Raw genomic sequence first — 57671 nt, 5'->3', positions numbered from 1 at the left:
GTTCTTATTACAGATGTGATTGATCATGAAGTGTTGGAGCTGCAAAAGGAAGCGGAAATTTTTGCGATCCAACAGTTTGGTGATGAAATAGCGAATGATTTTGAAGACTTGCTTCATTCGCTGGAGGATGCAGATGCTGGAGATGCGGATTTCTATGAATTTTTGCACCCTTTTTGGTTTCTAGTATTTGAACCGATGGAAGATGGCAAAACCATTATGCAGAAGTTTATTGAGCATAAACTTCGCAAAGTTTCACGCACAAGAGTGAAGGCCATTCTGGAATCTTGGCAGGAAGGCTATGCTGTTGCTGGTATAGTGAAAGAATATCATATCGATAGCCTTATAATAGAAGATACATTGACAGGAAAAGAGTACCCTGTTGTTCTATTTGAGCATTCGCGAGATTACGAGGAAGGCGTATTCGCTTTTGCAATTTTGCATCGCTATGAAGACAAATTTACTGTTTTTCCAACTCTATTTGAACTTTCTATAGAGCATACAGCCGATTTTGAAGTCTTTATTGAAAATGAATTTATGAATTCAGGATATGATAGTCCAGAGGAATTTCTAGCAGACAACTTCCTTGAAATGATGCATGAGACACCAAAGGCGGGAGTAACGCTTGATCTTCAAGGTTTTGAATGGCCAAGCGACGGAGCTAAGCAGGTAGCCGAAATGTTTGAAAAGGATATGAAAGCGGCGGGAGAACTTAGCTGGATCATCCATATAGGCGTTATGCTTTGGATGGAATATTGCAAGCAAACCAATAAAAAAATTCAGAAGCCTGTAAATTATGTGGCGGCCCTTCGTTATCTCGTTACTACTTTAGCACCGACAAAAGTTGAGCTAACACAGAAACAGATCGGAGACATGTATGGATTGCCAGCTAATCGAGTATCTAGCTATTATAGTGACATTTACTTTGTTGTAGAGAATTACATAGGGGCAATGATTGAACGGGATCAGAAGAAGCAAAGCCATGCACTGGAAGCGGAATTACAAGAGGTGTTAAAAGAAATTGAAGAAAATCAGTTGGAAAGTATGGAGGAAATAAATGACTTTTTGCAAGCAAGATTAGACAGCCCTAATCCCAGAAAGAACAAGAGTCAAGGCACGAAAGAAGAGGCACAAGAGCTAATATACGCAGCCCTTGAATCTAATGGGCCAGAAAGATACAGACTAGCTCAGAAAGCCTTGGAATTAGACCCTTCCCATGCAGACGGATATACAATTTTAGCTGAACAGACTGATTCTCTGCAAACTGCTGCCCAGCTTTTTGAAAAGGGTATGCGCATTGGCCGCGATGAGCTTGGTGAAGCATTTTTTCATGAGAATAAAGGGTACTTCTGGGGGCTAATCGAAACAAGACCATTTATGCGTGCAGCAATGAATTATGCAGCATTTTTACAAAAAATTGGTGATTTAACAGCAGCAATTACTCAGTACGAGGAGCTGCTGGAATTAAATCCGGCTGACAATCAGGGTATCAGCTATATGCTATTTATTTCCTATTGTGATGATGAACAATTTCGAAAAGCTTCTGAACTCTTGAAGAGATATCCGGAAGATAGTGCACAAGATGCGTATAATCAAACATTAATCGAGATTTTATCAAATGGTTTAACAGATAAAGCCAATCAACTATTTCTTGCTGCCAAAAAGGTAAATAAGTATGTCGTTGATTTATTAACAGGTAAAAAGAAGCTCCCAGCAGACATTCCTGATTATTACAGCTTCGGTGACAAAAATGAAGCCGCAGTCTATGTGAGTGAGCATCAGCATCTTTGGAATAGAGTTCCTAAGTTGAAGGAATGGCTTAGTAACTAGACGGAGAGCATGGATGCTCTTCGTTTTTTTATGAAAAATAATGAGGTGGCCCATAAAATGAGAAAGTTGCCTATAAATTAGGTGAAGTGGCCCGTAAATCATTGAAAGTGGCCGATAAAATGAAAATCTGGCTTGTAACATGAAGATTTAACAGATGTGGTGATAAAAACTATAATCTAGGCAGGATTATTTCTATGTAAAAACGAATATTGTGTTGAACTTTAAAAAGGAGAGATCAAATTGATTGTAAAAGAACGTACAATTCCTATCAGAATCCAAAAAAATGAAGCACTTTTAAGAAGAATACCGGAAATCATTGGAAAAGAGCTGAAATTGCATCAGATCTCGCCAAACGTTGGGCTGGTTTCAGAGGCGAACAAGCATTAGACTTTCCTTTAAGCAAGCTCCCTGAAAAAGACTATATGATATTCCACGGCATACGACTCTCGAATGGAAAACACTTCTTTCAAATTGATACTTTAATCCTCACATCCTTTTTCGCGCTCATTCTTGAAGTGAAAAACTATTCAGGAAGACTTTACTTTGATCCCTTACTTGACCAGCTTATACAAACCAACTCAAACGGGGAAATTAAAGGCTACGCCAATCCCATTGAACAAGCTCGCCAACAACGGACAGAGCTGAGAAAATGGCTGAACAAACGCAATATTTCCATTCCAATCGACTTTCTGATTATTATTAGTAAGCCCTCAACCATCATTCAAACTGCCCCCGGAAATATGAAAATGATGCAAAAAGTCCTTCACGTTCAATTTTTATTAAAGGAAATTGAAAAAATAAGATTATCTTATAAGAACGAAATCCTCACTCCAAAAGAGCTCAAGAAAATCTGCCGAATCCTATTAAAAGAGTATAAAGAAGAAATATTTGATGTTCTTCCTTTTTATAACATATCAAAAAGCGAAATAACCACTGGAGCACTTTGTGAGAAATGCCAATCTACATCCCCAATGGAAAGACACTACGGAACCTGGTTTTGCCCTAAATGCAAATCAAAGGATAAAAATGCCCACATACTTGCGGTCAATGATTATTTCCTGCTTAACAATAATTCCCCCATTTCTAACAGTCAATTTCGAGATTTCCTCCACCTTTCCTCCGCAAGTATTGCAAAAAAGTTACTCATTTCAATGGACTTGCCATTTAAAGGCCAACTTAAGGGGAGAGTCTATTTTCCAAAAGGCAAAACTTCCTCCCCACCCTCATAAGTTGTCACCCCCTAGTGAAAGTGGTAATATTAATAGGAATAATATGAGATTTCATGGGAGATTTTTACCAAAATCTTCTCCTATCCAATATAAAGGAGCGTTTTAAATGCTTGGGATTTTAAATAAGGTGTTTGATCAAAATAAACGCGAACTAAAACGACTCACAAAAATTGCAGAGCAAATTGAAGCACTTGCGGCTGATACGGAAAAATTAACGGATGATGAGTTACGCGGCAAAACAGACGAATTCAAAGCACGCTATCAAAAAGGTGAAACGTTAGATGACTTGCTTGTTGAAGCATTTGCTGTTGTGCGTGAAGGTGCAAAGCGTGTGCTTGGATTGTATCCATACCCGGTGCAATTAATGGGGGGAGCTTCCCTTCATGATGGAAACATCTCCGAAATGAAAACAGGGGAAGGTAAAACGCTTACGGCGACAATGCCAGTATACTTAAATGCTATTTCTGGTAAAGGCGTTCACGTTGTTACTGTCAACGAATACCTTGCTAGCCGTGATGCTACTGAGATGGGTCAGCTGTATGAATTTTTAGGACTAACAGTTGGTTTGAACTTAAATGGACTCACAAAGGAAGAAAAGCAAGCCGCTTATGCAGCGGATATTACGTATAGCACGAACAATGAATTAGGCTTTGACTATCTTCGCGACAATATGGTTCTTTATAAAGAGCAAAAGGTTCAGCGCCCGCTTTTCTATGCGGTAATCGATGAGGTGGACTCCATTCTAATCGATGAAGCGCGGACACCGCTAATTATTTCAGGAACAGCGCAAAAGTCGACAGCCCTTTATATTCAGGCCAATGGGTTTGTTCGTACATTGAAAAAAGAAGAAGATTACACATATGACGAAAAAACAAAAGGGGTTCAGCTGACAGAAGAAGGGATGACAAAAGCGGAACGTGCTTTTGGGATTGAGAACCTTTTCGATATTTCCCATGTCACATTGAACCATCATATTACGCAAGCATTAAAGGCGCATTCAAGTATGCATCTTGATGTGGATTACGTTGTTCAAGAGGGCGAAATTGTCATTGTTGACCAATTTACTGGCCGTTTGATGAAGGGCCGCCGTTATAGTGACGGTCTGCACCAGGCAATTGAAGCAAAAGAAGGGCTAGAAATTCAAAATGAAAGCATGACCCTTGCAACGATTACATTCCAGAACTACTTCCGTATGTATGAAAAACTGGCTGGGATGACTGGTACAGCGAAAACAGAGGAAGAGGAATTCCGCAATATTTACAATATGAATGTTATTGTCATTCCAACCAATCGTCCGATTGCCCGTGATGACCGTGCGGATTTAATTTATTCATCGATGGATGGAAAGTTCCGTGCAGTTGTTGAGGATATTGCTGAGCGCCATAAAAAAGGCCAGCCCGTACTTGTTGGTACGGTTGCGATTGAAACATCAGAGGTTATTTCAAAATATTTAACGAAAAAAGGTGTACACCATAATGTCCTAAATGCCAAGAACCATGGCCGAGAAGCAGAAATTATTCTCGATGCCGGTAAAAAAGGTGCGGTCACGATTGCAACGAACATGGCTGGCCGTGGTACAGACATTAAGCTTGGTGAGGGTGTCAAAGAATTAGGTGGACTAGCTGTAATTGGTACGGAACGCCATGAGAGCAGACGGATAGATAACCAGCTTCGCGGACGTTCAGGCCGTCAGGGAGATCCAGGGATTACGCAATTCTATCTTTCAATGGAAGATGAATTGATGCGCCGCTTCGGTTCAGATAATATGAAATCGATGATGGAGCGTCTTGGTATGGATGATTCCCAGCCAATTCAGAGTAAAATGGTTTCAAAAGCAGTTGAGTCTGCTCAGAAGCGAGTAGAAGGCAATAACTTTGATGCACGTAAACAGCTTCTTTCCTATGACGATGTTCTTCGTCAGCAGCGTGAAATTCTTTATGGACAGCGTAATGAAGTATTGGAATCAGAAAATCTTCGCGAAATCGTTGAGAAAATGCTGATGACATCACTCGAGCGCAATGTTCATGCTTTCGCACCGGCTAACGGTGACGAGGAGGAGTGGAACCTTCCAGGTCTGATCGACTATGTAAATGGAAACCTGCTGCATGAGGGAGATATTACGGTTGATGATCTAAGAGGCAAGGATACAGAGGAGATCATTGAAGCCATTTTTGCAAAGGTTAAAGCACGCTACGATGAAAAAGAAGAGCTTCTTCAGCCTGAACAAATGCGTGAATTTGAAAAGGTTATCGTTCTTCGTGCGGTGGATACGAAGTGGATTGACCATATTGATGCAATGGATCAGCTCCGTCAAGGGATTCATCTTCGTGCATACGGACAAATTAATCCGCTTCAAGAATATCAGCAGGAAGGCTTTGCGATGTTCGAAAATATGATTGCCGCAGTCGAGGAAGATGTGGCAAAATACATCATGAAGGCTGAAATCCGCAACAATTTAGAACGTCAAGAAGTAGCAAAAGGCCAAGCGGTCAACCCGAAGGAAGATGGGGAAAAGGTGAAGAAAAAGCCTGTTGTAAAACAGCTGGATGTTGGCCGAAATGATCCATGTATTTGTGGAAGCGGCAAAAAGTATAAAAACTGCTGCGGAATTGGATAATCAAAAAGAGCCCGGCAAGCTGTTCACTGAATAGCTTTGCCGGTGTTTTTTTCTTTTTAGGTGTGATTTTATTTGTTGTAACAGTATAATAATAAATGGCTGAGTGAACACAGTATAAAAGCAGCTCAAAAATTATAAGAGGTGAAAGCATGGAATTAGCAGATATTCGGAATGAATTAGAGAAAATGGCTAAACGATTAGCGGACTTTAGGGGGTCTCTTTGACTTAGAGAACAAAGAGGCACGTATTGCGGAGCTTGATGACACAATGCTCCATCCAGGATTTTGGGATGACCAGCAAAAGGCACAAATAGTCATTGGAGAGCTTAATGGGCTGAAGGATCAGGTACATGAGCTTTATGATTTGAATGAAACATTTGAAAACCTTGAATTAACGTACGAGCTTGTGAAGGAAGAAGCAGACGCTGAGCTTCAAGCTGAGTTAGAGGAAGAATTAAAGGATTTGGCCAAGCGTTTGAATGAGTTTGAACTGCAGCTTCTTTTAAGCGAGCCTTATGATAAAAACAATGCGATTCTTGAACTTCATCCAGGAGCTGGTGGAACTGAGTCACAAGATTGGGGCTCCATGCTTCTTCGTATGTACACGAGATGGGCAGAGAAAAAAGGCTTCAAAGTGGAAACGCTTGACTATCTTCCAGGGGATGAAGCTGGGATAAAAAGCGTAACACTAGGTATTAAAGGTCATAATGCATATGGCTATTTAAAGGCAGAAAAAGGTGTGCATCGCCTTGTGCGCATTTCGCCATTTGATTCATCAGGCCGCCGTCATACGTCGTTTGTGTCATGTGAAGTGATGCCAGAATTTAATGATGAGATCGAAATTGATATCCGCACAGAAGACTTGAAAATAGATACCTACCGTGCAAGTGGTGCGGGCGGACAGCATATCAACACAACGGATTCAGCTGTTCGGATTACCCATACACCAACAGGAGTGGTCGTTACTTGTCAAACCGAGCGCTCGCAAATTAAAAACCGTGATCGTGCGATGAAAATGCTTCAAGCAAAGCTTTATCAACGAAAAATTGAAGAGCAGGAGCAGCAATTAGCAGAAATTCGCGGAGAACAAAAAGAAATCGGCTGGGGCAGCCAAATCCGTTCCTACGTTTTCCATCCGTATTCCATGGTGAAGGATCACCGGACGAGCACAGAAAGTGGAAACACACAAGCGGTTATGGACGGAGAACTTGATCCGTTTATTGATGCATACCTTCGTTCAAAATTAAGCTAAGTATGAGAAATAAAAGCCTCTGCTCGGTCTTATAGATCGGCAAAGGCTTTTTTCTATTGTAAATAACGGCGTTTGCCAGTTTAAGTTGAGGGGGTACTAGATGTGGATTTTTTTCTATAGCTGATTAATTTCTGTTTTGTAAACCCCGGTTTTTTACTCAGGTGTTTAATATCAATTTTTTGTTCCAGTTTATTCATTCGATCCTATTCGAAAAGTTTCCTCGTGCTGATCAAGTTCTGTTTCTATATGCCTAAAATGACTTCTGTTGCATGGTTATTGACCGTTTCCTCCAAACTATAAAGGCTGTTTTCGACATTCTCAAAACGGTTATCAACATTGTCTAATATGTTTTAGACTTTTACTAAGCAGTTATCCACATTCTCTAATCTTCCTTTAACTTTATTAATTTCTTTATCGATGGAATCAAAACGCTTCATGGTGTCCTTGCAGATGCTGTAAAATCTCATTTAGAATTTTCTCCATACTCTCACCTCCTTTTACAACATTACACCACGGATTTGTACACACAATTCTCATCTTTGTTCATAGATAATAGCAAATATCCACAACCTAAGATTAAGCTATTTACCCCTTTAACACAGCACACTATTGGCATTTACAGTTAAATGGCTCCATGCTATACTCACTGTCGGTATATGTCGAAAGTCATGATGTTATTCGGTGAAATTCGCGGTAGTGGCTCCCACTACAAAGGAGAAGAATGATGCAAAAAAAGAAGCGAGAGATTGCCTTTCATACAAAAAGAGAAATGCTGAAAGAGTATATTTATGTACTTATTGGTGCAGCTATTGTAGCGATTACTTTCAATGTATTCTTACTGCCAAATCGAGTGGCTTCGGGCGGAGTAAGTGGGATTAGCACGATCTTAGATGCGGTTGTTGGGTGGGAGCCTGCGTATGTGCAGTGGGCCTTTAATATCCCTCTCTTTATTGCTGGGGTTGTCTTCCTTGGCAAGCAGTTTGGAGCTAAAACATTGGTTGGAACCATATTTTTGCCGTTTGTTGTTTTTCTAACAAAGGATTTTGAAGCGTGGACAAATGATCCTTTGCTTGCTTCATTATTCGGCGGAATCGGTGTCGGTCTTGGCCTTGGTGTTGTTTTTAGGGGAAGGGCCTCAACGGGTGGAACAGACCTTGCAGCACAAATTATTAACAAATATACTGGACTCTCGTTAGGTACATGTGTGGCGATTATTGATGGACTTATCGTACTTACTGCAGCCATTGTGTTCGATATCGAAAGAGGACTATATGCCTTACTTGCCTTGTTTGTTACTAGCAAAACAATCGATCTCGTTCAAGTAGGCTTTGGCAGAACAAAAATGACAATGATAATAACAGAAAAACAAGCGGAAGTTCGTGAAGGAATATTGAATAAAATTGATAGAGGTGTGACAAAACTAACAGCATACGGTGGTTATACTGATAATGAGCGTCCAATTCTCATGTGTGTCGTTGATCAAACGGAGTTCACAAAATTGAAACAATTGGTCAAAAGCATTGATCCGACTGCATTTATCATTGTTACCGATGCATCTGAGGTACTTGGAGAGGGTTTCAATCGCGCTTAATGTTGGTATAATATAACTGTGATATGTAATATTACCAGAGGGGGATTTTAAGTGAAAAAGAAGCTTCTAGCATTACTTTTAGGGTCTTCTCTAGTTCTTGCTCTTGCTGCTTGTGGCGGCGGGGATGACGACGCATCGAAAGAGAAGGACACAGGTACAACAGGCGGCGAAACAACAACAGCTGATGCTGGCGATGCCGAAAAGCTTTACAATCAAAAGTGCTCAAGCTGCCATGGCGGCAATCTTGAAGGTGGCGTAGGCCCTGCTCTTGAAAAGGCTGGTTCAACTCATTCTAAGGAAGATATTGAATCAATCATTGCTAATGGACAAGGTGCAATGCCAGCTGGATTGCTTAGCGGTGATGAAGCATCACAAGTTGCTGAATGGTTAGCTGCTAAAAAGTAATAGTAAATTATTTTTACAAGAAACGTTCTGTTTATCGCAGAACGTTTTTTCTGTTTGCTAAGATAAGAAAGTATTACTATTGAATTAAGAACTGTCTAGCGCAAGCGTCCTATCGCCTATCAAACTTCAGGTCTCCTCCCTACGAATAAGTCAACATCGGTTCGCTGACGCTAACCGTGTTTCCTTTATCTCAGTCGGATCCCTTCCAGTTTGTACGGCGATGAACAAGGCGCTTCCGCTTTTCTTTCTTTGAAAAGAAACTGTAATAATTTTTCAGGTATTTTTAATGATTGTAGATGTTATAATGAAAGCTGAATGAAAATAAAGTTGGTTTTTATCCTTTTTTGTCTGGAAGTTGTCGTTTTTTGACGAAATAATAGATTCGCTTAAATATAATTACTTTAAATGAAAAGATATTGATTCGTGAGTCGAAACTGCGTAATCAATTTATATAAACAGAATAGATATTGGGTGTGATAGAAATGATAGAAATGAAGGATGTATTTAAGAAATATCCAAACGGAGTAGTTGCTGCAAATGGCATTGACGTATCGATCAAGGCAGGAGAGTTTGTTTATGTGGTTGGTCCGAGTGGTGCTGGTAAATCAACATTTATTAAAATGATGTATAGAGAAGAAAAACCATCTAGTGGAACAATTATGATTAATGGGATCAATCTTGCAAAATTAAAAACAAGCAAGGTTCCTCTACTTAGACGTAATATCGGCGTGGTTTTTCAGGATTTTAAATTACTTCCAACACTAACTGTCTATGAAAATGTAGCCTTTGCCCTAGAAGTAACTGAAGAACAGCCGAAGTATATAAAAAAGCAGGTCATGGAGACACTAGATCTTGTTAATTTAAAGCATAAAGCACGGATGCTGCCAACTGAATTATCGGGGGGAGAGCAGCAGCGCGTCTCGATTGCCCGCTCAATCGTGAACTCACCGAAAGTAGTAATAGCGGACGAGCCGACGGGAAATCTTGATCCGGAAACATCATGGGAAATTATGAATATTTTTGATGAAATTAATACTAGAGGAACAACAGTCCTTATGGCAACACATAATAAAGAAATTGTTAATAAAATTAAACATCGCGTGATCGCAATAGAGGGTGGAAGAATTGTCCGTGACGAGCAAAGGGGGGACTATGGCTATGAAAGCTAGAACCTTAAGCCGTCATTTAAAAGAAAGTGTAAAAAGTCTCGGAAGAAATGGCTGGATGACGTTTGCATCAGCAAGTGCGGTTACTGTCACGCTTATTTTAGTCGGGGTATTTTTCGTCATTATGATGAATCTTAACAAAGTAGCAACAACGCTTGAACAGGAAGTAGAAGTTCGTGTTCATATTGATGTAGCAGCGAATAAAGAAGATCAAAAGGCTTTGGAAAAGAAGATTCAAGGCATTTCAGAAGTCAAATCCGTTCGTTTTTCTCCAAAGGATGAGGAGCTCGATAACCTCATTGAAAGTTTTGGTGAAGAAGGAGAGGCGTATAAGCTTTTTGAGCAGGACAACCCGTTAAATGATGTATTAGTTGTGAAAACAAAAGATCCGGAAGATGTCATGAAGGTTGCCGAAAAAATAGAAAAAATGGAATATGCTGCGAAGGTGAAGTATGGACAGGGGGAAGTTGAAAAACTATTCTCTTTCCTAAATGGAGCAAGAAATGTGGGGCTTGTTCTGATTGTAGGTTTGCTGTTTACAGCTATGTTCTTAATCTCAAATACAATCAAAATCACAATCGTATCTAGAAGAAGAGAAATTGAGATTATGAGATTAGTAGGAGCGACAAACGGGTTCATTCGTTGGCCGTTCTTCCTTGAAGGCTTATGGCTTGGCGTACTTGGGTCCATTCTGCCAATCACGCTTATTGCCATATCGTATAACTATGTTTATGACTATCTGGCACCGAAACTGCAAGGAAACTTTATGGAGATCCTTGAGTTTAGTCCATTCGTATATCAGGTTTCTGGATTATTACTCCTTATGGGCGCATTAATTGGTGTCTGGGGCAGTATGATGTCCGTACGTAAATTTCTAAAAATATAAAAAAGGAAGGAGCTAAGCTTCTTTCTTTTTTTTTGTACGAAAAAACCTGAAATGCTAGATAAAACCGAAGACTTGCTAGATAAATTGAAAAATCTGCTAGATAAAATCAAAGACTTACTCGATAACTTTAATGAAATGCTAGATAAAACCGCCAACCAGCTAATATAACTTAAATCTCCCCAAACAAACATCTCTATAGCAAAAAAATCTCATAACCCGTCCCATTTTTTCATATATTGAATTAGCATCCCTAAAAAAGGTGAATCAGGCAAATTGTAGAAGGATTAAAAATCGGTATACATCGAAGGAAAGGAAGATGGGGATGAACAGAAAGTGGATTGTGCTGCTTATGACGGGATCTCTCTTGACAGGAGCGGGTGGTACATATGCTGGAATGCAATGGGTAAATAAAAGTAACCCTAAGGTAAGCGTTGAAAATCAAACAGCCCCTACAGCGGAAGGCAAAACCCCCATTTCTGCAGGGGATTTAGAGAAGGTAGAAAAGGCCTATCATTTAATATTAAATAGCTATGTTGAAAAAGTGGAGGAGGAGCAGCTGGTAGAAGGTGCCATTCAAGGAATGCTTTCCACGCTCTCAGACAAATATTCAGTGTATATGGACAAGGAAACGGTGGAACAATTCAACGAGTCACTTGAATCCTCTTTTGAAGGAATCGGAGCTGAAGTAAGCATGGACGATGGAAAGGTTGTCATTGTCGCTCCATTTAAGGATTCTCCAGCGGAAAAAGCGGGTCTCAAACCAAGAGATCAAATTTTAAAGATTGATGGAGAAAGTATAGATGGACTTGACTTGTTTGAGGCGACATTAAAAATTAGAGGAGAAAAAGGGACAAAAGTTAAGCTGGAAATTGCTCGTCAAGGATTGACTGATCCTCTAGTTGTTGAAGTTAAACGGGATGAGATTCCGCAAATGACTGTTTATTCCGATTTAAAAAGACAAAATGGAAAAGCGATTGGCTATATAGAGATCACCTCTTTTTCAGAGGATACAGCGGCAGAATTTGAAAAAAATCTTAGAGGTTTAGAGAAAAAAGGGCTTGAGGGGTTAGTCATTGATGTTCGTGGAAATCCAGGAGGCTATCTGGATGCAGTTCAAGAAATTTTGAAAGGGCTTGTGACAAATGAAAAGCCAATGATTCAAATTGAACGTCGAAATGGAGAGAAAAAGAGATATTTCTCGAGCTTAACGGAAGAAAAAGACTATCCCATTGCGGTCTTAATTGATAAAGGAAGTGCATCTGCTTCTGAAATCTTAGCAGGTGCGTTAAATGAGGCGGAAGGATACCCGCTGATTGGAGAAAAAACATTTGGAAAAGGAACGGTTCAGCAACCAGTGCCAATGGGGGATGGAAGCAATATTAAGCTGACATTATTTAAGTGGCTAACACCAGATGGAAATTGGATTCACGATAAAGGGATCCAACCAACACTTAAAGTCATGCAGCCGGCCATTTTTAATACGCATCCACTGCAATTGGAAGAGACATTGATACAGGACATGAACAATGAGCAGGTAAAAAATGCACAGGAAATGCTGGATGGGCTAGGCTTTTCTCCGGGGAGAAAAGATGGCTATTTCAGTGAAGCTACTATGATTGCTGTTAAGGCATTTCAAAAGCATTCAGGTCTTAACGCCACCGGAACGATCGATCAAAAAACGGCTGCTGCATTAGAAAAGGCAATCATTGACGAAATGAAAAAAGAAGAGAATGACATCCAGCTCCAAACGGCTCTAAGATTTCTAGCCAGATAGTATTGTAGATTTTCACGCGTAGACAATAGTTTATTTAGGTATTTACAAATAATTCCGCGATCAACATATGAAATAACAGGAGGAGCAATCTTCCTGTTATTTTTATTGTGCTAAAACTGTATAGGAATTTGTCAAATTCGTGAAAAGTAGAAAAATAAGTAAATTGTTGTATTTATAGTTTTGATAATAAATTATAATTAGATATAACTAATTATAATTAGATATATTTAATTATAACTGATTATAATAGTGAACATCTTTTCTATTCATCTTGGTTATTTTAACCATTTTGCTAGATTACTACGGGAGGGTCTTTTATGTGGGAGTTATATGACAAACTAATCGCGGAAATAAGCGAGGAAGAAAGGGTTGAGGAAGTAATTGCAGGGCTTTCTTGGACTGCTACGCGTTCGAAGGCGATGGGATTAGCAATGAGCTTCCCTCGTCCTTTGGAATTATCACAATTGCCAGGGACATGCATGGGACAATCAGTGAAGAGTTTAGCTGAAAGAATAAAATCTTGGAATTCCTTGGAGGCTGCTATCGGTTTAAGTGCAATCAATTCTGTCAGGAATTGCCGTGAAACCATTGCCGATATGGAAAATAAGGGATATAAACAATTGCAATCTGGCAGTGCGTTTGATCTCTTCGCGGACAAAATAAGAGGGAAAAAAGTGGCTGTGATAGGACACTTTCCCGATGTTTGTGAGTTGTCGAAGCATTGTCAGCTTTCAGTGTTAGAGCGGAATCCGCAAATGGGGGATCTACCTGATCCTGCAGCAGAATATATTCTATCCGAACAAGATTATGTGTTTATGACATCTTCAACTCTTATTAATAAAACAACACCTCGATTACTGGAGCTTTCAAAAAATGCTGTGACCATTATGTTAGGACCCAGCACACCATTTTCAACAGCTCTATTTGAGATGGGGGTTGATATAATTAGTGGTTTAGTGGTTGAGGAAGAGGACTTTGTTCTCCGCTGTATTAAGGAAGGCGGAGGGGTGCGCAGCTTCCGAAATGCTGTTCAATACATAAACATTTCAAAAAGTGTTAGAAGTATATTTTGACTATAAGGTGTGTGGCGAAATGAAAAACGTTAATGAATTAATAGAAGCAGCTGCTAGTTACCATGGACACCTTTGTGCCGGTCAAATTCTTGGAGTCAGAATGGGGATGGCGGGATTAAAATGGTTAAGCATGGAGGATTTACATAAGAATAAGAGTCTAATTGTTTATGTTGAAACAGACCGATGTGCGGCAGATGCCATTCAAACGGTAACAGGCTGTAAATTAGGAAAAAGAACGTTAAAGCACATAGATTATGGCAAGATGGCAGCGACCTTTTTAGATATTAACAAAAAAAAAGCAGTAAGAATACTCGTACCTGCTAGTGTTCGTGAGCTTGTAAAGAAATATGTGAATAATAGCGATAATCCATATTTAGAAGCATATAAGATAATGCCAGATAACGAGTTATTAGCATTTGAAGAAGTCGTTGTAGATTTTCGTCTAGAGGATCTGCCGGGAAAGCCGTTGAGGAGAATTATTTGTGATAAGTGTGGAGAAGAAGTGAATGATGGGCGTGAGGTGGCCGTTGATTTAAAAGTATATTGTAAACCTTGCTACTCAAAACCCTATTATCAGGTTATTCGCCGCTGAGGATAAACTAGGAGGCCGTCATGGGCGAGTTAAGTAAAGCATCTTTTATTAGAGAGTATCGGGGAAAGCTTTTTATTTTAGCTATCCTTCTTATTTGTTGTTTCATATTATCTTTCGCCCTTGGAAGATATCCAGTCGGGCCGTTAGAATTGTTTAAGGTTTTCGCTTCAAAGGTTATTCCATTTGAACCATCTTGGACCATTGAGGTAGAAACAGTCATTTTTCAAATACGTCTTCCGAGGATTTTAGCAGCTGTTATGATCGGGGCTGCCTTATCTTGTGCAGGGGCAGCTTATCAGGGATTATTTCAAAATCCGATGGTCTCACCTGACCTATTAGGTGCTTCTGCTGGAGCAGGATTTGGTGCAGCACTAGCCATCCTTCTTGGCTTAAGTAAATACAGTATTGCCCTATCGGCATTTTTCTTTGGGATGCTGACAGTATTCTTAGTATGGGTAATCAGTTCAAGTGTAAAGAATAATCCGTCACTCAGTCTTATTCTAACAGGTATAATGGTAGGTTCTTTATTCTCTGCTGGTCTTTCTTTCATTAAACTCGTAGCAGACCCGAATAATGAACTCCCTGCCATTACCTATTGGCTAATGGGAAGTTTATCATCGATACGCCAGCAAGACTTACTGCTAAGTGCAATCCCTATATTGTTGGGATTAATTCCGTTAATGTTCTTGCGATGGAAATTAAATGTTATGACAATGGGCGAGGAAGAGGCGCAAACAATGGGGGTGAATACGAAAGTCATTCGTATTCTCGTTATTGCATGTGCCACTTTGGCAACAACAGCAAGTGTATCTGTTAGTGGAATGATTGGTTGGGTTGGTCTCGTCATTCCTCATTTTACACGCATGATAGTTGGTTCTGATTATCGTGTTTTAATTCCAGCATCCATGTTGCTTGGAGCAAGTTTCTTATTAATTGTTGATAATTTCTCAAGGTTATTAGCTACACAGGAGATTCCATTAGGCATATTAACAGCTTTCGTTGGAGCCCCATTTTTTATGTATTTGATCTTACGAGAGGGTAATAGACGATGATGATAGTAGTGAAGGAACTAAGCTTTAATTATAAGCAAAGAAAAATATTGGATAACATCACCTTCTCTGCCCATTCTAAAAACCTGATTTGTGTCCTTGGTCCAAATGGTGTTGGGAAAAGTACATTATTCCGCTGCATGCTCGGACTAACAAAAGGGTATCAAGGTGAGATCTTGATAGAAGGGAAGAATATTAAAAAGATGGGAATAGCGGAGCTTGCAAAGAAGATTGCTTACATTCCGCAATCTCATCATCCAACTTTCAACTTTACTGTTTTAAATACAGTATTAATGGGCCGAACAATCCATCTTAAAGGTGTTTCCAATCCGAATATAGAGGATGAAAAGGAAGCGCTGCACGCATTGGATATGCTTGGAATTTCTCATTTGCGTAACCGTGGATATGCAGAAATCAGCGGGGGTGAAAGACAGTTAGCTTTAATTGCACGTGCCATTGTGCAAAAGGCAAAGATTCTTGTGATGGATGAGCCGACAGCCAATCTTGATTATGGGAATCAAATTCGTGTGATGATGCATGTAAAGAAACTTGCGAAAGAGGGATATATTGTCATTTTATCAACACATAATCCAGAACATGCCTTTTTATATGGAACAAAGGTACTAATGATGTTCAATGGGAAGATTATTCAAAGCGGCTGCCCGAAAGAAATAGTGACAGAGGCATTGCTAGAGCAATTATATGGCGTACATGTTAAGCTCGAGGACATCAAGACAGAGGCTGGGGATATCCGAGTCATTGTTCCGAATCTAATGAATAGGCAAACTTAATAGTTTCCTAGGTTAAATAGGAATTTAATTCAATATGGAGGAAGCGTTTAATGAATCAAGTTAGAAAAATGAGTTTATTATTTTTAGTAATTATGTTTGTAATAGGAGGAATGGCTGGCTGCAACTCAAATAATTCTGCCAAAAAAGCAGCAGATGAGGAAAATCAGGAAATTCAAGAGAAGGAATCAAAACAGTCAGAAGAACAAACTACACGTAAATTTACTGATTCTGTTGGACGAGAAGTTGAAATTCCGGCTAATATAACAAAAGTTGCCCCATCTGGACCTTTAGCTCAAATGGTATTATATTCAATTGCACCTAAAAAGTTAATAGGCTGGGCGAGAAAACCTGGGGAGGCTGAAGCGAAATATTTTGATCAAAAGATATTAGATCTTCCTACATTTGGCATGTTTTACGGGGACACGTTTAATTTAGAGGCATTAATTGCAGCGAAGCCAGATGTCATTATTGATATTGGGGAAGCGAAGAAAACGGTTAAAGAGGATATGGATGAAATCCAAAAGAGCACAGGCATCCCTACTATATTTGTTGAAGCAAAATTAGATACCATTCCTCAATCTTATCAAATTTTAGGTGATATTCTAAATGAAAAGGAACAGGCAGAGGCACTTACATCTTATAGTGAAGCTGCCATAAATGATGCAAAAGAAATTTCCTCTTCAATTCCAGAGAAGGAGATTGTCACCCTATTTTATGGAATAGGTGACAATGGATTGAATACGAATGGAAAAGGCTCTTTCCATGCGGAAATATTTGACTTTGTAGGTGTAGAAAATGTAGCCGTATTGGATCAAGCAGCAAGCAAAGGGGGAGGAAATGAAGTCTCAATGGAACAGCTGCTGCTTTGGCAGCCAGAAGTCATTATTTTTGCACCTGATAGTGTTTATGAAGAGGTTACAGCAGGTGACCCATTATGGAAAGATTTAAAAGCGGTTCAATCTAGTAAAATCTATGAAGTTCCAGAAGGACCGTATAATTGGCTAGGCTTTCCGCCATCCGTTAACCGAGTATTAGGTATGAAGTGGCTAGGAAATCTCATTTACCCTAATTTATATACATACGATATGATTAAAGAAACAAAAGAATTTTATCGTATGTTCTATCATTATGATTTAACGGATGAAGAAGCAGGAGAACTCCTTTCCCGCTCGACATTAAAATAATCTAAGAGATAGCAAGAGATATTTTCTTGCCATTTTTTGCACGTGAAGAAAGTAGAAATCTTCAGCAAAAAGTTTATTCGACGTTGTCAAAAACATAAGGAAATAAGTATAGGTGCAGCTGCACCTCTGTCTTCGTTTTTTCAAGACTCGCCAATCGGCGAGTTTTCTTTATTTATTTTATCTTGCAATAGGTTTTGTGTGGACATTTTGGTAGAATAAAGAGTAATAGATATTGGAAACATCGAATATTTCTTATGGAAATTTATTAATAGAGGTTGGTGGCTATGGTGGCTCAAGAATGGCTGATTGAAATCGCAAAGGGAGCGGGTAAGTTTTTTCTTCATCCTGTATTCTATTATCTCTTCTTTTTAGCTGCTATTTTAGGCGTTTCCCGGGTGAAACGAGAGAGGGGCAATTTTCATGTTCGAGCGGAGAATGCATACTTTGAGCTGAGACAGCTCCTTCCGCTAGGTTTATTCATTGGAGTTGTATTGTCTCTGATTTCAATTGCGGCAGGTCTTGTTATTCCGCTGGAAACCATTGTCTTTACAGCGATATTAACCATATTGTGGAGTTTCACAACAAAGATTCGCTGGATGGCACCCGCTTATACGTTAGGGTTTGCCTTTTTTGCAACAATCTTTGCGGTCGAACAAGAATGGCCGCTTCCATCTATCTTCACATCTATTTCTGATGCGAAGCCATCTGTTTTTCCAGCAATCGCTGTCCTTTTAGCCTTGCTATTGATTGGGGAAGGAATTCTTATTTTCAAAAATGCGCGAAAGGGAACCTCTCCTAAGCTAATAAAAAGCAAAAGAGGCCAAAGGGTTGGGATCCATGAGGTAAAACGGCTATGGATGATCCCACTGTTTTTGGTCATTCCAGGTGAAGTACTTAAGAGTCCTTTTGAATGGTGGCCCGTTTTCTCAATAGCTGGGCATTCGTATTCTATCCTTCTAGTCCCGTTTGCTATCGGCTTTTTCCAGCAAATTCAAGGAAACCTTCCAAGCAATGCGATAAAGGCAACTGGGAAAAAAGTGATTTGGCTTGGCTCGATTATCTTACTCTTATCCATTGCCGGCTATTGGTCGCCAATTGCTTCGATTGCGGTCGTAACCATTGCGATTGTTAGCAGGGAGATTATTACATTAAGACAGAGAATGGCAGACGAAAATCGTCCTTTCTTTTTTTCGAAAAGAAATCATGGTGTGATGGTTTTAGGGATTATTCCGCAATCTCCAGCTAGTTCTATGGGATTAAAGGTTGGAGAGATAGTTACGAAGGTGAATGGGATTCATGTCCATGACAAAATCGGCTTCTATGAAGCCCTTCTGAAGAACCGTGCTCATTGTAAGCTGGAAGTGCTTGATACAAATGGACAAATTCGCTTTGCCCAGCGTGCTTTATATGAAGGCGATCATCATGAGCTCGGCATCCTTTTTGTGCAGGAGGAGAGGAATAGGGGCAGTGAAGCGGTTTAACGTAAGAGATTTATTCAGTCAAATAAATTGGAAGATGGAAACCATAGAGACAAGAACATAATTTATCAATGGTAATAAAACAGATGCGAGCCAGCATCTGTTTTTTTTATAACAACTGCCTATTTGGCTTATCAGTTAGATTTACCGAAGTGTGCATCGAATTTACCTCTAAAAATTTCTAGTAGAGAAAAAAACCGTAAAAAAACAATCGACAAAAAATGTTAAATATCTGTACTATTAAAATAAGAAATTAGTAAATAGGAGAACAGGTGAATAGAAAACTTAAAGAGCAGGGAGAAGAGACTATGAAGCATCGGCTATTACTTGTTGATGATGATCTTTCGATTAGTGAAATGGTAAAAAGCTATTTAACCAAGGAAGGCTTTGATGTGTCAATCGCATGTAATGGGGAAGATGGAGTATCTATGTTTATGAAAGAAGCATTTGATCTTATCTTAATTGACATCATGATGCCGAAGTTAGATGGAATTGAAGCAATCAAGATCATTCGAGAAAAAAGCTCGATTCCAATATTAATAATGTCTGCGAAAGACAGTGATATTGATAAAGCGTTAGGGCTGGGCTTCGGTGCAGATGATTATATAGCCAAACCGTTTTCTTTGCTAGAGCTGTCAGCAAGAATAAAAGCAGCCATCCGGCGGGCAACAAAGTATTCTAATTATGAAGATTGTGGAGAAAGTAAGAATGAAATTACATTTGGTGAATTGAGAGTAGACATAAACAATTACTCTGTTTTTAAAGGGAAACAAGAGCTTAAGCTTACAGCAAAGGAATTTGAGCTGTTAAAACTATTTATTACAAATCAAAAGCGTGTATTTACAAAAGCACAACTTTACAACCTCGTTTGGAATGATGACTATTTCGGTGATGAAAACGTAATTAATGTCCATATCCGAAGGCTAAGGGAAAAAATAGAAGATGATCCATCCGAATCAAAGTATATCAAAACGCTTTGGGGTATTGGCTACAAGTGGGATGGCCGATAATATGGCAATCTTTTTACTTATTATCATCCTAATTTTATGTTTAATCATCTTTGTTCAATATAAAACGAATAAAATGAGGAGTAAGAATTTAAAGCAAATCCAAAGAAAATTACATGACATTACATCCAATTCTACTAATGAAAAAGTACTGCTTTTCACGGACGATAAAGAACTTATTGCCCTTGTAAATGAATTAAATCAGCTGTTAGACGTTAATCTAAACGCATTAGCCAATTATAAAAAATCTGAGCAATCGATAAAAAAGATGATTTCTAATATTTCTCATGATTTAAAGACGCCATTGACGGTTGTATTAGGCTACATCGAAATGATCCAACTAGATAGTGAAATGAACGAGGAGGAGAGGAGCCTTATATTATCTAAGGTTCATAAAAAAACAATTGAAGTAATTGATCTGATCCATAAGTTTTTCGATTTGGCCAAATTGGAAGCTGAAGATAAACATATTTCGATGACAAGAGTACATATGAATGAGATTTGCAGAAAAAACATATTAGATTATTATGATGTTTTAACAGCTAAAGGGTTTACTGTCCATATTGAAATTCCTGATTCTCCGATCTATGCATTGGGTAATTTGGAAGTTCTTGATCGAATTTTAAATAACCTCATTTCGAATGCTATTCAGCATGGGAAAGATGGAAGGACGATTGGTTTATCGTTACGAAATGAAGAGGAGCTTGTTTATGTAGATATTTGGGACAGAGGAAAAGGCATAAATGAGCTGTATAAAGATCGAGTGTTTGAAAGAATGTACACTCTTGAGGATTCGAGGAATAAATTTTATCAAGGAAGTGGATTAGGTCTTACCATTACTAAGAGGTTAGTTGAGAAATTGGGTGGATCCATTCAGCTGAGCAGTATACCTTATGAGAAAACAGTTTTTTCTTTTACATTAAAACGAATGACATATTAAGGAGAACTCGTTTCGGAAGTTAACGACGAGTTCTCTTTATTTGAACTTAAGAAAATTGTAAGAATTGCGTAAGGAAAAAGTGAATTCTGTTCCTTAATCTAAAAGTAAGAAATGAATTTGTAGCCATGCATGAATAATGCTCCCCATCTTCACTACAGCTTATGGCAATAGATAGGACACTGAAAAAATGAAAGGAGATTCAAAAATGACCTACATTGTAAGAACTACACAATTAACAAAGACGTATATGGGTAAAGAAGTTGTATCGAATGTCAATATGAATATTAAAAAAGGAGAAATCTATGGTTTTCTTGGACCGAATGGAGCGGGGAAAACAACGATCATGAGGATGATTACAAATCTGGTAAAACCGACGGGTGGAGAAATTGATCTATTTGGTGAAAAACTAACGAATCACTCCTATCATCTTTTAGGAAGGATGGGAACGATTATTGAGTACCCAATCTTTTATGAAAAGCTTACAGCAAAGAAAAACTTGGAGCTTCATTGTGAGTATATGGGGTTTCATGAAAGCAAGGCCATTGATGAAGCACTGGATCTTGTCCATTTGAAAAATGTGGATGATAAGTTAGTGAAGGACTTCTCTCTTGGTATGAAACAAAGACTTGGCATTGCTAGAGCTATTGTTACGAAACCGGAATTGCTTATCTTGGATGAACCGATTAATGGGCTGGATCCTGTTGGAATAAAGGAAATTCGAGACCTGTTCAAATTATTAAGTGCGGAATATGGGGTAACTATCTTAGTTTCTAGTCATATTTTAGGGGAGATTGAACAAATAGCAGATACAATTGGGGTAATTAACCAAGGGAAGTTAATAGAGGAAGTAGCGATGGAACAGATTCGTGAAAAGAATACCGAATTTATTGAGTTTGTAACGAATGATTGCAGAAAATCCGTATTTGTATTAGAGCATATATTAAAGATTACTAATTTTAGAGTCATTGATAATCGTTTAATTAGAGTGTATGATTCCTCCGTACCACAAAGTGAAATAACAAAAACATTCGTTTTGAATGATATTATCATTGAATCTATCCATAAGAAGAATAGTTCGTTAGAAGACCATTTCTTAACGCTGTTGAACGGAGGTGGAATCAGTGCTTAAATTAATTAAATTGGAAATGAAAAAGTATAAAATGGGAGGATATGTACGAAGCTCACTCATTACAAATGTTATTATACTAGGAGTCATTTGCCTTATTAGCTATGTGGAAAAGTTGGAGGGCACAAGAGTTTTCGAAGATTATGCTATGGCATTGCAACTGATCGAAACACTCATCAGAGCAACATTTATTATATTTGCAGCGGTACTTATTTCAAGATTAGTCATTAATGAATATAAAAATAAATCGATAACAGTCCTTTTTATGTATCCTATTAACCGCAAATTTCTTATAATGGCAAAACTGCTTATTATTGTTATTTTTACGTTCGTAAATATAATAGCAGCTAATATTTTTGTAGGTGGCGGGTTTTATTTGGTAGACCAATTTGCTCAAATGGTCCCTGATCAGCTTACATTATCAGGCTTAGGAAAACATTCGGCAAGTGTTGTAATGAATGCTTTAGCAGCAAGCTGTATGAGTCTTATTCCTCTCTACTTTGGGATGAGAAAGTTCTCCGGATCTACTACGATCATATCTTCCATTTTTATAGTATTAATTGTCTGTCAGAATATGAATGGTTTTACCTTAAACTCCATTGTCCTTATACCGATTTCACTCGCTGTAATTGGAGCCATTACTGCTTATTTAGCCATACGTAATATAGAAAATAAAGACGTGATTCATTAATGAATCGTAGTTAAGTACCTAGTCAGCCCATGAAAAATCATGGGCTTTATTTATGCAGGTCAATAAAGGGAAATGGACGTTGGAACAAAGTTAATATTATATACCTTGTTTGAAAATCTAAGGTAAGACTTTTTTAAAAAAAAAGACTAATAGTATTGAGACTCCTGTCAGATTAAGGTAACATGTATATTTGTTAATAGATTCCTATTAATGTATATTTTTTACTAGAGAGGAGAGAATGATAATGAAAAAAATATTTAAGAGTGTTGCTATGCTTGTCATGGCTGTATTCCTCGTTTCATCATTTTCAGTCAGTTCAGCATTTGCTGCATCGGACAGTGCAAAGAACTGTGTTCCTAAAAAGGTTATGTGGGGGAAAACGGAACTTAAGAGTGGCCAATTAGGAAAGGTTACTATCTTAAAAGAAACAAAGTTATACTCTTTAAAAGACAATAAGCTAGTAGCTGATAAAGCACTCCCTGTTAAAGGTGAGTATAGAGTTTATTCTTTTAAAAATGTTTCTACCAGTGATATTTATGGCGTTGGCGGCGGCAAGTATATCAAAAAAGATAGCTCTATTAAATACGAAACTCCTTCCAAGCGAAAGCTAGCAGAGCTCAAAGCGGCTAGCTGTAAGACGGAACAGGTTGCTGAAAATGAGGGCGGATTCTTCTGGAAGGCAGAGAAGAATGGCAATACGGTTTATATGCTAGGTTCCATACATTTGGGAATCGAAGAATTTTATCCGTTAAATTCAAAAATAATGAAAGCATTCAATGAATCCAAATATTTAGCTGTAGAAGCAGATATCCTTAACTTAAATCCTCTTGAATTCCAACAGACCATCCTTGAAAAGGCAGTCTATGAAGACGGTTCAACGATTGAGGATCATATCTCAAAGGAACTTTACAAGAAACTAACAGATACCTTTGTTAGCTATGGTGGAGATATGAACGAGATCAAGCATTTAAAACCTTGGTATTTAAGCATGAGTTTAGATAGTTTAAAAACAATGGATCCTAAATATAAAGCTGAATTAGGAATTGATCATTATTTCTTGTCTAATGCAGGTAATAAAAAGGTCATTGAGTTAGAGGGAGCAGAATTCCAAATCAACATGCTGTCTGGATTCTCAGAAGATGTACAAATCAAGTTACTTGAAGACTCTTTAAAAACTGATAATGCTAATGATGGACTAGCACCGCTTATAAAGGCATGGCAAACGAGCGATGATGCTGCCATTGAAAAATTACTATTTAGCGTTCCTGATAATAGCCCAGAATACAAAGCCTATATGACTGAAATGTTTGATAACAGAAATGTGGGGATGGCGAATAAAATTGAAAAGTATCTAACAGGTACTTCAAAAGGAACATATTTTGTCGTCGTGGGTGCTGGACATTACTTTGGTGATATGAGTATCATCAAGCTGCTTGAAAATAAAGGATTAAAGATTGAAAAACTTCAATAGAACATTTTTTAAATGAGAGCTGCCACCTGAAGGTTAGCACTTGATGAATACAGATAATAGCCGCTGCCTAATAAAGGCAGCGGTTTTGTTACATAAAGGGAATGTATTATAATAGTAATTAACAGTCAAAAAAAATTCACATTTTTTAATGAAATACCCCTTTACATACTATACGGGGGTATAATATAATAAGCGCAAGGGGGAAAACCATATGGGTTTCGATCTAGAAAAAGATGCAATGCTGTCAGAAGAAGAAAACTGCTGTTCAAGCGGGAGTGAAAGAAAGAGCCATCATTCTGATAAGGTGAAAAGTAATCTTGTCACACGATTAAACCGTATAGAAGGACAAATCCGCGGAATAAAAGGCTTAATCGAAAGAGACACTTATTGTGATGATGTGATCACGCAAATTTCTGCGACGCAATCAGCGTTGAATAGTGTTGCAAAAATTCTTCTTGAAGGGCATTTAAAGGGCTGTGTGGTTGATCGCCTTCAAGAGGGAGATACGGAAGTATTAGATGAAGTTCTTGTAACCATTCATAAATTGATGAAAAAATAAGGAGTGTTAAAGATGGAAAAAGTAACTCTAAATGTAGCAGGCATGTCATGTGGACATTGTGTGAAAGCAATCGAAGGAAGCGTAGGCGAATTAGCAGGTGTTTCTAAGGTTAACGTTCACCTTGAAAATGGAACAGTAGATGTTGAGTATTCTTCAACAGAAGTATCATTAGATAAAATTAAAGAAACGATTGATGATCAAGGATATGATGTAAACTAATATTTCGCGTTCTAGCCGTGCTAAAGTTTAGCACGCTCTCTTTTTCAAAAAAATATACCCTATATAGGTATAGGAGGCTTAAAGAAATGAGTGAAAAAGTGGTTGAAAGTCAGTTTCAAATTACCGGAATGACCTGTGCAGCATGTGCAACACGAATTGAAAAGGGTCTAAATAAAATGGAAGGTGTGTCAGATGCGAATGTGAACCTGGCACTCGAAAAGGCATCAGTAAAATTTGATGCTGCAAAGATGGGGCCAGCTGATATTCAGGAAAAAATCAGAGCGCTTGGCTATGATGTGATCACGGAAAAGGTTGAACTCGTTCTAACTGGAATGACTTGTGCAGCATGTGCGATTCGCATCGAGAAAGGTCTAAATAAAATGGATGGGATTATAAGCGCGAACGTGAACCTTGCCTTAGAAAAGGCAGCGGTTGAGTTTAATCCGTCCATCGTATCACCAGCTGAGATGACACAAAAGGTAGAAAAACTTGGCTATGGAGCAAGTGTGAAAAGTGAGGATAATGAGAAAGGAACGGTCGACCATCGATTAAAAGAAATCGAAAAGCAGCAAGGGAAATTTATTTTTTCCCTGATCCTATCCTTGCCGCTTTTATGGGCAATGGCTGGTCACTTTAGCTTTACCTCTTTTATATACGTACCTGAAGCATTTATGAATCCGTGGGTGCAAATGGCACTTGCCACACCTGTACAATTTTATATTGGTAAGCAGTTTTATGTAGGTGCATATAAGGCGTTAAGAAATAAGAGTGCAAATATGGATGTGCTTGTTGCATTAGGGACATCAGCTGCTTATTTTTACAGCTTATATTTATCTTTAAAAACCATTGGCAGCGGTGCGCATCCGGAAGGACTTTATTTTGAAACAAGTGCTGTGCTTATTACATTAATTATTCTTGGTAAAGTTTTTGAGGCAAAAGCGAAAGGCCGTTCTTCAGAAGCAATCAAGAAATTAATGGGCTTGCAGGCAAAAACAGCAACTGTCATTCGAGAAGAAAAAGAAATGGAAATCCCGCTAGAGGAAGTAGTTGCTGGAGACATTATTCTAGTAAAGCCAGGAGAGAAAATTCCAGTCGATGGCGAAATTCTTGAAGGCCAGTCTGCCCTTGATGAGTCAATGATAACAGGAGAAAGTGTTCCAGTTGATAAGACGGTTGGGGATAGAGTTATTGGCGCAACATTAAACAAAAATGGATTTATTAAAATAAAAGCAACAAAGGTAGGGAAAGAGACAGCTCTTGCCCAAATTATTAAAGTGGTAGAAGAAGCACAAGGTTCAAAAGCGCCGATCCAGCGTCTAGCGGATTCTATTTCCGGTGTCTTTGTACCAATTGTTGTAGGAATTGCTGTCATCACATTTTTCGTGTGGTACTTGTTTGTTGCACCAGGTGACTTTGCAGAAGCACTCGAGAAATTAATTGCCGTCCTTGTTATTGCATGTCCATGTGCACTCGGTCTTGCTACACCAACATCTATTATGGCAGGATCTGGCCGGGCTGCAGAATATGGTGTTCTTTTTAAAGGTGGAGAGCATCTTGAAATGACGCATCGAATTAATACAGTGATTTTAGACAAAACAGGTACAATCACAAATGGAGCACCAGTATTAACGGATGTCATCACAAAACTAGAAGAAGCGGAATTTTTAACATTAGTCGGTTCAGCAGAAAAGCAATCTGAACACCCGCTTGCACAGGCAATCGTTGAAGGAATTCAGGAGAAAAACATCACTCTTACCCACCCTAGTGCGTTTGAGGCAATCCCAGGCTACGGAATTAAAGCCCTCGTTGATGGGAAAGAAGTGCTAGCCGGCACACGACGTTTAATGAAAAAATTCAATATTGAAATAGAACATGTGTCAGACGATATGCTTACTCTTGAAAAGCAAGGAAAAACAGCGATGTTAGTAGCAATCGATGGTGCATTCGCAGGAATTGTTGCTGTTGCCGATACAATAAAAGAAACATCAACCGAAGCCATTAGCCGTTTAAAGGATTTGGGACTTGAAGTAATTATGATTACAGGCGACAACGAGCAAACGGCACAAGCGATTGCGAAGCTTGCTGGGGTCGACCGTGTAATCGCAGAGGTTCTCCCTGAAGGAAAAGCAGAAGAAGTGAAGAAGCTTCAGCAGCAAGGGAAGAAAGTCGCAATGGTAGGAGACGGAATTAACGATGCACCAGCGTTAGCAGTGGCTGATATTGGAATGGCAATCGGAACAGGAACGGACGTTGCGATGGAAGCAGCTGATATCACCTTAATTAGAGGCGATTTAAACAGCATTGCCGATGCCATCTTTATGAGTAAGAAAACGATCCGCAATATTAAGCAGAATCTATTCTGGGCCTTTGGCTACAACACGCTTGGCATTCCGATTGCAGCTCTAGGATTTCTGGCACCATGGCTTGCTGGAGCAGCAATGGCCTTCAGTTCAGTTTCTGTTGTCCTCAATGCCCTTCGTCTACAACGAGTAAAATTATAAGGGAGAGATTCATATGAAAAAATGGGCGCTTTCAGCAATCGTTTATCTGTTAATTGTCGTAGGTGGATACTACTCCTATACGGCGATTGCTGGATCACCAGTTGATGATCCTGGTCATTCTGATACGGAGCAGCATGAAAAGTAAGATGAAATAGGGTTTTCATTTGGAGATAAGGAATAGATGGTTTAAAAAGATCCCCACGGCTGCTCTAAACAGCTGTGGGGATCTTTTTTAATTAGGTTTTATCCTAAGTCTGAAAATAAAAATAATTCAGTTTTTAATGATTTACACGACAGATAGAACACTCTATAATCAAAGGAATGGCGTTTAACAAATAAAGAAAGTGAGGGGTAATGAAGGAAAGTATATGTTGTTCTAAGACTTCTACAGCATTGGCTCTATGATAAAAGAAGCAGGGGTGAGAGAGCAGTGAAAATAGCCTATTTCCAGCTGGCATTATCAATGGCTTTTGTAGGCGCAAATGTTGCGGTTGGCAAAATAATTGTTGAGGATGTCCCGATCTTTCTTTTTTCCGAAATAAGATTCCTGATTGCTTTACTTTTTTTAGTTCCAATGATGTTGATCAGCCGGCCGCAAGCGGTGAAGTTGCAGAAAAGTCACTGGGGCTATTTAATTTTGCAGTCATTTTTTGGTGTTTTCTTGTTTAGTGTTCTCATGCTTTATGGGGTACGTTTTACATCTGCTACAGCTGCAGGAATTATTACGAGTACCGTTCCAGCAGTAATCGCCCTTCTGTCATTTTTCTTTTTAAGAGAAAGAATGTCTGCTCCACAGGCTATTTCTATTTGTCTTGCAGTCTTAGGGATATCAATTATTACCTTTCAAACGAACTCATCAACTATAGATAGCCCCTTATTTTTACTCGGAAATGTACTTGTCTTTGGTGCCGTTATTTCAGAAGCCTTGTTTACCATATTTGCCAAAAAGCTATCAGCTGTGCTGACGCCGATTCAAATGGCTACAGGAGTGAACATCATAGGCTTTATTTTCTTTCTTCCTTTTTCGATAAAGGAAGCGATCACATATAATTTCTTAGATTTGGACCTAACTGTATACCTGCTTATTGTTTATTATGCAATCACTGCCAGTGTGCTTTCATTCGTTCTTTGGTATAAAGGAGTTGCAAAGGTAAGCGCTAATATAGCGGGAATCTTTACAGGGTTTATTCCAATAACGGCAACATTGGTAGGCATTGGTTTATTAAAAGAACCTTTTGGCCTGAATCAACTGATTGGAATCATGTGTGTGTTAGGAGCAATATATCTTGGAACAAGAGGAACAGAAACAAAGGAAATGGATCAATCCTCTCAACATTCAAAAACGTATCATTGATCATTGCATTCATAAATTTCGAAAAAGTAGTTGACTTTTTATTTTATTGAATGTAAAGTATATTTCAAGTTAACCAAATCGAATATGTGAAGTACTTCTTATCAAGAGAGGTTGAGGGACTGGCCCTACGACACCTCGGCAACGGACTTATTGTACCGTGCCAATTCCAGCAAGCATGTCTTGATAGATAAGAAGAGGCGCAAACGTTGAATTCTGTCCTCTTCTTTTTAAGAAGAGGTTTTTTGTTGTAAACAACAAAGGAGGAATTCGAGTTTTTTGTGTAATAATCATAGTTTTCGCATTGGAATAATAAAAATAAATATACATTCTTATCGAGAGAGGCAGAGGGACTGGCCCGATGAAGCCTCGGCAGCGGATTCCATTTTGGAATCTATGCCAAATCCAGCAAGCGAAAAGCTTGAGAGATAAGAAGAGACCCCCTGCCCTTTATTTGTGAATAAAGGAATGCCCTCTTCTTGTTTTCAGGAAGAGGGATTTTTATTTCCTTTTTTTCATAAAGGACTGGGGCACGCAATTAAAAAAGATCAAAAGTTTGCCTGCACACCCACAGGCAATTCCAGTATAAAGGTGTCAGTCACCGGAAGGAGAGAACAAAATGATTGAATTTCAAAATTTGAAAAAGGTGTATACCAGCGGCGGACAGCAGGTTGCGGCACTGAATGGAATTAATTTAACAATCAATAAAGGGGAGATTTTCGGTGTAATCGGGTTTAGCGGAGCGGGAAAAAGCTCGCTTATCCGCTGTGTCAATTGGCTCGAGCAGCCTACATCTGGCCGTGTGATTGTGGATGGATATGATCTGACAGCTTTATCAGCAAAGGAAATCCGTGAGGTAAAAAGAAATATCGGGATGGTCTTTCAGCATTTCAATCTCCTAAACTCAAAAACGGTGTTTGCGAATGTGGCCATGCCATTAATTCTAGCAAAGGTGCCAAAAGAGGAAATGAAGAAAAGAGTGAATGAGCTATTAGAGTTTGTAGGTTTGTCAGACAAAGCGAATAATTATCCAGATCAGCTATCAGGCGGGCAGAAGCAGCGGATCGGTATTGCAAGGGCACTCGCTACAAAGCCTTCGATTCTCTTATGTGATGAGGCAACTTCTGCACTTGATCCGCAAACAACAAGCTCGATCCTGGAGCTGTTGAAAAAAATAAATCGAGAATATAACATTACGATTCTCATTATCACCCATGAGATGGCAGTCATCCGAGAAATTTGTGATCGGGTTGCAGTTATTGAAGCGGGGAAGATCATTGAGGAAGGGACTGTTTTCAATGTCTTTTCGTCACCGAAAACAGAGACGGCAAGAAACTTTGTCAGCTCGGTCATGAATGACCAAATTCCTGATTCCATTAAAGAAATTGTTGAGAAAAATGAAGGACTTCAAAAGATTTTCCGAATCAATTTTATCGGCAATTCAGCAGGCCAGCCGCTGCTCTCACAGCTGGCGAAGAAGTTTGACATTCACATCAATGTTCTTTTTGGAAATATTACCGAGCTGCAAGGCACACCTTTCGGGAATTTGATCGTTGAATTTCAGGGGGCAGAGAGTGAAATCAACCGGGCATTAATGTTTATCAGCCAAGAGAAAGTAACAGTAAAGGAAGTGAAAGCACATGCTAGTTAATTCAGAGCAAATTATTGAAGCGCTAATTGAAACGATTCAGATGGTGGCATTTTCTCTATTATTTTCAGCTGTTCTCGGTTTGCCGCTAGGAATTCTTCTTGTCATAACAAGAAAGGGACATCTGCTGGAAAATTTGCCAGTTTTCAATGTAAGCAACGGAATTATTAATATTTTCCGCTCGGTGCCATTCATTATTTTAATGGTGGCGATCATACCGGTTACAAGGCTGATTGTAGGCACATCAATCGGAACAGCGGCAGCAGTCGTTCCACTCGTATTTTACGCTGGTCCATATATTGCCAGATTAATAGAAAATTCCTTGCTTGAAGTAGACCCAGGTGTCCTTGAAGCAGCTCAGGCGATGGGAGCAACACCGGCGCAAATCATTTTCAAATTTCTCATCCCAGAGGCGCTTAGCTCTTTAGTATTAGCCTTTACGATTGCAACAATTGGTTTAGTAGGAGCTTCTGCAATGGCTGGAGCTGTTGGCGGGGGAGGACTTGGTGATTTAGCTATTACATATGGCTATCAGCGGTTCGACACAATGGTTATGCTGATCACAGTAGGTATTTTAGTCGTAATGGTTCAAGGGCTGCAAACCTTTGGCAATATTTTATCAAAAAGAATTCGCAGACGATAATCAGGAGGATGACAACAATGAAAAAGTTATTTTTAGCATTCATTATTTTAACACTGGCCGTTTTTAGTACAGCGTGCTCAAGCGAAACAAGCGGAAAAGAAAAAACCGTAAAAGTGAAGATTGGTGTAAGCGGATCAGATAACCGCATTTGGGACTTCGTAGCAGAAAAGGCAGCAAAGGAAGGCATTGAAGTAGAAATAATCAGTTTCTCTGACTATGTACAGCCGAACATTGCCCTAGCTGAAGGCGAGCTTGATGCCAATGCATTCCAAACCGTTGCGTACTTTGACTCTTTTATAAAGGAACATAATTTAGATTTAGTGCCAATTGCCACGACAGTTCTTGCACCAATGGGAATTTATTCTGAAAAATATAAGTCTATTGATGAAATTCCTGAGGGAGGAAAAATAGCGGTACCAAATGATGTATCCAATATGGGAAGAGCGCTGCTTCTTCTTCAAGAAGCTGGCCTGATTAAGCTGACAGACGATTACGATGGCAACGGATCATTAGATAAAATCGTTGAAAATCCTAAAAATCTTGAAATTGTCGAAATGGTTGCAGCACAAACACCGCGTGTTCTCCCAGATGTAGCAGCTTCCGTCATTAATAACGGAATTGCAGTTGATGCAGGATTCAATCCAACGAAGGACTCCATTTACCATGAGAGTGCTACTGCTACTCCATATGTCAATATTATTGCCACACGAGCAGAAGACAAGGACAAGAAACATCTAAAGAGATTGGCTGAGCTTTATCAAGAGGATGATGTAGCTGAATTTATCGAAAAAGAATACAAAGGAAATTCCATTCCAACATTTATTCCGTTAAGCGATATTGGCTGGTAATGGATTTAAATAAAAAACATTAGGGAGGAAATAACCATGTCAACACCATTAAAAACAATCGATGAGTTAAAAATAGCAATTAACGAGAATGTGGAAAGCAATAAGGAGCTTTATATTTCAGCTAGTCATCAAATTCATGCAAAGCCTGAAATCGGAAATGAAGAGTATTTTGCTTCAGGACTGCTGATTGACATTCTTGAGAAAGAAGGATTTGAGGTGGAAAAGGCAGTAGCTGGACACCATACTTCTTTCCTTGCTCGTAAAAAATCCTTCTTAGAAGGACCGGCTATCGCATTTCTAGCTGAGTATGATGCGCTACCTGGTCTTGGTCATGCATGTGGCCATAACATCATTGGAACAACGAGTGTTGGAGCTGCGATCGCATTAAGCAAGGCATTAGATGAAACTGGAGGAGAGGTTGTTGTATTAGGGACTCCTGCCGAAGAAGGTGGTCCAAATGGAAGTGCAAAAGGAAGCTTTGTAAAGCATGGGCTATTAGAAGGGATTGATGCCGCATTAATGATCCATCCATCTAATCAAACAAGGCTGACGAGCACATCACTAGCTGTCGATCCGCTTGACTTTGAGTTTATTGGCAAGCCAGCACATGCAGCAGCTGCTCCACACGAAGGCATTAATGCACTTGATGCGGTTATCCAGCTATTCAATGGAGTCAATGCGTTACGTCAACAGTTAAAGGATGATGTCCGCATTCATGGGATTATTACAGACGGCGGAGACGCGCCGAATATTATTCCTGAATATGCGAAAGCAAGATTCTTTATCCGTGCAGCAACAAGAGCACATTTAAATGAAGTAACAAAGAAGGTAAAGGCTATTGCTGAAGGTGCAGCACTAGCGACGGGTGCTACGCTTAATATCATCGCTTTCCAAAATGAAGTTGATAATCTTCTATTAAATAGGAAGTTTGATGAAGTATTTCATCGCATCATCGAGGAATTAGGGGAAACAGTTATTTTAGATGATAAGGATGGCATTGGTTCAACAGATGCTGGAAACATCAGTCAAGTAGTACCGACAATCCACCCGTATATTAAAATTGGTGCAGATGATCTCGTTGGTCATACAGTTCCGTTTAGAGAGGCAGCTGCTTCTAAAAAGGGAGATGAAGCATTAATTACTGGAGCGAAGGCACTTGCTTTAACTGGACTGGAATTAATAATCAACTCTGAATTATTAACAGCGATCAAAGACGAATTTAATGAAAGAAAAGCTGCTGAGGACAAATAGGGGTATTTTGAGAACAAGCTCATTAGAGAGGTCTAAGAGATAAAATCGATAGGAGCTGTCTCATGGTATTGAAGAGAAAAAGAGGCCACGTATAAAGAGTATGGAGCCCGATTTTTTAAAAAAGAGGAAAAAGAAGTCACATAAGAAGCATGCATCCTGATTTTTCAAGAAAAAAGGATCTTTCGATTGGACAGAATCCCCCAAAAAGCGAAAGAAATCGTCTCATAGAAGGATTCTATAAGATCAACTCTGATTTAAACCCAAACAGAAAATCCAAAGAAACAGAGGGTGTCCCGATAGTAAATTCAGGACACCCTTCTTCAGTACATAGAAAAACAGTTCCATTTAAGTAACCACTACACTAAAACGATGCACAAAAAATACACTACTACATTTTTACCATAACAAGTTATTTTCGCATCTGCTCTTGTGCCATGCGTACAAGCTCTTTTACCATGTTTCCGCCAATTTCGCCGCCGACTTTTCCTGCTTCTTTTGAAGTTAGACTGCCGTTATACCCCTTTTGAAGCGGAACACCAACTTCATTTGCTACCTCATATTTCACATGATCGGGATTATCTTGGTCAATAGGGTATCCTTTGTTTTTCATTACTTGATTTTTTAACTGATCCAACGCTCCCCGTGATTCTGGAACGAGCGGACGCCGCTTTCTTCTAGCCATCGTAAGTATGCCTCCCTGAAATGTTATATGATTATCATGTGGTGAAAGGTATAGAATCATTCGGTTAAATCGGTGGTGTATGTTACCAAAATAAGCTATTCTATTGGTAGGTGAAATTAGTAAAAGAAGGTGTAATGATTGGGATTAAAATTTTTATCGGCCCTGCTGATTCCAGGTTTGCTAGTAGTGCTGTTTACAAGGGTAGCATATAATCATGTGATTGGCCTTGTCCTGACGGTAGCATTAATTGCAGCTTCTGTTTATAAAGGCTACACAGATTCATTTTGGCTTATTGTCGTTGACGCCTTTTCTTTGACGGTTGGATTTTGGTATTCACAGCGGATGAAAAAGAATTTTCAGAGAAAATCCTAGATAAAACATATGGTAGACCTGTCGGCGCTTCTTCGACAGGTTTTTTAATTGGAATAAATGAAACATAAAAGTTAATCAAACGTTTGATTAACTTTGCTTCGACTAAATCCCTCTTGATTCGTGCGAAATAGTAGTCATTTAGCTTAATTAAAGCTCATATTTCTTGGGAAATTGTCGAGAAAAAATCCATTCTTTCTATGTAAAACAAGAATGATTGAGAACTAATCAAACGTTTGATTCATTACATTTCAGCAATATGAACCTATTTTCGATAAAATCCCTTCTGGAATATTTAACTAACTGAAAAATAAAACGAATATTCGTTCGCATATTGCTGGTTTGTATGAACAGTTTTGTGGTAGAATGTATATAAGAATAAAGTTAAAAAATGACAAATCAGCAACAGCCAGCCCTTACACATTCAAGCTGATTGATAATAGAGAAAAGTATAAATGAACTGGAGGCTTTTTAGTGAAGGACCAATTTAAACTAGTCTCAAAGTATTCTCCGCAAGGCGATCAGCCTGAGGCAATCAGAAAAATTGTTGAAGGAATCCAAGCGGGAAAACGCCATCAAACGCTTTTAGGGGCGACAGGAACAGGAAAGACATTCACAATTTCAAATGTGATTAAAGAAGTCAATCGGCCAACTTTGATTATTGCGCACAATAAAACATTGGCTGGTCAGCTTTATAGTGAATTTAAAGAGTTTTTTCCTGATAACGCGGTAGAATACTTTGTCAGTTATTACGATTATTTTCAGCCGGAGGCGTATGTTCCATCCACTGATACTTTTATAGAAAAAGACTCGAGTGTGAACGATGAAATTGATAAACTGCGCCACTCTGCGACATCCTCCTTATTTGAACGTCGAGATGTCATTATTATAGCCAGTGTTTCCTGTATTTATGGATTGGGATCACCGGAAGAGTATAGGGAGCTTGTTCTATCTCTTCGCACAGGGATGGAAATTGAAAGAAATCAATTGCTGCGGAAGCTAGTGGACATTCAATATGAACGAAATGACATTAACTTTCAGCGTGGAGCATTTCGTGTTCGTGGCGATGTGGTGGAAATATTCCCTGCTTCGAAGGACGAGCACTGTTTGCGTGTGGAATTTTTCGGGGATGAAATTGAACGGATACGTGAAGTCGATGCACTGACCGGAGAAATTATTGGCGAAAGAGAACATGTTGCTATTTTTCCTGCATCTCACTTCGTAACCCGTGAGGAAAAAATGCTCGTAGCCATTCAAAATATCGAAAAGGAATTGGAAGAACGGTTAGCAGATTTGCGTGACAATAACAGGCTGCTTGAAGCTCAGCGTTTAGAACAGAGAACTCGTTATGATCTCGAAATGATGAGAGAGATGGGCTTTTGTTCAGGGATTGAGAACTATTCCAGGCATTTAACATTAAGGCCACCAGGGTCAACTCCATATACACTGCTGGACTATTTTCCAAAGGATTTGCTTATCGTCATTGATGAGTCCCATGTGACGCTTCCGCAAATACGCGGAATGTACAATGGAGACCAAGCACGGAAATCTGTCCTTGTTGAACATGGCTTCCGTCTTCCATCAGCATTAGATAACCGTCCGTTAATGTTTCCTGAGTTTGAGAAACATATCGATCAAATTGTTTATGTTTCTGCAACCCCTGGACCATACGAGCTTGAACATACTCCAGAAATGATTGAGCAAATTATCCGTCCAACGGGGCTGCTTGATCCAACGATCGATGTCCGTCCGATAGAAGGACAAATTGATGACCTGATTGGTGAAATCCAAGATCGAATTAAGCGCAATGAGCGTGTGCTGATTACTACTTTGACGAAAAAAATGTCTGAAGACTTGACCGACTATTTAAAGGAAATCGGCATTAAAGTTCAATACTTGCATTCTGAGGTAAAAACATTAGAGCGGATTGAAATCATCCGTGAGCTTCGTCTTGGAACGTACGATGTTCTAGTCGGAATCAATCTTTTAAGAGAAGGTCTTGATATTCCGGAGGTTTCTTTAGTAGCGATTCTAGATGCTGACAAGGAAGGCTTCCTTCGTTCGGAGCGTTCCCTTATTCAGACGATTGGACGTGCAGCCCGAAATGCAAATGGGCATGTCATCATGTATGCGGATAAAATCACTAATTCTATGGAATTAGCACTTAGTGAGACGAAACGGCGCCGCACAATGCAGGAGGAACACAATCTGAAACATGGAATCACACCGCAGACGATTCAAAAAGATATTCGCGAAGTTATACGTGCCACTCATGCAGATGAGGAACAAGAAGAATATAAGGCTTCATCCCAAATCGGCAAGCTGAATAAGAAAGAACGAGAAAAATTAATTGTAAATATGGAAAAAGAAATGAAGGAAGCGGCGAAAGCACTCAATTTCGAACGTGCTGCCGAGCTTCGTGATTTATTATTAGAATTGAAAGCGGAAGGATGACGTACAAATGGCGATGGAAAAATTAATAGTAAAAGGCGCCAGAGCCCATAATTTAAAAAATATTGATGTCACCATTCCAAGAGATAAGCTTGTTGTTTTAACGGGGCTTTCCGGTTCTGGAAAGTCCTCGCTTGCTTTCGATACAATCTATGCGGAAGGGCAGCGCAGATATGTGGAATCTTTATCCGCCTATGCTCGTCAATTTCTTGGACAAATGGACAAGCCAGATGTCGATGCAATTGAAGGGCTGTCTCCGGCGATATCTATAGATCAGAAAACAACAAGCAGAAACCCTCGTTCTACAGTGGGAACAGTGACAGAAATATATGATTATTTGCGGCTCTTGTATGCAAGGGTTGGCCGCCCAACATGTCCAGTACATGATATTGAAATCTCATCACAAACAGTTGAGCAAATGGTTGACCGGATTCTTGAATATCCGGAACGGACGAAGCTGCAAATCCTTGCACCACTTGTTTCTGGCCGAAAAGGAACACATGTGAAAATTCTTGAGGATGTCAAGAAGCAAGGATTTGTCCGTGTGCGTATTGATGGTGAAATGTACGATCTTGGAGAAGAGATTGAACTTGAAAAAAATAAGAAGCATTCTATTGAAGTAGTTATCGACCGAATTGTAGTCAAAGACGGCATTGCCGCACGTCTTGCAGACTCAATGGAAACAGCTTTAAAGCTTGGTGATGGAAAAGTACTAATCGATGTAATTGGCGAGGAAGAGCTGTTATTCAGTGAAAATCATGCTTGCCCACATTGCGATTTTTCTATTGGGGAGCTTGAGCCGCGAATGTTTTCCTTTAATAGTCCATTCGGTGCTTGTCCTGAATGTGACGGGCTTGGATCCAAGCTTGAAGTGGATGTAGACCTCGTCATTCCGAATCGAGATCTATCATTAAAACAGCATGCCATTGCACCATGGGAGCCAACAAGCTCACAATATTATCCACAGCTGCTTGAAGCTGTCTGCACTCATTATGGAATCGACATGGATATCCCTGTTAAGGATATTCCTTCTCATCTCTTTGATAAGGTTTTATATGGCTCAAACGGAGAAAAAATCTTCTTTCATTACGAAAATGACTTTGGTCAAGTTAGAGAAACGACGATTGAATTTGAGGGTGTTATACGAAATGTAGAGCGAAGATTTAAAGAAACGAGCTCTGACTATATTCGTGAGCAAATGGAGAAGTACATGGCTCAGCATGATTGCCCAACATGTAAGGGCTATCGTCTGAAAAAGGAAACGCTTGCCGTACTCATTTCAGGTCAGCATATCGGGAAAATAACGGAATTATCAATTAATGAAGCATATAAATTTTTCGATCGTCTATCATTAACGGAAAAAGAGATGAAAATAGCAAATCTCATTTTCCGTGAAATTAAGGAGCGTCTTGGCTTTTTAGTAAATGTCGGACTAGATTATTTAACTTTAAGCCGTGCGGCAGGCACTCTGTCAGGCGGGGAAGCTCAGCGGATTCGGTTGGCAACCCAGATTGGTTCAAGACTGACTGGCGTCCTTTATATTCTTGATGAACCCTCCATTGGCCTCCATCAGCGGGATAATGACCGTTTGATTGAAACGCTTAAAAATATGCGTGATATCGGAAATACATTAATTGTTGTTGAGCATGATGAAGATACGATGCTTGCTGCTGACTATTTAATCGATATTGGCCCTGGGGCAGGCGTTCATGGCGGAGAAATTATTTCAGCAGGAACACCAAATGAAGTTATGGAAGACCCAAATTCGTTAACAGGCCAATACCTTGCCGGAAAGATATATATCCCGCTTCCGATTGAACGCCGTAAAAATGATGGGCGATTTATAGAAATAAAAGGTGCAAAAGAGAATAATCTTAAAAATGTAAACGTAAAATTTCCATTAGGCACATTTATTGCAGTCACTGGAGTATCAGGCTCAGGGAAAAGTACGCTTATAAATGAAATTTTGCATAAGTCACTGGCACAAAAGCTCAATAGAGCAAAAAGTAAACCTGGTGAGCATAAAGAGATTAAAGGCATTGAGCAATTAGAAAAAGTCATTGATATTGACCAGTCGCCGATTGGAAGAACACCGCGCTCGAATCCAGCCACATACACAGGTGTATTTGATGATATTCGTGATCTTTTTTCAACGACAAATGAAGCGAAGGTTCGAGGATATAAAAAGGGCCGTTTTAGCTTTAATGTGAAAGGCGGACGCTGTGAAGCATGCCGCGGCGATGGAATTATCAAAATCGAAATGCATTTCTTGCCTGATGTATATGTGCCATGTGAAGTATGCCATGGAAAACGCTACAACAGAGAAACGCTTGAAGTGAAGTACAAAGGAAAAAGCATTGCGGAGATTTTAGATATGACTGTTGAGGATGCAGTTGAATTTTTCGAAAACGTTCCAAAGATTAGCCGTAAACTTCAGACAATCTATGATGTTGGGCTGGGGTATATAAAGCTTGGACAGCCTGCCACAACTCTTTCAGGAGGGGAAGCACAGCGTGTAAAGCTTGCTTCTGAGCTGCACCGACGATCAAACGGAAAATCATTTTATATTCTTGATGAGCCGACAACCGGCTTACATGTCGATGATATTTCCAGATTGCTTATCGTTCTTCAGCGCCTAGTAGAAAACGGAGACACCGTCCTTGTGATTGAACATAACCTCGATGTAATTAAAACGGCAGACTTTATTGTTGACCTTGGACCAGAAGGCGGGAATAAAGGTGGTACAATCGTCGCAACTGGTACACCAGAAAAAATAGCCGAAATACCTGAGTCCTATACAGGAAAGTATCTAAAACCAATTTTAGAACGTGACCGCTTAAGAATGAAAACAGAAATAGAAGAAAAAGAAGCCAGTGTAACAAATGTGTAATGTTAAAGAAGCAACAAGATATGTACGAAGCAGTACTATGTACTGCTTTTTTTGAATAAAATTTATCTAAAAATTTGAAACCATTGCTTAACAATTTTCGTATATAAAAGAAAACGGCTGGAGGAGATTGGTATGCAAGAGGAACGTTTAAGAATATTAAAGATGATTGAAGATGGCAAGCTGACTGTAGAGGAAGCGTTATTATTATTGGAAGGTCTTGATCAATCCAATAAAGTGGCTAAAGAGAAACAGGATGACCTTTTCCCAGACCTTTCAACAGTTAAATTTGAAGAGGCAAAAAAGGAAGATCCGCTTAATTACAAATTCCAGTCAGCAAAAGATAAAATTATCGACTTTGTTGATCAAGCTTATAAAAAAATTAAGGATTTTGATCTTGACTTTAATTTTGGCAAATCCATTGATATTTCACATATCTTCGAGCAAGCAAACGTGGATTTGAAGGAAATAGATATTGATCTTGCCAACGGGATGGTAAAGGTGCTTCCATGGGAACAAAATAATGTTCGCATCGATTGTCAAGCAAAGATTTATCGGGTGGAGACACAGGATGAGGCGAGAAGAAAATTCTTAAATGAAGTCGTCTTTATGATTGACAGTCAAAGGCTGCGGTTTTCAACCCAGCAAAAATGGATGAAGATTGATGCCGTTATTTACATCCCTCAAACAGAGTATGATAATATAAAAATTCGCATGTTCAATGGATCGATTGAAAGCGAACATTTAACTGCTGCGAGCTATAAAGCCAAAACGGCAAATGGGAAGATTACACTTAATGATATAAAGGGGAACTATGCGGAAGCAGAGACTTCGAATGGACAAATTTTAGTTCAAAGGAGTATCGTTGGTGAACTTGAAGCAGAGACGCTAAATGGGGCGATCACTCTTGATGGTGAATATCGAAAAGTGGATTTACAATCTTTCAATGGAGATATCTTCTGTGCATTCACAGGTGGTGTCTGTGAATTTATAAATGCTAAAGCTGCTACTGGCGGCATCGAGCTGCAAATTCCTCATCAAGCATCAGCGGTAGAGGGAGAACTGAAAACGAATCTTGGCGGTTTTAATGTGAATCTTGAAGGAATTCAAGTAGTAGAGGAAAAAAGCGATGTGATCCAAAAAGTGATGCGCTTTAACTCATTAAATAATCCTGATCATGCCCTAAGGATTATCGCAGAAACAAAAACAGGATCCATTCATGTGAAAAAGGTAAAATCAGAAGTATTTTAAAATGATTACTTCGAATGAAATGGTGAAGACTAATACCTAGAAAAAAGGAAATCAACTTGTCCTGGTTCCTTAATTCACACCGCCAGAACAGAGGTGTAAAGTAAATGAGATGGTTGATCGGCATTTTAATTAATGCCATCCTATTTGTGGCGATTGCCGGATTTTCAGAAGAATCCTTTTATGTATCGAGCTTTGGAGCAGCAATTGGAGCAAGCTTTATTCTTTCCATATTAAATATTCTAGTTCGTCCGATATTAATTATCCTAACGCTGCCAGTCACTTTAGTGACACTTGGATTATTTCTATTTGTCATTAATGCGATCACATTGCAAATTACGGATAACATTATGGGCAGCTCCTTCGAAATTGCTAGCTTTGGCACAGCACTGCTTGTAGCAGTTATCATGGCAATTGCGAATATAATTATTCAAAAGGTTGTTTTTGAGCCGGCAAAGGATAAATAAGGAATAGTCATCAGCAATTTAAGTAATCGACAAAAAGCCAGCACGATGATTCGTGCTGGCTTCTTCTATTCGAATAGTACATAGGCGGGATAACCAAGTTTAACCAATTTATCGCAGATTAACGGGCTGTAAGACCTCCACTTCAAGAAGTTTCTGGAAAAAAATTCTAAGTGGGGGATCTAACAGCCCGTAAATGCCCGATTGGTTCAACTAACAATCAGTTTGGGGATGAAGGAAAACCCCCACTGATTGAGTTTCACTTTATCCGCAAGCTTGTCCGCATGTTTTTATCATTGAATGTTCCTACTTGAACCTTGTATTGACCTTTCTTCATGGAGATGGATGTTTCGAGGGGCTTGTCCCAAAGTCTATCTTCGTCTTCAAACTGAAATGATCTACAATCCCTTTGACAATGGCTTCCGCGCAAGTTTTTCGAAATGTGTCTGAACGCAAGTGCTTAACTTCCTCACGATTTGTCATAAAACCGCATTCGACTAAAACGGCGGACATCGTTGTTTCTCTTAAGACATGGAAATTAGCCTCCTTCAAACCACGATCCTTTAACCCTGTGGAAATGATTAAATTTTTATGGATTTTTTGTGCCAGCTCAGTTGTTTTCTTCGGTCTAATTGGATGGACATAGGTTTCGATTCCATTTGCATCATTCCAGCTTGAGCCAAAGGCATTCGCATGAATAGATACATAGCAATCAACCTTTAGTCGGTTTGCCTGGTCTGTCCGTACTTTAAGCGGAATGTCCTGTTTGTCTGAGTGGGCAAAATATACTGTCACATCCTGATAGTTTTCAAGAAGAACCTTTGCATAATTAGCAACACCCCGATTAAATTCATATTCCCGCATGCCATCTGGACTCCGCTTCCCAGCAGTTGTATACCCATGGCCTGCATCCAGCATCATTTTCATTCTCCCGCTCCTTCCAATAGAAATGGTCTATTGTAATTTATGATAAATCTTCTCTAGTAAATAAAATCTAGTTATCTTTAACATATGAGTAGAGCTAAGAAAAGGACATGTATAATAAAGAAAAAAGGCATATTTATGAATCGATTCATTTGGTTCTGAGGTAAAAAGTGCTAAAATGAAATGAAACTGCCATAATAAAAATTGAAGCAACTTCCTTGCGAAGGAGGAAATATAGTGCCTAAAGTTTGTACAAAAGATATTATCGAAAAATTTGAACTTGAATTGATAAGCGGCGAAGAAGGAATCAATCGCCCGATTGTCACAACTGACCTATCAAGACCTGGTATTGAACTTGCAGGATACTTTAATTTTTATCCAGCTGAAAGAATTCAGTTAATTGGAAAGACAGAGCTAACATTTACCGAAAGATTAAATGATATGGACCGCCAAGACCGCTTCGAACGTTTATGCACAGATATCACTCCCGCTATAATTATCTCAAGGGGGATGGAAGTGCCGAATGATTTAGTGGAAGCATCGGAAAGAGAATCTGTTCCACTTTTAAGAACGAAGCAAAAAACGACTCGATTTTCGAGCTTACTTACAAACTACCTGGAAAGTAAGCTGGCTCCGACAACAGCTGTTCATGGTGTGCTCGTAGATGTCTATGGCATTGGTGTACTCATTACGGGAAAGAGCGGTGTAGGTAAAAGTGAAACCGCGTTGGAGCTTGTAAAACGGGGTCATCGTCTAGTCGCCGATGATTGTGTGGAAATTAGGCAGGAAGATGAAAATACACTAGTTGGAACATCTCCAGAGCTGATTGAACATTTGCTGGAGATTCGTGGGCTTGGGATTATTAATGTCATGACATTATTTGGTGCTGGTGCGGTGAGAAGCTATAAACGAATTTCTGTTGTGATGGATTTAGAGCTATGGGATCAAAACAAACAATATGATCGCCTCGGACTGGATGAGGAAAAAATGAAAATTATTGATATGGATTTGCCGAAGCTGACAATCCCCGTTCGCCCTGGCCGAAACCTAGCTGTCATCATTGAAGTAGCAGCTATGAACTTCCGCTTAAAGAGAATGGGCGTCAATGCAGCTGAGCAATTCTCAAACCGCCTTGCAGACGTCATCGAAGACAGTGAATAACGAAGACTTAGCAAAAATAACATATGTACCGCAAAAATAAAGAGACATTTGCAAAAAAAAACGCGATATCGCAAAAATAAAGAGGAATTTGCAAAAAAAACGCAGATATCGCAAAAATAAAGAGAAACTTGCAAAAAAGATCCAGATTCCGAAAAAAGACTTGCAAATAGTTTTTGGAATAGTTATATGTAACCTGTTATTATGCATTAAAATAGAAAAAAATGAAAGATTGAAAGGAGCAGTGATTATGGAAGCTACTATTCAACCCCTTGACCCGATCGCCATATCCCTTGGGCCCATCAATATTCGCTGGTACGGACTTATTATCGGTATCGGAATTGCTTTAGCCCTCATGATTGTCATGCGCGAAGGGGAAAGAAGAGGGATTAAAAAGGAGTTAATTGCTGATTTAATGCTTTGGGCAATTCCGATTGCCATTATTTCAGCACGCATCTATTATGTAATTTTTCAATGGGATTACTATGCCCAGAATCCTGGTGAGATTATTAAAATTTGGGAAGGTGGCATCGCTATCCACGGTGCTTTGATCGGATCCGTCATAACAGCGGTTGTCTTTGCGAAAAAGAGAGGCGTTTCCTTCTGGAAAATTGCTGATATTACAGCGCCGAGCATCATTCTAGGCCAGGCAATTGGCCGGTGGGGAAACTTTATGAACCAGGAGGCACATGGCGGAGAAGTGACACGGGCATTTCTAGAAAACCTTCATCTCCCAGAGTTCATCATTAATCAAATGTACATAAACGGTACGTATTATCACCCTACCTTTTTATATGAATCGGTTTGGAATATTGTTGGTTTTATTATTCTCATTCTATTAAGAAGAGTTAATTTGCGCCGCGGGGAGCTTTTCCTCACATACGTAATCTGGTATTCAATTGGGCGTTTCTTTATTGAAGGGATGCGAACAGACAGTTTATGGCTAATTGAGGGGCAGTTAAGAATGGCACAAACCATTTCGGTTGCACTGCTAATCGGAGCAGTCATTCTCCTGATTTTAAGAAGAATGAAGGGGTATGCAGATGCCCGTTATTTAGATAAAAGTGTTTAACTTTACTAACGAATCTACATAGGAGAGGGGAAGAGACATGCTGGTCGAATCGTCCAAAAAGGGGATCGTGGTTGGCTTAAAAACGACCTGGACGTTAGGAAAGGTCATCTTTCCCGTTACTTTAATCGTTGCATTGCTGCAGCATACACCTGTGCTGCCATGGGTGATCAAGCTAATCACACCGCTTATGAATCTAATTGGCTTGTCAGGGGATACAGCCATTCCGCTTGTTTTAGGGAACATCTTGAATCTTTACGCGGGAATTGGAGCGATATTGACGCTTGATTTGACTGTAAAAGAGGTATTTATCGTTGCAGTCATGCTTTCCTTCTCACATAATATGATTATTGAATCGAGCGTAGCCGTAAAAGTGGGTGTGAAGCTTTGGATTGGTATCGCAGTGAGAATGGGGCTGGCGCTCATCTCTGCAATTGTGATTAATCTCGTATGGCACGGGGGATCTGAAATAGCTAAGTACGGAATGATTCCGGCAAAAGAAGAAGAAGTTACAGGCTGGCTTGCTATTTTACTTGATGCGTTGCAAAAGGCTGGCCTAGGGATCTTTCAACTGGCAATCATTGTCATTCCGCTTATGATCATGATCCAAATACTAAAGGATTTAAAGTGGCTTGCTGTTTTTTCAAAATGGATGGCACCGGTAACAAGAATGCTAGGGATGAAAGAAAATACATCAACAACACTTGCAGCTGGTTTATTGTTTGGTCTTGCATTTGGGGCTGGTGTCATGATCCAGGCAGTGAAAGAGGACGGAGTCAGCAAAAAGGATGTAACCATTGCATTTATCTTTCTTGTTGCCTGCCATGCGGTTGTTGAGGATACGCTGATTTTTATTCCATTAGGCATTCCAGTATTGCCGCTTTTACTCATCCGCATAGGTGTAGCGATCCTCTTAACATTGATTGTCGCATTTATTTGGAACCGCACAGATATGGCCAAAAGAAAGGAAGCAACATATGAGCACACAAGTTAATACCGTTTTATTCGATTTAGATGGAACATTAATTGATACGAATGAATTAATCATCTCCTCTTTTTTGCATACGTTAGGGAAATATTATCCTGATCGTTACAAGCGGGAGGATGTTATTCCTTTTCTTGGTCCAACACTTACGGAAACGTTTGAATCGATTGCACCTGAGAAGGTAGAGGAAATGATTAAGGTATACAGAGAGTTTAATCTCGGTAATCATGATCTGCTTGTGAAGGAATTTGATGGGGTATTTGAAACCATTCGTTCATTGAAGGAAGCCGGCTTCAAAATAGGCATCGTCACGACAAAGGTGTTAATGGTCGTTGAAAAAGGCTTAAAGCTAACAAAGCTGGATCAGTTCTTTGATGTGATTGTTGCATTGGATCATGTGAAAATGCCAAAGCCAGATCCAGAACCGATTCTAAAGGCGCTAGAGCTTCTAGGCTCAAAGCCGGAAGAGGCAATCATGGTGGGCGATAACTCCCATGATATTCTCGGCGGGAAAAATGCAGGCACGAAAACAGCTGGGGTTGCCTGGAGTGCGAAGGGGAAAGAATTCTTACTTCAATTTAATCCAGATTATATGCTTGGAAACATGGCAGATTTACTTGATATTCTTGAGGTCGGAGAAAAATGAGGAAGACCGAAAGATTTCCGGTAGAGGGGGCCAACTCCCTTTGGCATGTGTATAAGACAGTGCCATTTTGGAAAGTGGTCAAGAACTTTGTTGTGATTCAGCTGGCAAGATATACGCCCTTTTTAGGGATGAAAAATTGGCTATACCGGACCTTCCTGCGAATGAAGGTAGGCGAACAAACATCTTTTGCCCTTATGGTCATGCTCGATGTCATGTTTCCCGAAAAAATAAGTGTGGGCCGCAATACGGTAATTGGCTACAACACGACAATATTAGCACATGAATATCTAATTAAAGAATATCGCCTTGGACCAGTTGACATTGGCAGTGAGGTAATGATTGGTGCCAATACAACAATCCTCCCCGGTGTATCCATTGGGGACGGTGCTATTGTATCTGCTGGCACGCTCGTACATAAAGATGTCCCGCCCGGCTGCTTTGTCGGTGGAAATCCAATGCGGGTGATATATACAAAAGAAGAAATGGCTAAAAGATGGGCAGACGATCCCATCTACGGCAAGGAAAAAGAATAATTTTGAGTCCTGCATTTTGCAGGGCTCTTTTTTTGTGCTGACAAGAAGAAAACTGTCCAGCCTTAAAAAATTTCCTTAGCATTAGTGTAAATATTTGAGTTCGGATCAAGTTATCGAGCAAATTTATTGATTTATCTAGCAGTTTGAACGGTTTATCTAGCAACTTATAAAAGTTATCTAGCAGCATTATAAGTTTATCTAGCATTCCCCACGATCCTGAACACTGAGTCCTATTTTCAGAATTATTTGTTGACGGAAATAGAAGACAGCGTTAAAATACATATATCTTTAATTTACTACCATATTAGCGAACTAAAGGATTTAGAGGTGAATGTCATTGACCCGCTTATTTATGTTTGAGAAACCGTTAGGGATGAGAGATACATTACCCGTTTTATTTGAGCGAAAGCAAAAGATCAGATCATCCATTGAAAAAGAAATGAAGAACTGGGGCTATCAGTTTATGGAGACGCCAACACTCGAATATTATGATACGGTTGGCGCAGCGTCCGCCACACTAGATCAGCAGATATTCAAGCTCCTTGATCAGCAGGGTCAAACACTTGTTATGCGCCCGGATATGACAGCGCCTATTGCACGTGTTGCTGCATCAAAACTATTAAAAAATGATCTTCCGATTCGTTTAGCCTATTCTGCAAATGTATTCCGCGCCCAGCAGAGGGAGGCTGGACGCCCAGCTGAATTTGAGCAAATTGGTGTGGAGTGCATCGGGGATTCTACAGTTAGTGCGGATGGAGAAGGAATTGCCTTAATGATTCATTCATTACTAGCCGCTGGATTAGAAGATTTTCGCCTCTCCATTGGGCATATCGGATTTGTGCAGACATTTTTCCGGCAGATTTTAGGCACGGAAGAAAGAGTAAAAGCATTAACAAGATATTTATATGGAAAAAATTATGTAGGCTATCGGGAACATGTAAATGAATTAGCTCTATCATCTATAGATAAACAAAGATTGCTAGAATTCTTAACTCTGAAAGGCCGGAGTCAAATCATTGAAAAGGCTTTTGATCTGCTTGAAAATGACATAGGAAAAAGAGCAGTAACCGAGCTGCAGCAGCTGTGGGACATCATATTTGACTTTGGACTAGATGGAAAAGTGACCTTCGACCTCACATTGGTAAGCCATATGAGCTACTATACAGGAATCGTATTTGAGGTATATGCCGGAAACGTTGGCTTTCCAATCGGCAACGGGGGAAGGTACGATTTATTGCTGCAGAAATTCGGAAAGCAGACGGGGGCAACTGGATTTGCCATTCGAATGGATCGACTTTTAGAAGCGTTAGAAGTCGATGAGGAGGAATTAGAACGCACCTCCTGTGTATTATTTAGCTCGGAGCGAAGAAGGGAAGCTTTTGACTACGCACAAAAGCAAAGGAAACTAGGAAATAAAGTCGTTCTGCAGGATATAAGCGGAGTTAAGGATATCGATGCCTGCACAAGCCGATACGTAGATATTACCTTTCTAGTCGGAAAAGCAGGAAAGGAGGCTGCGCTAAAATGAATAATTTCTTAACGATTGCCATGCCAAAGGGGCGAATATTTGAGGATGCCGTCCAATTGCTCAAAAAGGCTGGCTTTCAATTGCCGCCAGAATTCGATGATTCTCGGAAATTGATCCTTGAAGTGCCAGAAGAAAAGTTCCGCTTTATTTTAGCTAAGCCGATGGATGTCCCTACCTATGTAGAGCATGGGGTGGCTGACCTAGGGATTGCAGGGAAAGATGTCATGCTAGAGGAAGAGCGGGATGTTTATGAATTGCTGGATTTAAAAATAAGTGCCTGCTATCTTGCTGTCGCTGGCTTGCCTGACGCAAAAATTAATGACGTAGCGCCAAAGGTGGCAACGAAATATCCACATGTTGCCGCTGCTTATTTTCGAGAACAAGGAGAGCAGGTTGAGATTATTAAGCTGAATGGATCGATTGAGCTTGCTCCCCTCATTGGGCTTGCCGATCGAATTGTCGATATTGTTTCAACAGGGAGAACGTTAAAGGAAAATGGATTAGTCGAGTATGAGCGGATGGTGGAAATCACCTCCAGACTGATTGTGAATCCAGTTAGCTTTCGACTGAAGGATGAGCGCATCAACGAGCTTGTCGAACGGCTAAGCAAGTTAAAGACTGGAGGGTTTGGGAATGAGAATTTTAAAAGCTAGTGACCAGCCTTCGATTAAAAGGTCAGTCGATAGTGGAACAAACGAACAGCGAGCGACCGTCAAAACGATTATCGAGTCGGTTCGAAAAGGAGGGGATCAAGCATTAAAAGCCTATTCATTCAAATTTGATGGCGTATCCCTAGAGAACATTTCCGTAACAGAGGAAGAAAAAATGGAGGCATACAAGAAATTTAATGAACAGAACCTTTCTGTTATTAGAGAAGCTGCCGCAAATATCCGTTTATTTCATGAAAAGCAGCTGCGGACTTCTTGGATAACAACCGATGAAAACGGCACAATTCTTGGACAGAAGGTAACACCACTTGATTCTGTCGGTCTATATGTGCCAGGGGGAACGGCAGCCTATCCATCATCAGTCTTAATGAATGTCATACCTGCGAAGGTAGCTGGAGTTAAGCGCATTGTCATTACTTCCCCTCCCGATAAAAAAACAGGGAAGCTGCCGCCAGCCGTTCTTGTAGCCGCCCAAGAGGCAGGGGCAGAGGAAATTTATAAAGTTGGCGGGGCACAGGCGATAGCGGCCCTCGCCTACGGAACAGAGACCATTGCTCCTGTCGATAAAATTACAGGACCTGGGAATATTTATGTGGCCTTGGCGAAAAGAGAAGTATTTGGTGATGTTGATATTGATATGATCGCAGGACCAAGTGAAATAGCCATTCTTGCTGATGACACAGCTAAACCGAATGAAGTGGCAGCAGATCTATTGTCTCAAGCGGAGCATGACCGGTTATCGTGCTGTGTGCTCGTCACGCCTTCAGAAGCATTAGCAGCCACGGTTGCCAGTGAGGTTGAAAAACAGTTGGCTCTCCTTCCGCGGCAAGAAATAGCAAGAGAGTCGATTGAGAACTTTGGAGCGATCTATGTTACCAATTCAATGGAGGAGGCTGTTCAAACGATCAATCTTCTTGCCCCCGAGCATTTAGAAATCATCACGGAACATGCGATGTCGTTAGTAGGACAGATTAGACATGCTGGTGCGATTTTTATTGGACGTTATAGTCCTGAACCGGTTGGCGACTATTTTGCCGGACCGAATCATGTATTGCCAACGAATGGCACAGCTCGCTTTTCTAGCCCGCTAAATGTGGAAGATTTTCAAAAGAAATCAAGTATTGTTTATTACAGTGAAAAGGCATTGAAGGATCATGGCGGAAAAATTGCTGCGTTTGCAAGGCTTGAAGGACTCGAGGCCCATGCACGTGCGATTGAAGCAAGGTTAAAGGAGTGAGATTATGGCCAGAGTTTCTGAGATTAAGAGAATTACAAATGAAACAGAAATAAAGCTCTCGTTAAATATAGATGGAGAAGGAACAAGCACGCTCGAAACAGGTGTCCCGTTTTTAACCCATATGCTTGATTTATTCGCTAAACACGGGCAGTTTGATTTAACTATTCATGCGAATGGGGATACAGAGGTAGATGATCATCATACAACAGAGGATATTGGTATTTGTCTTGGACAGGTGCTGAAGGAAGCACTTGGAGATAAAAGGGGCATCAAGCGTTATGGGAATGCATTTGTCCCGATGGATGAGGCACTTGCCCAAGTAGTTGTTGATTTAAGCAATCGTCCACATTTAGAATTCCGCGCCGAGCTTCCGAATGCGAAGGTAGGAACATTCGATACGGAGCTTGTTCATGAATTTCTTTGGAAACTTGCACTTGAAGCAAGGATGAATCTTCATGTGATCGTTCACTATGGAAAGAACACGCATCATATTATTGAAGCCATTTTTAAAGCTCTTGCACGAGCATTAGATGAGGCGACAACCATCGATCCAAGAATTAAAGGAGTTCCGTCTACGAAAGGGATGTTATAAAATGATTGGCATCATTGACTATGGCATGGGCAACTTGTTTAGCGTGAGTAAGGCTTTAGAAAGGCTAGATGTGCCGTATTTTATTTCGGAAAAAGCAGAAGAGCTGATGATGGCGAATGGATTAATACTTCCAGGAGTTGGCTCCTTCAAGGATGCAATGGAGCGGTTAAATGAGACTGGCTTATCGTCTATGATTAAAGAATTTGTGGGATTAGGAAAGCCTCTCCTTGGCATTTGTTTAGGGATGCAGCTTTTGTTTGAAGGAAGCAAAGAAAATGGAGAGACAATTGGCTTAGGGCTACTAACTGGCTATGTTGAAAAATTTCCGGGAGTAACAGCGGATGGCGGACGATATAAAGTGCCGCATATGGGGTGGAATCAGTTAGTATGGACGCAATCTTCTTTGATTTTGCAGCAAGTGGAAGAGGATTATGCTTATTTTGTTCATTCTTATTATGTTGATCGTATGGACAAGGATATTTTACTAGGCAAATGTTCTTATAATGTGGAAGTACCCGCCGTAGTTGGCAATGGAAATCTATTCGGCATGCAGTTTCATCCGGAGAAGAGCAGCAAACTGGGCATGAAGCTTTTACGTAATTTTACAGAACTCGCAAGGGAAAGGGTGACTACATGATGAACTTTACTATTTTTCCAGCGATTGATATGAGAGGCGGGAAATGTGTCCGTCTGAAGCAGGGGAACTATGACCAGGAGACTGTGTATGGGGATTCCCCATTTGAAATGGCTAGAAGTTTTGCGAGCGAAGGGGCAAGCTGGATTCATATGGTCGACCTTGACGGAGCGAAAGATGGAAAAAGAGTAAATGATTCCTTTGTAGTCAAAGCTGCAAATGAATTAACAGCCAATATTCAGATTGGCGGGGGCGTCCGAGCAGAAGCGGATATCGCTCATTATTTAGAAAATGGGATTGCCCGCGTCATACTTGGAAGCATCGCTGTCTCTGATCCTTCATTTGCGATTGAAATGATTCGAAAATATGGGGCCCAGATTGCGGTAGGGCTAGATGCGAAAAACGGCTATATCGCAACGGAAGGCTGGCTTCATACATCAAAGGTGAAAGCGATCGAACTTGGGAAACGCTTTGCTGATGCAGGTGCAGAAACCTTTATATTTACCGATATTGCCACAGACGGAATGCTTTCAGGACCAAATGTGGAAGCGGTATGGCAGCTGGCACAAGAAACCGGGAAACATGTAATTGCTTCAGGCGGAGTTAGCAGTCTGGAGGATTTAGCTGAACTTCAGAAATTCCGGAATGATGGTGTGATCGGCGCTATTGTTGGAAAGGCGATTTATGAAGGGCGCTTCTCCGTATCGGAAGCATTAAATGAGGTGAATGTGTCATGCTAACGAAGCGTATTATTCCATGCCTGGATGTAAAGGATGGACGAGTCGTGAAGGGGATTCAATTTGTACAGCTGCAAGATGCAGGCGACCCTGTTCAAATGGCTCGATTTTATGATGAGCAAGGGGCTGACGAGCTTGTCTTTCTAGATATTTCAGCATCTGTAGAAGGCAGGAAAACAATGCTCGAAGTTGTTCAGGCGGTCGCAGCTGAATTGGCTATTCCTTTTACAGTTGGTGGAGGAATCAACTCATTAGAGGATATGAAGGGAATTTTAAGAACGGGTGCGGATAAAGTTTCATTAAATACGGCCGCCGTAAAAAGTCCTAATTTAATTACAGAAGGTGCGAATTTCTTTGGTTCCCAATGCATCGTTGTGGCAATTGATGCGAAGTATGATTCAGAACTGGGATCATGGCGTGTCTATACGCATGGGGGGCGAATACCAACTGATCTAGATGTAATCAAGTGGGCAAGGAAAGCGGTCGAGCTTGGAGCGGGTGAGATACTCCTTACAAGCATGGACTCAGATGGAGAGAAAAGTGGCTTTAATATCGAGTTAACACGAGCAGTGAGCAAGGCTGTATCCATTCCTGTGATTGCATCTGGCGGAGCAGGGTGTGCCGAACATTTTTTAGACGTTTTTACAAAGGGAAAAGCGGACGCAGCTCTTGCAGCATCGATTTTTCATTATAAAGAGACATCTGTTGCCGAAGTAAAAACATTTTTAAAAGAAAAAGAGGTGCTTGTCCGATGAATATTCAGTTTGATGAAAAGGGGCTTGTTCCGGCAATTGTTCAGGATGCACGTACGAAAGAAGTGCTGACCCTTGCTTATATGAATGAAGAATCGCTTGAAAAGTCGATAGAAACAGGGGAAACATGGTTCTTCAGCCGTTCGCGGCAAGAGCTCTGGCATAAAGGAGCAACAAGCGGCAATACCCAAAAAATCATTGAAATGAAAGTGGACTGCGATCAAGACGCGATTGTTGTGCTGGTCGAACCAGCTGGACCAGCCTGTCATACAGGAGAAATCAGCTGCTTTTCTGATCCAATGATTCTCTTCAAGCTTGAACAAACCATTAAAGATCGTGAAAAAAACCGGCCAGAAGGTGCCTATACAACCTACTTATTTGAAGAAGGTCTCGATAAAATTCTAAAAAAAGTAGGAGAAGAGTCTGCTGAAGTTATTATTGCTGCTAAAAATCGAGACAAAGAAGAGCTCAAATGGGAAGCAGCAGATTTGATTTATCATTTACTTGTTTTGTTACGAGAGCAGGACCTGCCGTTTCATGAAATTTTGAAAGTCCTGGAAAAAAGACATGAACCGAAACCGGCCGAGTAATGGCCGGTTTTATCGTAAATGCTAGATAAAATTAGAAAATTGCTAGATAACCAGATCGAAATGCTAGATAAATCAAGAAAATTACTCGATAAGTCGAGATAATAAAACTTAAGCAGCACAATCATTACCTAGATACATCAAATTGTAACAACTTCCAAGAGAATCCCCCATTCTAATGCAGGATTTCCCCCGACAAAAAAAGAAGTAAGCTTCCAAGCATAAAAGGAGGGAGCAAATTGATTATAAAAGAACGAACGATACCGATTAGAATACAAAAGAACGAAGCCCTATTAAGAAGGCTTCCAAAAGATCATATAAAAAGACAAGAAATGGAAGAAGATCTGCGAAAGCGTTGGGCGGGTTATCGAGGAGAGCAAGCGGTTGATTACTATTTAGGGAAACTGCCGGATAAAGATTTTCTAATCTTTCATGGCATTCGGCTCTCCAATGGCGAATACTTCTTCCAAATAGATACACTCATTCTTACCCCATATTTTGCCCTGATTCTTGAAATAAAGAACTATTCAGGTACTCTATATTTTGACCCAACATTTAATCAATGGATCCAAACGACACAAATGGGTGAAAAAGGGTATCCATGTCCAATTGAACAAGCCAACCAACAGAAACAAGGATTGAAAAAGTGGCTGGAAGCACGTAATATTTCAATTCCCATTGATTTCCTCGTAATTATAAGCAAGCCTTCGACCATTCTTAAAACTGCACATGTGAACACGCCTATCCTTCAGAAGGTTTTACATGTTCAATTTATCCTAGATAAAATTCAGAAAATGAAATATAAGGACCCACTTTTAAATACTAAAGAATTAAAAAGAATTTCCCGCCTTATGTTAAAAGAGCACAAACCAGAAACATTAGATATTCTTACATTTTATAAAATCCATCCAACTGAAATAATAACAGGAGTCATCTGCAGCAATTGCATGTCAATCCAAATGACTAAATGTTATGGAAGTTGGATCTGCCCAGAATGCAAGCAAAAAGATCCACATGCACACGTTCGTGCAGTCGATGATTACTTCCTCTTATTTAATGATTCTCCCCTATCCAATCAGAAATTTCGTGACTTTCTTCATTTAACTTCTCCTTATATCGCCAATCGCCTGTTGTTATCCATGAATTTGCCTTTTACCGGTTCAAGAAAGGACAGGATTTATCATTCGTCCGAGACTAGGTAAGTGTCAAATATTCCTCAATCCCTTCTCCATAAGGTTGCTCATGTGATATACTACTTGAGTTGATTAAGAAAGATGGAGGATTTCATGAGCAAAGACTCTAAAGCAAGACAACCAAAAGGAAAATTACTAACATTTAACCCGACCGGTGAGTATTATTTCGCAAAAGGACTAAAGGCTTACCATAAAAGGGATCTATATAAAGCAAAAAAATATATACAGCGAGCTATGCAGCTAGAGCCTGGAGAACCGATGATTGTTTGTCAATTGGCCATTATTTTTTCGGAATTAGGTGATTACCAGGAGGCAAACACGCTTCTTCACACGATTCTGGAGGAATTGGATGCGGACATGGTGGAATGCCACTATTTTCTCGCAAACAATTATGCCCATTTAGGCTTCTTCAAGGATGCCTATCATCATGCCAATTTATATTTGGAGTTGGATGAGGATGGGGAATTTGTCGATCACACGATGGATTTACTTGAATTGCTGACAATGGAAGCAGAAGAGATGGATGAAGATTTATATGATCAGGACGATCTCATTACAAAGCAAGAGCATGCACGGGAATTGCTTGAATCTGGACACTTTCCAAAGGCGGTAGAACTGCTCAATTCGGTGATTGACGAGTATCCTGAATACTGGTCTGCCTATAACAATCTTGCCCTTGCCTATTTTTATCTTGGTGAAAACCAAAAGGCTGCAGATATTTTAGAAAAGGTGTTTCAAGAAAACCCTGGCAACTTGCACGCCCTATGCAATAAGCTCGTATTTGCGTTTTACCAGCATGATATGCCTGAAGTCAAAGCATTAAAGGACATGTTGAAAAAGATTAAGCCGATTTCAATAGAGCATCAATTTAAGCTTGGAGCCACTTTTGCTTTAACAGGTGAATATGATGAAGCTTTTTCATTGCTGCGCAGCCTTCAGAAAAAAGGATTTGATGGAGATGGCACCTTTTTCTATTGGCTTTCCTATTCAGCGTACTACACTGGCAGGGAGGCTATTGCTCAATCTGCATGGAAAAAAGCGATCCAATTGAATCCCGAAAAAGAAGGGAACGAGCCATGGAATGAGGATAAGACTGTCCTTGATGGCTTTGAGAACCATCATGCATCGATTCTGAAAAAATTGGAAAGCGATTATATTGAGGAACGCCTTTTTGCTTTATTCTTAACTTCCGTGTCAGCGGGAAAAGATGAGATCTTGACATCAAGAGAAATAAAGCATAATCAAAGGTTCTCACATTTAGAGCGGGAATATTTATCATTTTTACGGACAAAAGAAGAAATGGCCGGGCAAACTCTACATGAAACTGCCCTTCTTCTTTATCAAAATTATCATCCAATCGGCACAGTAGAAGCAGGCTTGTTTTTAATGTGGTTTGCTGTCTTTGTTAAATTGGACAGCAGTCTATCGGTCAAAAATAATAAGGCATGGGCAGCTGCAGTGGAATATGTATGGATGAAAATGAGAGAAGAAAAGGTTTCTCAGCAGCAAATGGCTGGAAAATATGGAGTTTCCTCATCTACATTACAAAAATATGTAAAAATGGTGAAAAATCTCCTTTCTTGAGCAAATACTTGGACGGAATCATCTTATTTTTATAGGATATGAGTAGATGGTCATAATAGAATAAAGATCCCTTTTCTTAGGAGTGAAATAACATGACGGAAGAGAAAATTTATGATGTCATTATCGCAGGTGCCGGTCCAGCTGGAATGACTGCCGCTGTTTATACATCTCGGGCAAATTTATCAACGTTAATGGTCGAGCGCGGCGTTCCTGGCGGACAAATGGCTAATACGGAAGAAGTAGAAAACTATCCAGGCTTTGATCATATTTTAGGACCTGATTTATCAACGAAAATGTTCGAGCATGCGAAGAAATTCGGTGCGGAATACGCATATGGCGATATCAAGGAAATTATTGACGGCGAAGAGTACAAAACAGTTGTAGCAGGATCCAAGCAATATAAAGCTCGTGCTGTTATCATTACGACTGGAGCTGAGTACAAGAAGCTTGGTGCACCAGGAGAGAAGGAACTAGGCGGCCGCGGAGTTTCCTATTGTGCAGTTTGTGACGGAGCCTTCTTTAAAGGAAAAGAACTAGTTGTCATTGGCGGCGGAGATTCAGCAGTAGAAGAAGGTGTGTACTTGACTCGTTTCGCATCAAAAGTAACGATCGTACATCGCCGTGATGAGCTACGTGCCCAAGCAATCTTGCAGCAGCGCGCATTTGATAATGAAAAAATTGATTTCATTTGGAATCATACAGTTAAGCAAATCAACGATAAAGACGGCAAGGTTGGCAGTGTAACGCTTGTATCAACCGAAACAGGTGAAGAGCAAGAGTACAAAACAGATGGTGTCTTCGTATACATTGGAATGATTCCATTATCCAAGCCATTTGCAAGCCTTGGTATTACAAATGAAAATGGCTATATCGAGACAAATGAGCAAATGGAAACGAAAGTCCCTGGCATCTTTGCTGCTGGTGACATTCGCGAAAAGATGCTTCGCCAAATTGTCACTGCAACTGGAGATGGAAGCATCGCAGCTCAAAGCGCTCAACATTATATCGAAGAATTAAAAGAAAGTATGAAAGCGAAAGCATAATCAGAAATGCGGAAACGCCTTGATCACCTCCGACATGCACAAGACAATCCTAACGGAAAGGTGTTCTTTACCTTTCTGGGAGGAGTGGCTTGTGACCTCGAGGGGGTAGGCGTTGGAGCTAGACAGTTATATAATATAAAGGAATTTTCCTTATTTTGTCTGTAAAAAGCCGCATACCAATTGTGCGGCTTTTCTTTTTCTAAAACTTTCTTCATCGGAAATAATATTTACAAAAAGTAATTCTCTTTTAATTTTCCTGTAACAATCGTGCAATAAAATTGAGGTATTCTAATAATAGAAATTGACCCCCTTTTAAAGATATAATCCTTTGTAAAGCGCAGTGTATCTGTGCTTTTTTTTTGTCTAAAAATAATGGGAATATTTTCATTTGAATAAATAATTGTGTGTACGATAGATCCTTTTGTAAGAATCTTCAATTCGTTGTGGGTGTTTAACAAAAATAGTATAATAAAAGGAATAAGCAGACGGGATGGAAGGCAGGTGCATAGAAGTTGCAGCGAGTCACTAACTG

At 39.8% G+C, this 57671-nt stretch carries 54 protein-coding genes, 1 pseudogene and 2 riboswitches (2 of these 57 only partly in view); of the genes and pseudogenes, 53 read left to right on the top strand and 2 right to left on the bottom strand.

Features of this window, described 5'->3' with window-relative positions:
• From AN957_RS27220 to AN957_RS23860, 31 genes and pseudogenes are all read left to right on the top strand, one after another.
• A protein-coding gene (locus AN957_RS27220; protein ID WP_075209239.1) for an SEC-C metal-binding domain-containing protein crosses the window boundary here: on the top strand, positions 1-1827 show its 3' portion. It extends 87 nt beyond the left edge of the window; the window shows 1827 of its 1914 coding nt (coding positions 88-1914); the start codon falls outside the window, past its left edge; it ends in the stop codon at positions 1825-1827.
• Between the two features lie 240 nt (positions 1828-2067).
• Positions 2068-2214, top strand: a complete 147-nt coding sequence (locus AN957_RS27925) for a hypothetical protein (protein ID WP_156341163.1) — start codon at positions 2068-2070, stop codon at positions 2212-2214.
• A 35-nt stretch (positions 2215-2249) separates the two neighbouring features.
• A pseudogene (locus AN957_RS29260) lies at positions 2250-2468 on the top strand (nuclease-related domain-containing protein); the annotation flags it as partial.
• A gap of 105 nt (positions 2469-2573) precedes the next feature.
• Positions 2574-3056: a hypothetical protein gene (locus AN957_RS28705; RefSeq protein WP_245637809.1), complete on the top strand. Its 483-nt coding sequence runs from the start codon at positions 2574-2576 to the stop codon at positions 3054-3056.
• A 106-nt stretch (positions 3057-3162) separates the two neighbouring features.
• Entirely contained in the window at positions 3163-5673 is a 2511-nt protein-coding gene (gene secA, locus AN957_RS23985) for a preprotein translocase subunit SecA (RefSeq protein ID WP_053478765.1), read from the top strand.
• Between the two features lie 149 nt (positions 5674-5822).
• Positions 5823-6924, top strand: a protein-coding gene (gene prfB, locus AN957_RS23980) for a peptide chain release factor 2 (protein ID WP_156341162.1) whose coding sequence is annotated in 2 segments (ribosomal slippage) — positions 5823-5894 and positions 5896-6924 — 1101 coding nt in all. Because the reading frame shifts where the segments join, the coding sequence is not laid out codon by codon here.
• Positions 6925-7648: 724 nt separating this feature from the next.
• The gene (locus AN957_RS23975; protein ID WP_056686518.1) at positions 7649-8515 is read left to right on the top strand and encodes a YitT family protein; all 867 of its coding nucleotides are present in this window, start codon (positions 7649-7651) and stop codon (positions 8513-8515) included.
• A gap of 51 nt (positions 8516-8566) precedes the next feature.
• Positions 8567-8920, top strand: a complete 354-nt coding sequence (gene cccB / locus AN957_RS23970; protein ID WP_056686515.1) for a cytochrome c551 — start codon at positions 8567-8569, stop codon at positions 8918-8920.
• A gap of 482 nt (positions 8921-9402) precedes the next feature.
• A complete protein-coding gene (ftsE, locus tag AN957_RS23965; RefSeq protein WP_053478769.1) occupies positions 9403-10089 on the top strand; it encodes a cell division ATP-binding protein FtsE in 687 nt (228 codons plus the stop codon).
• On the top strand, positions 10079-10972 hold the full coding sequence (ftsX, locus tag AN957_RS23960; RefSeq protein WP_053478770.1) for a permease-like cell division protein FtsX: 894 nt from the start codon (positions 10079-10081) through the stop codon (positions 10970-10972). Before ftsE ends, ftsX begins: the two co-directional genes overlap by 11 nt.
• A 322-nt stretch (positions 10973-11294) precedes the next feature.
• The gene (locus AN957_RS23955) at positions 11295-12746 is read left to right on the top strand and encodes a S41 family peptidase (protein ID WP_056686512.1); all 1452 of its coding nucleotides are present in this window, start codon (positions 11295-11297) and stop codon (positions 12744-12746) included.
• Between the two features lie 317 nt (positions 12747-13063).
• Complete coding sequence (locus tag AN957_RS23950; protein ID WP_056686508.1) at positions 13064-13819, top strand: DUF364 domain-containing protein; 756 nt, start codon at positions 13064-13066, stop codon at positions 13817-13819.
• Positions 13820-13838: 19 nt separating this feature from the next.
• Entirely contained in the window at positions 13839-14411 is a 573-nt protein-coding gene (locus tag AN957_RS23945) for an FmdE family protein (protein ID WP_056686505.1), read from the top strand.
• A gap of 20 nt (positions 14412-14431) precedes the next feature.
• Complete coding sequence (locus AN957_RS23940) at positions 14432-15463, top strand: FecCD family ABC transporter permease (RefSeq protein WP_056686501.1); 1032 nt, start codon at positions 14432-14434, stop codon at positions 15461-15463.
• Positions 15460-16251 (top strand): ABC transporter ATP-binding protein, encoded by a 792-nt coding sequence (locus AN957_RS23935; protein WP_056686499.1) that lies wholly within the window; start codon positions 15460-15462, stop codon positions 16249-16251. The genes AN957_RS23940 and AN957_RS23935 overlap by 4 nt, the downstream gene beginning before the upstream one ends.
• 50 nt (positions 16252-16301) lie before the next feature.
• Positions 16302-17435 carry an ABC transporter substrate-binding protein gene (locus tag AN957_RS23930; RefSeq protein ID WP_056686495.1) on the top strand — a complete coding sequence of 378 codons (1134 nt, stop codon included), beginning with the start codon at positions 16302-16304 and terminating at the stop codon, positions 17433-17435.
• Positions 17436-17722: 287 nt separating this feature from the next.
• Entirely contained in the window at positions 17723-18916 is a 1194-nt protein-coding gene (locus AN957_RS23925) for a PDZ domain-containing protein (RefSeq protein ID WP_056687307.1), read from the top strand.
• A 305-nt stretch (positions 18917-19221) separates the two neighbouring features.
• Complete coding sequence (locus AN957_RS23920; protein WP_056687304.1) at positions 19222-19923, top strand: response regulator transcription factor; 702 nt, start codon at positions 19222-19224, stop codon at positions 19921-19923.
• A gap of 1 nt (position 19924) precedes the next feature.
• Positions 19925-20860 (top strand): sensor histidine kinase, encoded by a 936-nt coding sequence (locus tag AN957_RS23915; protein ID WP_056686492.1) that lies wholly within the window; start codon positions 19925-19927, stop codon positions 20858-20860.
• A 205-nt stretch (positions 20861-21065) separates the two neighbouring features.
• On the top strand, positions 21066-21989 hold the full coding sequence (locus tag AN957_RS23910; RefSeq protein ID WP_056686488.1) for an ABC transporter ATP-binding protein: 924 nt from the start codon (positions 21066-21068) through the stop codon (positions 21987-21989).
• A complete protein-coding gene (locus tag AN957_RS23905) occupies positions 21982-22677 on the top strand; it encodes an ABC transporter permease (RefSeq protein WP_056686486.1) in 696 nt (231 codons plus the stop codon). The genes AN957_RS23910 and AN957_RS23905 overlap by 8 nt, the downstream gene beginning before the upstream one ends.
• Positions 22678-22921: 244 nt before the next feature.
• Positions 22922-24148: a TraB/GumN family protein gene (locus AN957_RS23900; RefSeq protein ID WP_053478780.1), complete on the top strand. Its 1227-nt coding sequence runs from the start codon at positions 22922-22924 to the stop codon at positions 24146-24148.
• Between the two features lie 211 nt (positions 24149-24359).
• A complete protein-coding gene (locus AN957_RS23895) occupies positions 24360-24707 on the top strand; it encodes a metal-sensitive transcriptional regulator (protein ID WP_053478781.1) in 348 nt (115 codons plus the stop codon).
• Between the two features lie 12 nt (positions 24708-24719).
• Entirely contained in the window at positions 24720-24926 is a 207-nt protein-coding gene (copZ, locus tag AN957_RS23890) for a copper chaperone CopZ (protein WP_056686482.1), read from the top strand.
• Between the two features lie 86 nt (positions 24927-25012).
• A complete protein-coding gene (locus AN957_RS23885; protein ID WP_056686479.1) occupies positions 25013-27427 on the top strand; it encodes a heavy metal translocating P-type ATPase in 2415 nt (804 codons plus the stop codon).
• A 13-nt stretch (positions 27428-27440) separates the two neighbouring features.
• Positions 27441-27572 carry a hypothetical protein gene (locus AN957_RS28945; protein WP_281176519.1) on the top strand — a complete coding sequence of 44 codons (132 nt, stop codon included), beginning with the start codon at positions 27441-27443 and terminating at the stop codon, positions 27570-27572.
• Positions 27573-27857: 285 nt separating this feature from the next.
• On the top strand, positions 27858-28781 hold the full coding sequence (locus tag AN957_RS23880; protein WP_075209238.1) for a DMT family transporter: 924 nt from the start codon (positions 27858-27860) through the stop codon (positions 28779-28781).
• A 95-nt stretch (positions 28782-28876) separates the two neighbouring features.
• A riboswitch (SAM riboswitch) is annotated at positions 28877-28975 on the top strand.
• Between the two features lie 132 nt (positions 28976-29107).
• Positions 29108-29213, top strand: a riboswitch (SAM riboswitch).
• A gap of 184 nt (positions 29214-29397) precedes the next feature.
• Positions 29398-30429, top strand: a complete 1032-nt coding sequence (locus AN957_RS23875) for a methionine ABC transporter ATP-binding protein (protein ID WP_056686476.1) — start codon at positions 29398-29400, stop codon at positions 30427-30429.
• Positions 30419-31069 carry a methionine ABC transporter permease gene (locus tag AN957_RS23870; protein WP_056686474.1) on the top strand — a complete coding sequence of 217 codons (651 nt, stop codon included), beginning with the start codon at positions 30419-30421 and terminating at the stop codon, positions 31067-31069. The genes AN957_RS23875 and AN957_RS23870 overlap by 11 nt, the downstream gene beginning before the upstream one ends.
• A 17-nt stretch (positions 31070-31086) precedes the next feature.
• The gene (locus tag AN957_RS23865; protein WP_053478786.1) at positions 31087-31917 is read left to right on the top strand and encodes a MetQ/NlpA family ABC transporter substrate-binding protein; all 831 of its coding nucleotides are present in this window, start codon (positions 31087-31089) and stop codon (positions 31915-31917) included.
• A 36-nt stretch (positions 31918-31953) separates the two neighbouring features.
• A complete protein-coding gene (locus AN957_RS23860; RefSeq protein ID WP_056686471.1) occupies positions 31954-33168 on the top strand; it encodes a M20 family metallopeptidase in 1215 nt (404 codons plus the stop codon).
• Between the two features lie 409 nt (positions 33169-33577).
• Here AN957_RS23860 and AN957_RS23850 read toward each other — a convergent pair whose 3' ends face one another.
• Complete coding sequence (locus tag AN957_RS23850) at positions 33578-33850, bottom strand: alpha/beta-type small acid-soluble spore protein (RefSeq protein WP_056686465.1); 273 nt, start codon at positions 33848-33850, stop codon at positions 33578-33580.
• 138 nt (positions 33851-33988) lie between these two features.
• Between AN957_RS23850 and AN957_RS23845 the strand changes: the two genes are divergently transcribed.
• From AN957_RS23845 to AN957_RS23825, 5 genes are all read left to right on the top strand, one after another.
• A complete protein-coding gene (locus AN957_RS23845; protein ID WP_053478790.1) occupies positions 33989-34222 on the top strand; it encodes a CsbA family protein in 234 nt (77 codons plus the stop codon).
• Positions 34223-34693: 471 nt separating this feature from the next.
• Positions 34694-36673 (top strand): excinuclease ABC subunit UvrB, encoded by a 1980-nt coding sequence (gene uvrB / locus AN957_RS23840; RefSeq protein ID WP_056686462.1) that lies wholly within the window; start codon positions 34694-34696, stop codon positions 36671-36673.
• A gap of 7 nt (positions 36674-36680) precedes the next feature.
• Positions 36681-39560: an excinuclease ABC subunit UvrA gene (gene uvrA, locus AN957_RS23835; RefSeq protein ID WP_056686459.1), complete on the top strand. Its 2880-nt coding sequence runs from the start codon at positions 36681-36683 to the stop codon at positions 39558-39560.
• Positions 39561-39692: 132 nt separating this feature from the next.
• Positions 39693-40808: a DUF4097 family beta strand repeat-containing protein gene (locus AN957_RS23830; RefSeq protein WP_056686456.1), complete on the top strand. Its 1116-nt coding sequence runs from the start codon at positions 39693-39695 to the stop codon at positions 40806-40808.
• A 104-nt stretch (positions 40809-40912) separates the two neighbouring features.
• The gene (locus AN957_RS23825; RefSeq protein WP_053478794.1) at positions 40913-41272 is read left to right on the top strand and encodes a phage holin family protein; all 360 of its coding nucleotides are present in this window, start codon (positions 40913-40915) and stop codon (positions 41270-41272) included.
• Positions 41273-41602: 330 nt separating this feature from the next.
• Here the strand turns inward: AN957_RS23825 and AN957_RS23820 are convergent, their stop codons facing one another.
• Positions 41603-42196 (bottom strand): N-acetylmuramoyl-L-alanine amidase, encoded by a 594-nt coding sequence (locus AN957_RS23820; protein ID WP_231690184.1) that lies wholly within the window; start codon positions 42194-42196, stop codon positions 41603-41605.
• A gap of 234 nt (positions 42197-42430) precedes the next feature.
• Here AN957_RS23820 and hprK point away from each other — a divergent pair, with 234 nt between their 5' ends.
• The 17 genes from hprK to AN957_RS23735 all read left to right on the top strand — a co-directional run.
• Positions 42431-43354 (top strand): HPr(Ser) kinase/phosphatase, encoded by a 924-nt coding sequence (hprK, locus tag AN957_RS23815; protein ID WP_053478795.1) that lies wholly within the window; start codon positions 42431-42433, stop codon positions 43352-43354.
• Positions 43355-43601: 247 nt separating this feature from the next.
• Positions 43602-44423, top strand: coding sequence for a prolipoprotein diacylglyceryl transferase (gene lgt, locus AN957_RS23810; RefSeq protein WP_056687297.1), 822 nt, complete (start codon positions 43602-43604; stop codon positions 44421-44423).
• Positions 44424-44460: 37 nt separating this feature from the next.
• Positions 44461-45414, top strand: coding sequence for a nucleoside recognition domain-containing protein (locus AN957_RS23805; RefSeq protein ID WP_056686453.1), 954 nt, complete (start codon positions 44461-44463; stop codon positions 45412-45414).
• Positions 45398-46051, top strand: coding sequence for a pyrophosphatase PpaX (gene ppaX, locus AN957_RS23800; protein ID WP_056686451.1), 654 nt, complete (start codon positions 45398-45400; stop codon positions 46049-46051). The genes AN957_RS23805 and ppaX overlap by 17 nt, the downstream gene beginning before the upstream one ends.
• Positions 46048-46584 (top strand): acyltransferase, encoded by a 537-nt coding sequence (locus AN957_RS23795; RefSeq protein WP_053478798.1) that lies wholly within the window; start codon positions 46048-46050, stop codon positions 46582-46584. The genes ppaX and AN957_RS23795 overlap by 4 nt, the downstream gene beginning before the upstream one ends.
• 337 nt (positions 46585-46921) lie before the next feature.
• Positions 46922-48112, top strand: coding sequence for an ATP phosphoribosyltransferase regulatory subunit (locus AN957_RS23790; RefSeq protein ID WP_056686448.1), 1191 nt, complete (start codon positions 46922-46924; stop codon positions 48110-48112).
• On the top strand, positions 48109-48765 hold the full coding sequence (gene hisG / locus AN957_RS23785) for an ATP phosphoribosyltransferase (RefSeq protein ID WP_056686445.1): 657 nt from the start codon (positions 48109-48111) through the stop codon (positions 48763-48765). The genes AN957_RS23790 and hisG overlap by 4 nt, the downstream gene beginning before the upstream one ends.
• Positions 48746-50017 (top strand): histidinol dehydrogenase, encoded by a 1272-nt coding sequence (gene hisD, locus AN957_RS23780; protein WP_056686443.1) that lies wholly within the window; start codon positions 48746-48748, stop codon positions 50015-50017. Before hisG ends, hisD begins: the two co-directional genes overlap by 20 nt.
• A gap of 4 nt (positions 50018-50021) precedes the next feature.
• Positions 50022-50609 carry an imidazoleglycerol-phosphate dehydratase HisB gene (gene hisB / locus AN957_RS23775; RefSeq protein WP_053478802.1) on the top strand — a complete coding sequence of 196 codons (588 nt, stop codon included), beginning with the start codon at positions 50022-50024 and terminating at the stop codon, positions 50607-50609.
• 1 nt (position 50610) lies between these two features.
• Entirely contained in the window at positions 50611-51246 is a 636-nt protein-coding gene (gene hisH, locus AN957_RS23770) for an imidazole glycerol phosphate synthase subunit HisH (RefSeq protein WP_056686440.1), read from the top strand.
• On the top strand, positions 51246-51983 hold the full coding sequence (gene hisA / locus AN957_RS23765; protein WP_056686437.1) for a 1-(5-phosphoribosyl)-5-[(5-phosphoribosylamino)methylideneamino]imidazole-4-carboxamide isomerase: 738 nt from the start codon (positions 51246-51248) through the stop codon (positions 51981-51983). Before hisH ends, hisA begins: the two co-directional genes overlap by 1 nt.
• Positions 51977-52735, top strand: coding sequence for an imidazole glycerol phosphate synthase subunit HisF (gene hisF, locus AN957_RS23760; RefSeq protein ID WP_056686434.1), 759 nt, complete (start codon positions 51977-51979; stop codon positions 52733-52735). The genes hisA and hisF overlap by 7 nt, the downstream gene beginning before the upstream one ends.
• Entirely contained in the window at positions 52732-53322 is a 591-nt protein-coding gene (hisIE, locus tag AN957_RS23755; RefSeq protein WP_056686431.1) for a bifunctional phosphoribosyl-AMP cyclohydrolase/phosphoribosyl-ATP diphosphatase HisIE, read from the top strand. The genes hisF and hisIE overlap by 4 nt, the downstream gene beginning before the upstream one ends.
• Before the next feature lie 236 nt (positions 53323-53558).
• Entirely contained in the window at positions 53559-54521 is a 963-nt protein-coding gene (locus AN957_RS23750; RefSeq protein WP_056686428.1) for a nuclease-related domain-containing protein, read from the top strand.
• Between the two features lie 84 nt (positions 54522-54605).
• Positions 54606-56096, top strand: coding sequence for a tetratricopeptide repeat protein (locus AN957_RS23745; protein ID WP_056686427.1), 1491 nt, complete (start codon positions 54606-54608; stop codon positions 56094-56096).
• Positions 56097-56188: 92 nt separating this feature from the next.
• On the top strand, positions 56189-57139 hold the full coding sequence (gene trxB, locus AN957_RS23740; protein ID WP_053478809.1) for a thioredoxin-disulfide reductase: 951 nt from the start codon (positions 56189-56191) through the stop codon (positions 57137-57139).
• Between the two features lie 512 nt (positions 57140-57651).
• Positions 57652-57671 carry the start of an 8-oxo-dGTP diphosphatase gene (locus AN957_RS23735; RefSeq protein WP_053478810.1) on the top strand. The gene runs 439 nt beyond the window's last position, so 20 of the gene's 459 nt are visible here — the first part of the coding sequence; it begins with the start codon at positions 57652-57654; its stop codon lies beyond the right edge, outside the window.

This window comes from Cytobacillus solani (assembly GCF_001420595.1).
In the GTDB taxonomy this organism is placed as follows: domain Bacteria; phylum Bacillota; class Bacilli; order Bacillales; family Cytobacillaceae; genus Cytobacillus; species Cytobacillus solani.
The sequence above is the reverse complement of the archived record's forward strand: the minus strand, read 5'-3'. Positions and strand labels throughout refer to the sequence as shown.

Excerpts from the sequence above, each read along its gene's own strand:
- AN957_RS28705 (WP_245637809.1), top strand. The coding sequence starts at position 2,574 with ATGATGCAAAAAGTCCTTCACGTTCAATTTTTATTAAAGGAAATTGAA.
- secA (WP_053478765.1), top strand. The coding sequence starts at position 3,163 with ATGCTTGGGATTTTAAATAAGGTGTTTGATCAAAATAAACGCGAACTA.
- AN957_RS23975 (WP_056686518.1), top strand. The coding sequence starts at position 7,649 with ATGCAAAAAAAGAAGCGAGAGATTGCCTTTCATACAAAAAGAGAAATG.
- ftsE (WP_053478769.1), top strand. The coding sequence starts at position 9,403 with ATGATAGAAATGAAGGATGTATTTAAGAAATATCCAAACGGAGTAGTT.
- ftsX (WP_053478770.1), top strand. The coding sequence starts at position 10,079 with ATGAAAGCTAGAACCTTAAGCCGTCATTTAAAAGAAAGTGTAAAAAGT.
- AN957_RS23955 (WP_056686512.1), top strand. The coding sequence starts at position 11,295 with ATGAACAGAAAGTGGATTGTGCTGCTTATGACGGGATCTCTCTTGACA.
- AN957_RS23950 (WP_056686508.1), top strand. The coding sequence starts at position 13,064 with ATGTGGGAGTTATATGACAAACTAATCGCGGAAATAAGCGAGGAAGAA.
- AN957_RS23945 (WP_056686505.1), top strand. The coding sequence starts at position 13,839 with ATGAAAAACGTTAATGAATTAATAGAAGCAGCTGCTAGTTACCATGGA.
- AN957_RS23940 (WP_056686501.1), top strand. The coding sequence starts at position 14,432 with ATGGGCGAGTTAAGTAAAGCATCTTTTATTAGAGAGTATCGGGGAAAG.
- AN957_RS23935 (WP_056686499.1), top strand. The coding sequence starts at position 15,460 with ATGATGATAGTAGTGAAGGAACTAAGCTTTAATTATAAGCAAAGAAAA.
- AN957_RS23930 (WP_056686495.1), top strand. The coding sequence starts at position 16,302 with ATGAATCAAGTTAGAAAAATGAGTTTATTATTTTTAGTAATTATGTTT.
- AN957_RS23920 (WP_056687304.1), top strand. The coding sequence starts at position 19,222 with ATGAAGCATCGGCTATTACTTGTTGATGATGATCTTTCGATTAGTGAA.
- AN957_RS23915 (WP_056686492.1), top strand. The coding sequence starts at position 19,925 with ATGGCAATCTTTTTACTTATTATCATCCTAATTTTATGTTTAATCATC.
- AN957_RS23910 (WP_056686488.1), top strand. The coding sequence starts at position 21,066 with ATGACCTACATTGTAAGAACTACACAATTAACAAAGACGTATATGGGT.
- AN957_RS23900 (WP_053478780.1), top strand. The coding sequence starts at position 22,922 with ATGAAAAAAATATTTAAGAGTGTTGCTATGCTTGTCATGGCTGTATTC.
- AN957_RS23895 (WP_053478781.1), top strand. The coding sequence starts at position 24,360 with ATGGGTTTCGATCTAGAAAAAGATGCAATGCTGTCAGAAGAAGAAAAC.
- copZ (WP_056686482.1), top strand. The coding sequence starts at position 24,720 with ATGGAAAAAGTAACTCTAAATGTAGCAGGCATGTCATGTGGACATTGT.
- AN957_RS23885 (WP_056686479.1), top strand. The coding sequence starts at position 25,013 with ATGAGTGAAAAAGTGGTTGAAAGTCAGTTTCAAATTACCGGAATGACC.
- AN957_RS28945 (WP_281176519.1), top strand. The coding sequence starts at position 27,441 with ATGAAAAAATGGGCGCTTTCAGCAATCGTTTATCTGTTAATTGTCGTA.
- AN957_RS23875 (WP_056686476.1), top strand. The coding sequence starts at position 29,398 with ATGATTGAATTTCAAAATTTGAAAAAGGTGTATACCAGCGGCGGACAG.
- AN957_RS23870 (WP_056686474.1), top strand. The coding sequence starts at position 30,419 with ATGCTAGTTAATTCAGAGCAAATTATTGAAGCGCTAATTGAAACGATT.
- AN957_RS23865 (WP_053478786.1), top strand. The coding sequence starts at position 31,087 with ATGAAAAAGTTATTTTTAGCATTCATTATTTTAACACTGGCCGTTTTT.
- AN957_RS23860 (WP_056686471.1), top strand. The coding sequence starts at position 31,954 with ATGTCAACACCATTAAAAACAATCGATGAGTTAAAAATAGCAATTAAC.
- AN957_RS23850 (WP_056686465.1), bottom strand. The coding sequence starts at position 33,850 with ATGGCTAGAAGAAAGCGGCGTCCGCTCGTTCCAGAATCACGGGGAGCG.
- uvrA (WP_056686459.1), top strand. The coding sequence starts at position 36,681 with ATGGCGATGGAAAAATTAATAGTAAAAGGCGCCAGAGCCCATAATTTA.
- AN957_RS23830 (WP_056686456.1), top strand. The coding sequence starts at position 39,693 with ATGCAAGAGGAACGTTTAAGAATATTAAAGATGATTGAAGATGGCAAG.
- AN957_RS23825 (WP_053478794.1), top strand. The coding sequence starts at position 40,913 with ATGAGATGGTTGATCGGCATTTTAATTAATGCCATCCTATTTGTGGCG.
- AN957_RS23820 (WP_231690184.1), bottom strand. The coding sequence starts at position 42,196 with ATGAAAATGATGCTGGATGCAGGCCATGGGTATACAACTGCTGGGAAG.
- lgt (WP_056687297.1), top strand. The coding sequence starts at position 43,602 with ATGGAAGCTACTATTCAACCCCTTGACCCGATCGCCATATCCCTTGGG.
- AN957_RS23805 (WP_056686453.1), top strand. The coding sequence starts at position 44,461 with ATGCTGGTCGAATCGTCCAAAAAGGGGATCGTGGTTGGCTTAAAAACG.
- ppaX (WP_056686451.1), top strand. The coding sequence starts at position 45,398 with ATGAGCACACAAGTTAATACCGTTTTATTCGATTTAGATGGAACATTA.
- AN957_RS23795 (WP_053478798.1), top strand. The coding sequence starts at position 46,048 with ATGAGGAAGACCGAAAGATTTCCGGTAGAGGGGGCCAACTCCCTTTGG.
- hisG (WP_056686445.1), top strand. The coding sequence starts at position 48,109 with ATGAATAATTTCTTAACGATTGCCATGCCAAAGGGGCGAATATTTGAG.
- hisD (WP_056686443.1), top strand. The coding sequence starts at position 48,746 with ATGAGAATTTTAAAAGCTAGTGACCAGCCTTCGATTAAAAGGTCAGTC.
- hisB (WP_053478802.1), top strand. The coding sequence starts at position 50,022 with ATGGCCAGAGTTTCTGAGATTAAGAGAATTACAAATGAAACAGAAATA.
- hisH (WP_056686440.1), top strand. The coding sequence starts at position 50,611 with ATGATTGGCATCATTGACTATGGCATGGGCAACTTGTTTAGCGTGAGT.
- hisA (WP_056686437.1), top strand. The coding sequence starts at position 51,246 with ATGAACTTTACTATTTTTCCAGCGATTGATATGAGAGGCGGGAAATGT.
- hisF (WP_056686434.1), top strand. The coding sequence starts at position 51,977 with ATGCTAACGAAGCGTATTATTCCATGCCTGGATGTAAAGGATGGACGA.
- hisIE (WP_056686431.1), top strand. The coding sequence starts at position 52,732 with ATGAATATTCAGTTTGATGAAAAGGGGCTTGTTCCGGCAATTGTTCAG.
- AN957_RS23745 (WP_056686427.1), top strand. The coding sequence starts at position 54,606 with ATGAGCAAAGACTCTAAAGCAAGACAACCAAAAGGAAAATTACTAACA.
- trxB (WP_053478809.1), top strand. The coding sequence starts at position 56,189 with ATGACGGAAGAGAAAATTTATGATGTCATTATCGCAGGTGCCGGTCCA.